The sequence below is a fragment of the Hyphomicrobium album genome, from assembly GCF_009708035.1.
GTDB lineage: Bacteria > Pseudomonadota > Alphaproteobacteria > Rhizobiales > Hyphomicrobiaceae > Hyphomicrobium_A > Hyphomicrobium_A album.
Genome location: NZ_WMBQ01000001.1, coordinates 2,497,172 through 2,551,983, shown reverse-complemented (window position 1 = coordinate 2,551,983; position 54,812 = coordinate 2,497,172). Strand labels below are relative to the sequence as shown.

Sequence of the window (54,812 nt, the reverse complement as noted above, 5' to 3'; positions counted from 1 at the left end):
CGTGACCACCGATCTCGCGCGGTCGGGCGTTTGCAGTTTCGCCTTCGCCGTCAAACTGCACGAACGAGCGTACCAGCGCCGCGTGCCGTCCTCCCGATACGGGGTAATAGCCCTTGAAGGACGTGATCTGCTCACTCGTTACGTAGGCTCCGCCGGTCGTCAGCCTGGAGCCCATCGCATTGCCGAAATTCTTCGCGCACCGTTTGCCGTTGGCGAAATTTCCGATGCCGGGGAGACGGCGGCCGCCGCCGTGACCGGACGACATCGCGCGGAACGACCGATCGGCCTCGCAGATGACGTAAAACCGGCGCCCTGCATTGCCCAAGGCGTGGGGGCGGGTTGCATCCATGGCGAAGTAGCAGGGATTCTTGGCCACGCCCTCGCGCGTCTTCCGCAGGTGGAGCGCGCGTGCCCTTTCGAGGACTACGGGGGCGATTTGACCGTCGCCATCTCCGATATGAGCCCATAACCAGGCCGGAACATCCGACGGCTGCTCCGCCGCCAAGGATCCGATCGAACTCGGCAGAGCGGCGGCGGTGAGAAGGCCGACGATGTAGACGACATCGAGAAGGCGCGATCGTTGCTGCAAGAGATTAGTTCTCCTCTCGAAGCATTGGCCTCTCCATAGGTCGTCAGACACGGGCCAAACGGCGCATCATGGTCCAAGCCTCGCGGCGCGCGGACTAACCTGCGGGATTCATTGTGGCGCCGAGATGATGCGGCCTAGAGCCGGATTGCGGACCACGGCCGCTACCCCCCTCGCGGCGGCCTACCGATTTGTGGACGGCAGGTCTAATCCGCCTTGCCGTGGCAGTGCTTGTACTTCTTGCCCGAGCCGCACGGGCAGAGCGCGTTGCGCGCCACGCGGCCCCAGGTCGCCGGGTCCGTCGGATTGACCGCGGTCGGCGCCTTGCGCGTCTGCAGCGGCGGCCGGCGGTCGGGTGCCGGACCGCTCGGCCCGCGCTGCTCGGCAGCGATCGCCGCGTCGGCCAGCGCCAGCTCGTCGAGGCCGGAGAACGGATCGATGTGGCTGGCGTACATTTCCGGCAGTTCGACCGGCTGCATGCCGCCCTGCGCCTCGGGCGAGGCAAGCTCGACGTGCATCAGCTGGCCGGTGACGGCCTCGCGCAGGTTGGCGAGCATCGCCTCGAACAGCACGAACGCCTCGCTCTTGTACTCATTGAGCGGATCGCGCTGGCCGTAGGCGCGGAAGCCGATGACCTGCCGCAGATGCTCGAGCGTGACGAGATGCTCGCGCCACAGGTGGTCGAGCGTCTGCAGGAGCACCATCTTCTCGATCTGGCGGACGTTGTTCTCTCCGAGCTCGGTCGCCTTGCGGGCCGCCTTCTCGTCGACCTCCTTCAGGATGCGCTCGGCGATTTCCTGATCGGCGATGCCTTCCTCGTCGGCCCATTCGGCGATCGGCAGGTCGATGCCGAACACGCCGTTGATCGCCTCGCGCAGCGCCGCCGTGTTCCACTGCTCGGCGTAGGCCGACTCGGGGATGTGCGTGCGCACCAGCTCCTGCACCAGCTGGTGGCGCATATCCTTGACGGTATCGGAGACATCCTCCTCGTGCATGATGTCGATGCGCTGCTCGAATATGACCTTGCGCTGATCGTTCATCACGTCGTCGTACTTGAGGATCTGCTTGCGGATGTCGAAGTTGCGCGCCTCGACCTTCTTCTGCGCCATCTCGAGCGACTTGTTCATCCACGGGTGGGTGATCGCCTCGCCATCCTGCAGTCCGAGCGTCTTCAGGACGCTGTCCATGCGGTTGGAGCCGAAGATGCGCATCAGATCGTCGTCGAGCGCCAGATAGAACTTGGAACGGCCGGGGTCGCCCTGACGGCCGGAACGGCCGCGCAGCTGGTTGTCGATGCGCCGGCTTTCGTGGCGCTCGGTGGCGAGCACGTAGAGGCCGCCGGCTTCCAGTGCCTGCTTCTTCTTCTCGGCGACGTCGGCCTGCAGCGCCTCCCGCTTTTTGGCGATCTCGGCCTCTTCGGGCTCGCGGCCGGCCTCGCGCTCGGCGGCGACCCACTCCTTGAGCCGGGCCTCGGCGTTGCCGCCGAGCTGAATGTCGGTGCCGCGGCCGGCCATGTTGGTGGCGATGGTGACGCCACCCGGCACGCCCGCCTGGGCGACGATGAACGCTTCCTGCTCGTGGTAACGGGCGTTGAGCACCTGGTGCGGGATCGGGTCGGCGTTGCCTTTGGTGCGCGTGCCCATCTCGACCAGATAGGAGCCGATGTCGGACAGGTAGTCCTTGATGTCCTGCTCTTTCGGGCCCTTCATCTTGTCGGCGAGCGCCAGCGCGTTGCGGCCGAGCTCGGCGATGTACTTCTTGTCCTTGAGGAGCGCGGAGAGCTGCTCCGACTTCTCGATCGACACGGTGCCGACCAGGATCGGCTGGTTGCGGCGGCGGCAGTCGGCGATGGTCTGGACGATGGCGGCGTACTTCTCCTTCGCCGTCCGGTAGATCTCGTCGTCCTCGTCGGCGCGGCCGACGGGCATGTTGGTCGGGATCTCGACCACGTCGAGGCCGTAGATGTCGAGGAACTCGCTCGCCTCAGTGGAGGCCGTGCCGGTCATGCCGGCGAGCTTCTTGTAGAGGCGGAAATAGTTCTGGAAGGTGATCGAGGCCAGCGTCTGGTTCTCGGGCTGGATCTCGACGTGCTCCTTGGCCTCTAGAGCCTGGTGCAGGCCCTCCGAATAGCGCCGGCCCGGCATCATGCGGCCGGTGAACTCGTCGATGATGACGACCTGGCCGCCCTTCACGATGTAGTCGCGGTCGCGCAGGAACAACTTGTGCGCCTTGAGCGCCGAGTTGACGTGATGCACGAGCGAGACGTTCTCTATGTCGTACAGCGAGCCCTTCATCAGGCCGCGCTCGGCGAGGATGCCCTCGAAGCGCTCGTTGCCCGCCTCGGTGAGCGACACCTGCCGCTGCTTCTCGTCGAGCTCGAAGTCCTCGGCGCCGAGCACCGGAATGATCTCGTCGACCGCCTGATAGAGGTCGGCCTTGTCCTCGAGCGGACCGGAGATGATGAGCGGCGTGCGCGCCTCGTCGATCAGGATCGAGTCCACCTCGTCGACGATGGCGAACGAGTGGCCGCGCTGGACCATCTCCTCCTTGTCCATCTTCATGTTGTCGCGCAGGTAGTCGAAGCCGAGCTCGTTGTTGGTGCCGTAGGTCACGTCGCAGGCATAGGCCGCCTTGCGCTCCTCGTCGTCGATGCCGTGCACGATGACACCGACGGTGAGGCCGAGGAACTTGTAGACCTGACCCATCCACTCGGAGTCGCGTTGCGCCAGGTAGTCGTTGACGGTGACGACGTGCACGCCCTTGCCGGCGAGCGCATTGAGATACACGGGCAGCGTGGCGACGAGCGTCTTGCCTTCGCCCGTCTTCATCTCGGCGATCTTGCCCTCGTGCAGCACCATGCCGCCGATAAGCTGCACGTCGAAGTGGCGCTGGCCGAGCGTGCGCTTGGCGCCCTCGCGCACCGTCGCGAAGGCGGGGACGAGGATGTCGTCGAGCGAGGCGCCCTCGGCGAGCTGGTGGCGGAATTTGTCGGTGCGCATCCGCAGCTCGTCGTCGGTGAGCCGGGCTACGTCATCCTCGAGGGCATTGATCGCTTCGACGCGCGGTTGGTAACCCCTCACTCGGCGCTCGTTCGATGAGCCGAAAATCTTCGCCGCGAATCCGCCGATCGTCGAAAGCATTCAAATGTTCCCTAAATTCCGGGCTGGTGCCGGGAGGTAGTGGCATGGCGTTGCGGGTAGACCTGCTCGCGCCGGGTGGCCGTCAAGATCATCGCGTGTGACAGGATCCGCATACAGCAGACGGCCGCGATGGGCGTTATAAACGCCCATCACGCATGGAGTTCGGCCGCGGGGGAGAGATAAGGACCGCACCCTAGGCTTGTCAACGCATTGGAAACCGTCCTAGAGCCCGATGAATCGGCGAAAAATGCCTCGCCAACTGTCGAATTCTTAACTTGGCAGCCGCAGCTTGGCCCACTATCCATGGGCCCGCAGCCGGCCGGCTACGCCCGTTTCCAGTTGCACCAACGTGCAGCGCGCGGGCGCCGTCGCCTCCTTTCGGCCCGCCAACCAATCAGAGATCAGGCATGTATCGAGTTGTTCCGAATATGCGCGCCCTTGCGGGCTTCGCTCTCATCGCCGCAGCCGCACTCGCGGCGCATGGCACCGCCGCTTTTGCGCAGACTGCATCCAACGATACGGTCGTCGCCACGGTCGACGGCAAGAACATCACCGAAGGCGACCTAAAGCTCGCCGAGAGCGAGATCGGCCAGGAGCTCGCCCAGCTGCAGCCGGAAGTGAAGCGGCGCGCGCTCGTCGAATACCTCATCGACAATCAGCTGTTCGCCAACGCTGCCGAGGCCGCCAAGCTTCAGGACTCTCCCGAGTTCGCGAAGTACATGGCGTACTTGCGCATTCGCGCCCTGCGCGAGCAGTTCTTCGAGAAGACGTTGAAGGGCACCGTCAGCGAGGACGAGGCGAAGAAGATCTACAACGCGCGCGTCGCTGAGTTGAAGCCCGAGTGGGAGTTCGCCGCGCGCCATATCCTCGTCGACAGCGAGGAGAAGGCGAAGGAGCTGCGCGCCAAGATCGCCGGCGGCGCCGATTTCGCCGTGATCGCCAAGGAGAGCTCGACCGACAAGGGCTCGGCTGCACAAGGCGGTCTGCTCGGCTACTTCGGCTTGGGCCAGATGGTGCCCGAGTTTGAGACGCAAGTCGCCAAGATGCAGAAGGGCGAGCTGTCCGAGCCGGTGAAGACCCAGTTCGGCTGGCACATCATCAAGCTCGAGGATCGCCGCCAGAAGCCGCCGCCGGCCTTCGAGCAGGTGAAGGACACGATCATGAACTCGCTCGCCGTCCGCAAGGCGCAGGAGAAATCCGCCGAGCTGCGCGGCAAGGCGAAGGTCGACTACGTCGACGCCGGCATCAAGAAGATGGTCGAGGACCAGAAGAAGCAGCAGGCCGAAGCCATGGAAGCCGCCAAGAAGGCTGCCGAGCAGGGTGCCGCTCCTGGTGCGGCCCCCGCTGTCCCTCCGGCCCCTGGCGCCGCCCCGGCCACGCCGGCACCGGGCGCAACCCCGCCGGCCGCCAAGCCCTAAGCAAAGAACTCCGCACTGAATCCTGGTCGGGCCGCTCGCAGAAGCGGCCCGATTTGTTTCGGGGACAATCTTCTGCTGGAGGCAACGGAGACCTCGGGCGAACCGCAGGGCGGACGCGGTGCGCGCCGCGCCCACTCTTCACGTCATTCCCGCGGCATGGCGAAGCCATGCTTCGCATAAATATCGGGGGGAGGGTTCGCCAAGGTTGCCACACACAAACGTCATTCCCGCGCAGGCGGGAATGACGATTTTTGGGTGCGGGAACGTCGGCGGAATCTCCCGAATGAAAGGCGCTCGCGGACATGCAGGTTTGGCACCCTCGGGTTGCCCCGAGGACTTAGGGATCGGGCCGCTTGTAGAAGCGGCCCGATTTGTTTCGGGGACAATCTTATACTGGCGAAGATGCGGCTTGACCCGGCCCCTGGGGGCGCCTCGATAAGAACGGCGCCAGCAACCGGGGAGCCGAATCGTGCGGTCATCCGATCACTACCTGCGCCCTTCCGAAGCCGCTGATCGGCTCGGCGTATCGACCAAGGCCCTGCGCGTCTACGAAGAGCGTGGTCTCGTTGCGCCCATCCGCACCGCGGCTGGCTGGCGGGCCTATGGTCCAGAAGAGATGGGGCGGCTGGCGGAAGTCGCGGCCCTTAGGGCGCTCGGCCTCAGCCTCGCCCAGATTGCGCGCGTCCTCGCTGGCGAGGCGCAAGACCTGGAACCTGCACTCGCTGCCCACCAAGCGACGCTCGAAGAGCGGGCCCGCTTGCTCGCCGGTACCGTGGCAAAGGTGCGCGCCCTGCGCGCCGACATCGCGCACGGCAAGATGCCGGCAATTGCCGAGCTCGCCCGGCTGACGCGCGCCGGCACCGAGGTCCAGGTTGCCTTCGACCTTCCCTGGCCCTGGGGTGGGGAGCGTTTCGAGCTGCGCGACATTCGCGCGCTGAACTACATCATCGGCCCGCTGGGCAGCGGCAAAACGCGTTTTGCGCAGCGCCTTGCGGAGGCGTTGCCCGACGCCATCTTCCTCGGGCTCGAACGGGCGACCGATGGTGCCGCGGAGGCGCGGTCGCGGCTCGCCGCCGATCCGATGCTCAAGGCGCGCATCGAGCGGACCCTGGCCTGGCTCATCGAGGACGGCGCGACGGTGTCGGACGCCCTCATGGCGTTGCTCGTCGGCTTGGAATCGGAAGGCCCGGCATACATCGTCGTCGACATGGTGGAGCAGGGCTTGGATCGCGCCACGCAGGAGGCTCTGATCGCGCACTTGCGGCGGCACCAACCCGGCAGCCGCCCGCTGTTCCTGCTCACGCGGTCGTCGGCGATACTCGATCTCGCCGCGATCGGCCCCGACGAGACGATCATCCTCTGTCCCGCCAATCACAGCCCACCGACCCACGTCGCGCCGTACCCTGGCGCCCCCGGCTACGAGGCGGTAGCCACCTGCCTGGCGCCGCCCGAGGTTCGGGCGCGGACCGAAGGTGTCATCGCCTGGCGACCCGAGGTGGCGTAAAGATTGGCCGCGCGCGATAAGGTCGCGCGCGAATCTCCTGCAACGCTCCGGAGCCGACCATGGGCAAGCCCGCCCCACCCTCACCGTTCGCCCCCGCCTCGCTGCCCGACGTGCCGCTGGTGCCGGGCGTGCGCTTCGCCACGGCCGAGGCCGGCATCCGCTACCAGGGCCGCACCGACCTGTTGCTCGGCGTGTTCGCGCCCGGCACCGAGGTGGCCGGCGTGCTGACGCGCTCCAAGACGCGCTCGGCGCCGGTCGATTGGTGCGCCATCGGCCTGCGCGACGGCAAGGCGCGGGCGCTGGTCGTCAATTCCGGCAACGCCAACGCCTTTACCGGCAAGAAGGGTATGGAGACGGTGGTGATCACCGCCGACGCGGCTGCGGCTGCCGTCGGCTGCCCACCCGGCGAAGTGTTCATCGCCTCGACCGGCGTCATCGGCGAGCCGCTCGACGCCGGCAAGTTCGCGCATCTCCTCGGCAAGCTCGCGGGCGAAGCGAAGGCCGACGCCTGGCACGCCGCAGCGCGCGCCGTCATGACCACCGACACCTTCCCCAAGCTCGCGACGCGAACGGCGAAGATCGGCGGCGTCGAGGTCGTGATCAACGGCTTCTGCAAAGGGGCGGGCATGATCCAGCCGGACATGGCGACGATGCTCTGCTTCGTCTTCACCGATGCGCCCATCGCCGCGCCGGCCCTGCAAACGCTCGTCGCCGACAGCGCCGACCGCACCTTCAACTGCGTGACGATCGACGGCGACACCTCGACGAGCGACACGTTGCTCGTGTTCGCGACCGGCGAAGCCGAGAAGCGCGACTGCCCGCGCATCGCCGAGCCGACCGATCCGCGCATTGCCGATTTCGCCGCCGCCCTGCACAGCCTGCTGCGCGAGCTTGCCATCCTCGTCGCCAAGGACGGCGAGGGCATCACCAAGTTCGTGACCATCGAAGTGGAAGGCGCGGAGGACGACCGCGCCGCGCGCCGCATCGGGCTCGCCATCGGCAACTCGCCGCTGGTCAAGACCGCCATCGCCGGCGGCGACGCCAACTGGGGCCGCGTCGTCATGGCGGTCGGCAAGGCGGGCGAGGCGGCCGACCGCGACAAGCTGTCGATCCGCTTCGGCGACATTCTCGTGGCGCACGAAGGCGAGCGCGCCCCCACATACCGCGAGGAAGAGGTCGCGCTCTACATGCAGCGGCCGGAGATCGTCCTGCGCGTCGACCTCGGCATCGGCGATGGGCGCGCGACGGTGTGGACCTGCGATCTGACGCACGGCTACATCGACATCAACGCCGACTATCGCAGCTAAGCGAAGGACAAGGCGCATGGATCACGAGTTCTGGCTCGAGCGCTGGAAGACGCAGGACATCGGCTTTCATCAGCCGCAGTTCGACCCGGCGCTGGACAAGTTCTGGTCGCGACTCGCGGTGCCGGCCGGCGCGCGCGTGTTCGTACCTTTGTGCGGCAAAAGCCTCGACATGCAGTGGCTGGCCGAGCATGGACATGCCGTCGTCGGCGCCGAGCTGAGCGAGCAGGCGGTCGGTGAATTTTTCGCCGAGCGCGAGCTGGTCCCGACTGTCCGCCACGAGGCGAACTTCACCGTCAAGTCATCGGGTCCATACGAGATCTGGATCGGCGATTTCTTCGGGTTGCCGGAGTCGGCCGTCGCCGGCGTCGCCGGGGTCTACGACCGCGCCGCGCTCGTCGCCCTGCCCGCCAGCATGCAAGACCAATATGCCGACAAGCTCAAGGCGCTCCTGCCTAAGGCTCCCATCCTGCTCATCACCGTCGACTACGATCAGCGCCAAATGAACGGACCGCCGTTCGCGACCTCGCCGAGGATGGTCGACGACCTGTTCTCCGATCGCTACGGGCGCATCGACCTCGTATCGAAGGATGTGCTCGCCGACCATCCGCACTTCCAGCAACGCGGCCTGACGGCGCTCACCGGCGCCGTCTCTCTGCTGCGCCCGCGCTAAACCTTCACTGTAAAAGAATCCGCCCGCCGTGCGGTGAAGCGCATGCGGGCGGAACGTCACTGGTTAGGCTTAGTTAGTGGCGATGGCCGCGGTGGCCGTGGCTGTAGCGCGGCCTGCACACCTGCACCCACTTCGAGCGCTTCTTGCCCCACGTCCACACGGTCTTCTTCACCATGTGGCAGCGGTAGCCGTCGCGCGGGCCGGCTTCCGCCGGGGTGGGAGCCGCAGCCATAGCGAGGGGCGCGGCAAGCACGGCCATCGCGAGAAAGTACTTCATGATCATCTCCTCATCTCTCTCTTGCTGCGTCAGGCGCCGTTGCGTTCGGCACTCTGCGTCAGCATGAGAGGAACGCCGCGCGTTGCTTCGCTCCGTCGCGGTGGCGCGCGATTATTTCGCGTTTATCTGCGGTTCATCTTCAGCGCGGCAGCAGCGCGATGACGCGCGCCGGTGCACCCGTGCCCTGCGCGATCTTCATCGGCAGCGCGACGACCCAGGCGCCCTTCGGCGGCAGCTGGTCGAGGTTCGTCAGGTTCTCGACGCCGATGACGTTGGCGGCACCCGCCGCCCGATGCACGAGGAAGTCTTTCGACGGTCCGTTATCGATGCTCGCCGTATCGACACCGATCACCGACACGCCGCGCGCGATCAGCAGGCGCACTGCGTCCGCCCCGTAAGAAGGAAAGTGCAGGTGGCTCGCATCGCCCGGCGTATCGTCGCCGAGGTAGGCGCGCTTGTCCGGCCAGCGGCTGCTCCATCCCGTGCGCAGGAGCACGATGGTGCCGGGCGCGATCTTGCCGTTGAGCGCCTCCCACGCCGTTACATCGGCGGGCTGCAACGTATAGTCGACATCGACCGCCGCCTTGGCGCTCACGTCGATGAACGCCGCCGGTCCCACCATGCGTTCGATCGGCAACGCGCCGACCGTCTTGCCCTCTTTGGCGAAATGGAACGGCGCGTCGACGTGCGTGCCGCCGTGCTCGGGCAGGCAGAACCGGTTCGCCGCATAGAAGAAGCCGCGCTCGGTCAGGCCGCGGTGTTCTTCGACCAGCTCGAATGTCTTCTTTTCCGTCGGCCAAAAGATTGTGTCGCGATCGATGGCGTGCGTGAGGTCGACGATCCGTGCCCCGGCAATGTTGAGGCCCTCAGCGTGAAGCGGCGGCGAGGCGGGGAGCACCGCCAAGGTCGCCGCGCAGGCGGCGGCAAATGCCAGGGTGAGGCGCATGTGTCACTCCATGAAATTGAACGCCGAGAATGCTTACAGTTGGCAAAAGGATGCCTTAAGCGCCACAAGCGGGCCAGACTGTCCGGCTACGGGCAATTTTGCCGGATGCCCGTTAGCGGGCTGACAATTGCCCCGGAGGTGCGCATACTCGCGCCGAAGGGGAATCAACGCCTTAGCGGAGAATGGGCGCCTTGGCGAAGGACGTGGGCATCGCGTTGACGGCAGCGCTGGCGGCCTGGGCTTTCTGCGGCCAGCCGGCAGTAGCAGGCTCGGCCTTGGTGTTCGACTACCAAGACGGGCATGTCCTCTACGCCGAGGACATCGACGCGCCGTGGTATCCGGCATCGCTGACCAAGATGATGACCGCCTATCTCGTGCTCACCGCCATCCGTGACAAGCGGGCGACGAAGGAATCGAAAGTCTTCATCTCGCCCGCCGCTTTCAAGCAGCCTCCGACACGGCTCGGCTTCAAGGTCGGCAAGGACATCACGATGGATCAGGCCTTGCGCGCGCTGATCATGCGCTCGGCCAACGACGTCGCCGTAGCGATCGCTGAGACACTCGGCGGCGACGAAGCGTCCTTCGTCAAGCAGATGAACCAGACCGCGTCGCAACTCGGCATGTCTCACACGCATTTCATCAACCCGCACGGGCTGCCGGCCGAGCAGCAGGTCACCACGGCGCGCGACATGGGGCTATTGTCACAGGCTCTGCTGCGCGACTTCCCGGAGGAGACGGCGCTCTACGCACTGACCCAGACGACGATCGGCAAGGCCGTCATCGGCACGCACAACGCCTTGCTCACCTCGTTCCCCGGCGGCGATGGCATCAAGACCGGGTACACCTGCGCTTCGGGTTACAATCTCGCGGCCAGCGCCACGCGCGACGGGCGCAAACTGATCGCTATCATATTGGGCGAGTCGAGCAGCAACGCCCGCACCGCGCGCGCCGCGGCAATGCTCGAGAACGGCTTCCGCACGCGAGCGTGGAAGACGTCATTCCCCATCGCCCGCATTGATAACTATCCGAGCGAGGTCGTAGGCGGGTTCGACCCCAGCCCGCAAATGTTGGCGAAGTTCAACGACTGCAAGGCGCCGCCGCCACCACCGCCGCAGGTCACAGCCAGCGCCGCGACTTCGGGCGCCGCTGCCACGCCCGGCGCCCCGTCGGCCGTGAAGAAAGTGTCGGCGACGAAGTCGTCGGGCAAAAAGAGCGTCAAGAAGCGGAAAAAGCGCGCCCCGATCGACTGATCGGAACGCCTAGACCTTCGCCTCGATCGCATCCCAGATCAGCGCCGCGATGTCGGCGCCGCCGAACTGCTTCACCTGGCGGATGCCGGTGGGCGAGGTGACGTTGATCTCGGTGAGATACGGCCCGATCACGTCGATGCCGGTGAACAGCAGCCCGCGCCTTTTCAGCTCCGGCCCCAGCCGCGCGCAGATCTCCTCCTCGCGCTTCGTCAGCTTGGTCGGCTTTGCCGTGCCGCCGACGTGCAGGTTGGAGCGCGTCTCGCCCGCGGGAGGCACGCGATTGATGGCGCCGGCGAACTCGCCGTCGACGAGGATGATGCGCTTGTCGCCGTCCTTCACCTCCGGCCGGTACTGCTGCACCATGAACGGCTCGCGGAACACGGTCTGGAACAGCTCGACCAGCGAGCCTGTGTTGGTGTCGTCCTTGGCGATGCGGAAGATGGCGGCGCCGCCGTTGCCGTAAAGCGGCTTCAGGATGACGTCGCCCATCTCCTTGCGGAACGCCTGCACGTCTTCCAGCGAGCGCGTGACGATGGTCGGCGGCATCAGGTCGAGGAAATCGAGGACGAAGATCTTCTCCGGCGCGTTGCGCACCTGCGCCGGGTCGTTGACCACCAGCGTCTTCGGATGGATGCGCTCGAGCAGATGCGTGGTGGTGATGTAGGCCATGTCGAACGGCGGGTCCTGACGCAGCAGCACCACGTCGCGCTTCGCCAGGTCCTCGACGCGCGGGCGCGTCAGCTTGTAGTGGCTGCCCTGCTTGTCCTGAACTTCGAGGGTATGTCCGCGCGCCAGCAGCTTGTCGCCGTGCAACGAGAGGTTCGGCGGCGTGTAGTAGAACAGGTTGTGGCCGCGCTTCTGTGCCTCGAGCAGGATGGCGAAGGTGGAATCGCCGCGGATGTCGATCCGCTCGATCGGGTCCATCTGGCAGGCAACGCGCAGGGGCATGAAGGCTCACTGAAAGGTTTGCGTCCCGGAGCACCCTATATGGTGCATCCCCACGAATTAACGGACTTAGGTAGCAATCCAAGCGGGGGGCAGATGTCGCGCCTGATCCGAAACATCTTGCGTCGGGCCGCAGAGCCTTCAACGAGCCGCGACATTGCCTTGCAGCTCATGTCCGAACGAGCATTGGACCAAGGCGACGACAAGCTCCTTCGTCTTATAACTAAGCGGGTGGGCGTGGCTCTCAGGGGGCCGCGGCACAGCGGAGGGGTGAAGGTGGAGCAACAAGTCGGTCAGTACCAGCCGCGGCGCTTGGCTGAAACCTTGTCCGGAACGGGGCGGTAGGCCCACTTATCCCAGGGTTGTCCTCTGAGCGCGGCCGCTTAAGTGGCCGTTATACATCATGTTTTACGATCGTTCGACCGAAGCTCGACTACCGGTGGTACCGGTCTCACGAGTCAACTATAGTCGCGCGGACGCGATTCCCGGCGGGTGTCAAGTGACTTTTGAGGCCAAATCTTGACAGGGGCGGGCTCGGATTATAAGCCCGCCAAATCGGAGGTTCTTAAAAATGTTCTTGGGCAGGCTAGCTCGCTGGCTGTCACTGCGTGACTACGACGACGCGGTGAAGCAGGCGCAGGCATCTATTATCCGGCGCTTTTCTCGCGGAAATGTTTGCATCCAAAATGGCGATGATGTCATAGACGAGACTGAGCTTAACGAGCTCAGGTCTGAGGGCGACCGCGCCGCCGCTAATTTGCGCGCACACAAACTGACGGTTTCGAACCATGGTTCATATTACGGACTTCGCCGACAAGCTTAAGGAAATTCGGCTCGAATGGGACAAGGCCGAAAGCAGCATAAAAATCGCGGAACAGATAAATAACCAAGTAGTCTTCCCCGCAGTCAAAGAGTTGAGGTACGCAGGGCGTCGGATTGTCGACGCTCTTGCTAATTGTGCCACGGCGGGAGACGAGAGTGCAATACGCGCCCTGTTGGACGATGCTCTGTTCGACTGTTATAGGGCGCGCCACGACGCAATCGATGCGGCCATATCGAAAATCTCCACTCACTTGGACGCAGTCACGAGCAAGCTCGGTTACAGCGCGCTCACGGTCGGTTTTCCGGAGTTCAGCGCGCTCTATGACGAGCTAGGTAAAGCGCAGGAGGTAGTCGCCTCTTCGCGCGGGATGCGAAGCGACCGTGATAAACTCTATGTGGCCATAGAGTCTGTGAATATGCCGCCGCTCGTGGCGCTCTACCGAAAGTTCAAGAGTTCCGAACCTGTTATGCGCGGCCTTGCTCGCGAAGAGCGGATCACTAAGCTGATCACGATCGGTTCCGCGACCCTGATAGGGCTGGCGGCATTGATAGTTGCGATATGGCAGCTATCTATCACTTCCCCCGCTGCCAATACCCCTTCTACGCCCTCGAAACCGGATACGTCATCGCAAGCGAAATGACGCGCTTGGTCAGCGTACCGTTTTCTAGCCGCCGGTGATCTTCCGTCAAGCCGTGTGCAGCGTACTGATGCAGTTGGCGCGGCGAGACGTGATGGTGCTGCCCGTCCACCATCCGGCGCAGGCGAGCTAAAAAACTTTCAGCTTGGTCCGTGCAGGCTTCATTGAGCGAATACGCTTCGCTGTGGTTGATGCGCTGCGTTTGGAACTTGGCGTGAAGTGCGTCCCAATGGCTGGCCCCAACAACACTTCTCCAAAGCGTGCGGTCGGATCGAGAGCCCACATTGGCTGCACGGAACTCTAAAGCCCGTTCGGGATGTGGCGGGGCCAGCGGCGCGGGATAAGCAGCACGAGATCGTAGCCCTGCTCGTGGCCGTGATAGCGCGGCCGGTACGCCAGCCAATAGTCGGCGGCATTGCGGATGCGCGCCGCCTGCTGCCCGGAGACGGCCGCCTCGGCATCCGTGCGCGTCAGCCGCCGCTTCACCTCAACGAACGCCAGACGCTTGCCGCGCACGGCGATGATGTCGATCTCGCCGGCGCGCGTCTTCACGTTGCGCCCGAGGATGCGATAACCCTTGGCCATCAGCGCCGCGGCGGCGATGAGCTCGGCGAACCGCCCGCGCCGCAACCGCGCCCGCCGCTCGTCGGTTCCCGGAAGCCGGCGGGGCGGCGCTGATGGCATCACAGCTCCTTGCGCAGCTTGATGCCCAGGTCGTAGACGCGGCCCTTGGGGACGCCAAGGATATCCGCAATAAGCTTCGCCGCATCACGCAAGCTCATGTCGCCAAGCGCAGGAATGAGGCGACCCACAATGTCCTCGTCGCTGACGTCTGCGGCGAGCGGCGGGCCGACCAGGATCACCGCCTCGCCCTTCATCGTCTTCCCATCGAGCTCGGCGGCGAGCTGATCGAGCGGCGCACGCCGCACCTCCTCGTGCAATTTGGTGAGCTCGCGCGCCAGCGCCGCCGGGCGCGGCCCGAGCACGGCGGCGAGGTCGGCGACCGCCTCCGCCACGCGCGACGGCGCCTCGAAGAACACGAGCGTCGCCGGCGCCGCCGCAAGCTCGGCGATGCGCGTCCGCCGCGCCGCGCTCTTTGGCGGCAGGAAGCCGGCGAACAGGAACGCATCCGTCGGCAAACCGCCGACGGCGAGCGCCGTTAGCGCCGCCGAGGCGCCCGGCAGCGCCTCGACCCGGTGTCCGGCGTCGATCGCGTCGCGCACCAGCTTCCAGCCCGGATCGGAAATGAGCGGGGTTCCCGCGTCGGAGATGAGCGCAATGCGCTTGCCCTCGCTGAGGTTGGCGAGAACACGCGGCCGCTCCTTCGCCGCGTTGTGCTCATGGTAAGGCCTTGTCGGCGTGCCGATGGCGAAATGGGCGAGCAGCGTGCGGCTGTGGCGCGTGTCCTCGCACAGCACGACGTCGGCGCGCGCCAGCACGGCGATGGCGCGCAGCGTGATGTCGCCGAGGTTGCCGATGGGCGTGGCGACGACGTAGAGGCCCGGGGCCAGATCGGCCTTCAGGTGCCGCCCGATCTCGTCGGCGGCGGAGGCCATGATCGCGCTCGGATTTGCCTCGGCTCCGCTCATGCTGGCCAAACTCTTTTTTGCCTGCGGCGTCGATTGTTTAGGATAGTTGCGGGTAGGCACTTTTCGACAGGTTATCGACGGTCTACCAGTCAGGAGTGAGTCGTTACACTGTTCCTGCCGCCGGAGCCACTTTGCGCCAGGAGCAGGGCAGGCGCACGGGGGGCCAAACTTGACGCGGATCGGGCTGCAGCAAGCCACGGCGAGCGGGCGCAAGCGCGCCGGCGCCATGGCTATGCTCGCCATCCTGCTCGCCGGCTGCTCGACCGGTGGCGGTTCCGCCGAGCCGCCTACGGCTGCGCTCGCACCGGCACCGGGACAAAGCCAAGGTCAAATCCGCGCGCCGGTCAAGATCGCGCTGCTCTTGCCGATGGGTGGCATGGGCGAGACCGCGGCCATCGCCAAGAACCTGAAGCAAGGCGCCGAGATGGCGCTGTTCGAGCTCAACGACCCGAATGTCGAGCTGATTACCAAGGACGATGGCGGCACCGCCGCCGGCGCCCGCGCCGCGGCCGATGCGGCCATCAAGGAAGGCGCCGAGATCATCGTCGGGCCGCTGCTGTCGCAGGCCGTGACCGGCGTCGCCCCCGTCGCGCGGCAGGCCAACGTGCCGGTGCTCACCTTCTCCAACAACAGCGCGGTCGCCGGCCAGGGCGTCTACCTCGTCAACTTCCTCGCCGAGCAGGAGGCCGAGCGGATTATCTCGTTCGCCGCCGCGAACGGGAAGCGCCGCTTCGCCGCGCTCATCCCGGACGACGCCTATGGCGCCGTGATCGAGGCCGCTTTCCGCCGCTCGGTGCAGAACAACGGCGGCACGGTGTCGGTGGTCGAGCGCTACCCTCTAGCCGCCAACGGCATGCTGGCGCCGGCCAAGCGCGTTGTCGAGGCCATCAAGGCCGCCGAGGCGCAAGCCGCGCCGGTCGACGCACTGTTCCTCCCCGGCGGGCAGGACTCGTTGCCGAAGATCGGGCCGGTGATCGCCTACTCGGGGCTCGACACCACCAAGGTGAAGCTGCTCGGCACCAGCGCCTGGGACTACCCCGCGATCAGCCGCGAAACCGCATTTATCGGCGGCTGGTATCCGGGCTCCGACCCGCTCGCCTGGCGCTCGTTCGCCGAGCGCTTCGCCAAGACCTTCGGCACGGCCCCGCCGCGTATCGCCTCCGTCGCCTACGACGCGGTGGGCTTCGCCATCGGCCTGTCGACCAACCCGCCCGGCAGCCGCTTCACCCAGGCGAACCTGACGCGCACCAACGGCTTCTCGGGCGTCGACGGCATCGTGCGCTTCCAGCCCAACGGGTTGAGCGAGCGCGGACTTGCGGTGCTCGAGGTGCAGAAGTTCGGCGCGACAGTAGTCGATGCCGCACCGGCGAGCTTCGAGGCGACGAAGATCTCCGCCGCCGATCAGACCGGCTCGATCGGCAAGCCGAATTAGGCGGCGAGCGCCTTGCGGTAGCGCTCGGGCGAGGGGCGATCGGCCTCGGCGAGGATCGCCCGCAGGCCGGAGACGTCCGCCGGGAGCGCCATGGCCGGACGCAGATCGTTCAGCAGCTGGGTCAGGGCATAGTCGGCAGAGTCGAGCTGCCGGGCCGCGGCCGCGTGCAGGCTCTTGACCCGCTCGAAGCTCGCCAGCGCCGCGGTGATCACACCGGTCGCCCGGCGCCAGCAGTCCTCGACCGTCAGCCCCAGCGGCTCGACAGACCGCGACGCAGCGCTCGGCGCGCGCGCCGGAACGTCGCCCAGCGCCAGGCTGGTCCATAGGCTGCCGGCCAGTGTGCCGTAGGCGAAAAAGTTGCGGAGCATTGTGATGCGGGCCGTCATCGCGTTCTGCATTCGGGTTGCATGAGCATTTGCCGCCGGCACGAGCTCATGAAGCGCACGCGATACGGCATTCACGGCCGGCATGGCGAGAAGGCTGAACTTATTCGTCAGATTTGCCAATAGGTTCTCTGTGTATGCTCGCATGGTGTGTTCTTTGCGCGACTGATGCCTCTGCACCTATTGCGTAATGTTTTCAGACAAACGTTAGCAAAGAGCTAACCAAACCAAGTTTGTGTTGTCTGGGCATGCGCTTGTCGCTCTCAGCGGCGATTGCGGGCGAGGATGCGCCAGCCAAGGTGCTGTGAAAGAAGCCCGACTCAGGATAGCCCGAGCATGCGGCGCACGTCCGTGGCGGACGAGCCGGAAGCGCGCAACTCGCCGAGGCCAGTATCGCGGGCGCTCTTCGCCAGTTTGCGGCCATCTGCGTCGGTCAGCAGCCGGTGGTGGTGATAGCGCGGCTCGGGCAGGCCGAGCAGCACCTGCAGCAGACGGTGCAGGTCGGTCGCCGCGTAGAGATCGCGCCCCCGCGTCACGTGCGTGATGGCCTGCCGCGCGTCGTCGACGACCACGGCAAGGTGGTAGCTCGCCGGGACATCCTTGCGCAGGATCACGGCGTCGCCCCAGCGCTCCGGTCTTGCCTCGGTGACCTCCCTCACACCCTCGGCGTCGAGCTCAGTGAAGGTCAGCGGCGCGCCGGCCAGCCGCTCCGTTGCCTTGGCCAGCGCCCGGGCCATGTCGATGCGCAGCGCGAACCGCTCGCCGTTGCGCATCCGGTCTTCGATCTCGTCAGGCCGCAGGCCCTTGTGCAGGCCCGGATAGAGCGCGGCTCCGTCCGGATCGACCGCGCCCGGCACTGCCGCCGCCTCGATCTCGCTGCGCGAGGCAAAGCACGGATAGAGCAGCCCCTGCGCCTCGAGCCGTTGTGCCGCCTTCGCGTAAACGGCGAAGTGCTGCGACTGGCGCAGCACCGGCTCCTCCCAGGCGATGCCCAGCCAGGCGAGATCGTCGAAGATACCGGTAACGTGCTCCTCGCGGCAGCGGGTGACGTCGATGTCCTCGACGCGCACCAGGAAGCGGCCACCCGCGCGCCGCGCCATGTCGAAGCCCGTCAGCGCCGACAGCGCATGGCCGAGGTGCAGCGGCCCGTTGGGGCTCGGGGCAAAACGAAAGACGGGTACTGCCATGCAGTGCGTGCGCCGTGCTCAGTCGCAGTTGCCGGACCGCCCGGCGCCCGGAGAGTACGTGCGCGACACCGCTTCGACCACCCGATTGTAGAGGCGGCGCTCCGCCTTCGGGTAGACCATCGCCCAGCTGTTGATGAGCCTGCCGTCGCAGGTGAAGCTCACCCGCTCGTAGAACTCACGGTCACCCATCGTCCCCGACAGAACGAACCACTTGCCGCGCACCGGCGCGTAGTCGATCTCGGCGCCGGCGTAGTTCTCCTGCATGAGGAAGTCGCGGTACTCGGCGAGCGTCGTCGAGTCGTCGTTGGCGAAGGCGCCAACCAGGAGTTGCGCCTTGCCGTCGCGCGATTGCAGCACCCGGCCCTCGTCGGTGCGCGATTCGCTCTCTTGCTGAAAGATCTCGCTCGGGTAGGCGATCAGGAAGCCGTGGCGCTCGTTGCGCAGGGTGGCCCAGCCTTGCCGCCATTCCGCGGCCGTCGCCATTCCGCCGGCGAGCAACCCCGCTAGAACCGCTACCGAGAGTGAAATTGCCGCCCGTGACCGCTGCAGCATCGCACAGCACTCCGACCGACGTGCAAAGCCCGCTGCTTTGCTTACGCGCGCTGATGATCCTACATTTGACGCCGAAGTCAGAGAAGAGTTCCGCGTAAACCATGCACAAGCGCGCGCAAGCGGCGCACATCATTCTGTCCGACGACGCGATGCGCAAAGGCATCCGTGCTTTGCGGCGCGCGTGTCCGCACCTGCGGCTCGTGCACGATCACGCGGGCGATCCGCCGCTGCGGCAGCACACGCCGGGCTTTGAAGGTCTCGCGCGCATTGTCGTCGGCCAGCAGCTGTCGCTCGCCAGCGCGCAGGCCATCTGGGGGCGCATGCAGCGCACGGTGCAGCCGATGACGCCGCGCGCCTTCCTCCTCGTGAGCGATGACGAGCTGCGCGCCGCCGGTCTGTCGAAAGGCAAGGTAAAGACGCTGCGCGCACTCAGCGAGGCGATCGCCGCCGGCCTCGATCTCGATGCGCTCGCCTCCGCCTCCGACGCGAAGGTGCACGACGCGCTCACCGCGCTCCCGGGCATCGGGCCGTGGACGGCCGACATCTACCTGCTGTTCTGCCTCGGGCGTGCCGATGCATTCGCGGCGGGCGACCTCGCCCTGCAGATCGCCGCGCGCGCCGCCATGTCGCTCGATGACCGCCCCTCGCGGGATGAGCTTTTCGCCATCGCCGAACGCTGGCGTCCGTGGCGCGGGGTCGCGGCCCATCTGCTGTGGGCGTACTACAAGGTCGTCGACCGCAGCTTGCTGGTCCAAAAAAATGCAGACGCAGCACGGCCTTAGGTGCTCCGGCCACAGCGTACCCACGGCCCGCTTCGGGTGCTTCACAGAGTTGATATGCGCCGCTAGTATCCCGGCCGAACTTGCGGGAGAGGACGATTCGCTAACGAGAAGCCGATAGGACGCCAATAACGTGGATGCGCACGCTGCCATTCCGGCCAGCTTTCCAGCATTGGTCCTAAACGCCGACTTCCGGCCACTGAGCTACTACCCTTTGTCGCTCTGGAGCTGGCAGGAGTCGGTGAAGGCTGTATTTCTCGATCGCGTCAACATCGTCTCCGAATACGACCGCTTCGTCCGCAGCCCGTCCTTCGAGATGAAGCTGCCGAGCGTTGTCTCGCTCAAGACCTACGTCAAACCGGCGCTTTATCCGGCGTTCACGCGCTTCAACGTGTTCCTGCGCGACCGCTTCACCTGCCAGTACTGCGGCTCCAAGGACGATCTGACGTTCGACCACCTGATCCCGCGCTCGCGCGGCGGCCAGACGCGGTGGGACAATGTCGTCGCCGCCTGCGCGCCGTGCAATCTGGAGAAGGGCGGGTTCATGCCGGACGAGGTCCGCATGCATCCGACGCAGTCGCCGTATCGGCCGACGGTGTTCGAGTTGCACCGCAACGGGCGGCTCTTCCCGCCCAACTATCTGCACGAGAGCTGGCTCGACTATCTCTACTGGGATACCGAGCTCGAGCCGTAAGCGAATAGAACTGTCATCCCGGGCGAAGCGAGCGCAGCAAGCGAGACCCGGGACCCAGGAGAGAAGCGCGAAGCTCTGCATTGTGAGGCTTCGCCGCACTTTGTGCTGGATCCCGGATAGCCGCTCACTGCATTCGCAGCTTCCGGGAAGACAGAAATCGCTCAGGCGTGAACTAACAGAAAGGTTGCCGGGGCCTTCTTCTTCGTCGCCAGGGGAAGGACGCGACGTGTGAAGCTATTCTAGGCGGCGCGTTTCAGCGGCGCCGCGCACAGAGATTCCGCGATCGCCTCGACCGTGCGGCTCCAATCGTGTCCGACCCGATCGTCGGCGCTCAGCCCGAAGGCGAGCAGCGCGTCGGCCGGCATGCCGCCGTCACGGAAGAAGCGCGCGCACGAGGCGCGGGCGACGCCCATTGCCTGATGCCACTGCAGCGGATTGATGTGGTTGAAACTCATTTGACACCTCCTCGTTGTGCGCCGCTTGGATGCCCCGGCGCGGGGCTTTTTATTGGTTGGCAAGCACACAGAGCGCAGTGGCACCACAACGCGAGACCATGTCACGTGGTGCCTCGTGGAGGCCTGCGTCTCCGACGCTCCATATGCTTGCCATTTCGTTGGAAGGTCCCTCTTCCCCTCCCGAAACGATTACGCGGCGCACTTACCTTGTCGACGCCGACGCTATGGGGATGTCCGTCGATGGCGACGGACTGCCGATAGCGACGAGTACTTCACCGACAACTTCCGAAAGCGAACGCCACGAATGCAACTGAGATTCCACGGCACACCTCACTGACAGAACGGACGCTACTGACGCTACGCAACGCTACTCACTCGCTTCACTTGGGGTGCAACCGCTCGGAAGTACGCAGGACCGGTCTCCGAGCGGTTTGCCTCTATCGTGCAATGCACGCTCGAAAGGGAGCGCGCCTATTGGGGGAGTTGGCTGACGCAATTCTCTACGCAACTGGACGCAACGATACGCAACCGGACGCCACACGACGCAACGGACGCAACGCTTACGAACGCACTACTGAAGGGGGACTAACGCGACGAGACGCAACTTACGCAACTGTGTCGGGATGCGGGGTTCCCGAAGTTACATGACGCGGAACGCAACGCTGGACGGGAGACGCGTACTTGAGAAACGCTACGTTTTGGCTCTTCACTCAGAACGCGAACCCTGACTGCGTGTTCCGCGAACGAGTGGAATAGACCGTTACTTTTTGACCACGGCATGGCGGCGCCGTGTCCGACCAACGGTATTTCGCTTGACAGTTGCTGAACAAAATCGGCTGCGGAAAAATCGATAATACTGTGGATAACTTGCGGCGCTCGCTTCGCGCGAATCGATCAGCGCGGGTGCACGGTTTCGCTGGCGGCGCGTGCGCCGAGAAATGCGATGAACAGCGATGCGAGGACATTCCACCCCGCGAACGAAAGTCCGATGAAGCGCCACGCCGCGTCGTCGCAGCGCACGACGTTCGTCTGCTTCAGCGCATCGAGCATGTTGCCGGCATTGGCGGTGATCTGCTGCGCACCCGAACAGGCGGTGGGACCTTCCCAGAACTTCCATTCGACGCCAGCGTGGTAGACGCCGAGCCCGGCGTTGCCGAGGAAGCCGAGCGCGACGAGCCCGAACAGCAGCGCCGCGACGCGCGTCTGCCCGGCGCTGAGCGACACCAGCGCCAGGAACAGCAGCGGCACGCCGGCATAGTAGGCGTAGCGCTGCTTCAGGCACAGCTCGCACGGCTCCAGCCCGCCGAGGTGCTGATACCCCAGCGCGATGGCGATCGCCCCAGCCGCCAGCAGCAGCGCCAGCGCGCCGTAGCGATAGGCGGAGTGGACGGTCGGGTCGGAGCTCGTGAGGGTCATCGGGGCACCGGCTACGCGGACTAGAATAGGTATTTAACAGCGACGAACCCGCTCACCAAGACGACCACGGATACCGTGGTGACCAGCGTCAGGCGCTTTTCGATGAACTCGCGGATCGGCTGGCCGAAGAAATAGAGCAGCGCCGCCACCAGGTAGAAGCGCATGGCCCGGGCGACGATGGAAGCGCCGATGAAGGCGAGCAGGTCCATATGCGCCACGCCGGCGGCGATGGTCACCACCTTGAAGGGGATCGGCGTCGCGCCTTTGATGATGATCGCCGGCACGCCGTACTCGTGCACGAACTGGATGAATGAATCGAGCGCGTGCTCCTTGCCGTAGAAGGCGAGGATGGGCTTGCCGACGGCCTCGAACGCGAAATAGCCGATGGCATAGCCGAACAGCCCGCCGATCACCGACGTCACCGTGGCGATGCCCGCATACCACCACGCCTTCTCACGGTTGCTGAGGATCATCGGGATCAGCATCACGTCCGGCGGGATGGGGAAGAACGAGCTCTCCACGAAGGAGACCGTCCCGAGGGCGTACGGTGCGCGCTTGTCGGAAGCGGCGCGCATCATCCAGTCGTACAGCTTTCGCATTGGCTCTCGTTATTCGGCAGCGGGAGGAAGACGCAGCGGTAGACGGGACCTGGTGAAGCTCATGGCGAGACGTAGCACGATCTCGTTGAGAATGAAGCGGCCGCTGCCCGTCGCCCGGATGCGGCTGGTGGCCGGTATCGCCTCAATGAGCCCCCGCTGTGTCAGCTCTGCGACCGCCGCCACCGAGGGGCGTGCGCCGCACACCCGCTCCAGCCGGTCGAGATCGACGCCCTCGCCGAGCCGCAGCCCCATGAGCAGCATCTCGTCGGCCTCCTCGGCGGCCGCCAGCGGCGTCTCCTCGATAATACCGTGCCCGTGGGTCTCGACGCGTCCCGCCCAGGCTTCCGGGTTCCGCTCGGTGCTGGTCGCGTGCCGCGCGCGGCCGAGCAGCAGGCGGCCATGCGCGCCGGGACCGATGCCCGCGTACTCCCCATAGCGCCAATAGAGCAGGTTATGGCCGCTCTCCTCGTCGGACGCCGCATGGTTCGAGATTTCATACGCCGGCAGCCCCGCCGCGGCGGTCATCTCCTGCGTCGCGTCGTAGAGCGCGAGCGCCAGATCCTCCTCCGGCACGACGAGCTTGCCCGCGGCATGCAGCGCCGCGAACGGCGTATCCGGCTCGATGGTCAACTGGTAGAGCGACAGGTGCTGCCCGGCGATGGCGAGCGCCTCGCGCAGCTCCTCGCGCCACGCCGCTACCGTCTGCCCGGGACGCGCGTAGATGAGGTCGAACGAGAAGCGGTCGAAGGTGGAGCGCGCAATCTCGATCGCCGCCTTCGCCTCGGCCACCGAATGGATGCGGCCAAGCGATTTGAGGATGTCGTCGCGCAGCGACTGCACGCCGAGCGACACGCGGTTGACGCCCGCCGCGCGATAGCCGCGGAAGCGGCCGGCCTCGACGCTACCGGGATTGGCCTCGAGCGTGATCTCCGCGCCAGGATCGACGCTCCACAGCGCCGCGATCTTGTCGAGGATCGCCGCAACCGTCTCAGGCTGCATCAGCGAGGGCGTGCCGCCGCCGAAGAAGATGCTGGCTACGCGCCGTTTGCCCAATCGCTCAGCCGTGTGCTCCAGCTCGCGCAGGAACGCGGCGCGGAAGCGGTCTTCGTCGATGCCGCCGAAGCGGACATGGCTGTTGAAGTCGCAGTATGGACACTTCTGGGCGCAGAACGGCCAGTGCACATAGACGCCGAAGCCGGCGTCACTCGCTGGCATCGAGGACGGCCCGCTTGAAATGGTCGAAAGCGCGGGTTCGGTGCGAGATGGCATATTTGCTGGCCGGCTCCATTTCGCCGAACGTTTGCTCCTTCCCGTCGGCGACGAAGATCGGATCATAGCCGAAACCGTTGCCGCCGCGCGGCGGCCAAACGACATGACCGTAAACTTTGCCCTCGAAAAGCTGGGTTTCCCCGTCCGGCCACGCAAGGCAAAGGACAGAGATGAAGTTGGCGCGGAGCGGCTCCCCGTTCCAGTCCTGCTTGGCCTTCAGCTCGTCGTGCACCTTCTGCATCGCGATCGAAAAATCGCGCTTTGGGCCCGCCCAGTCGGCGGTATAGACGCCCGGCGCCCCGTCGAGCGCGTCGATCTCGATGCCGCTGTCATCCGCCAGTGACGGCAGGCCTGAACCCTTTGCCGCGAACAGTGCCTTGAGCTTGGCGTTGCCGACGAACGTCGTCTCGGTCTCGACCGGTTCATCCAGCCCGAGCTCGCCGGCAGAGACCGCCGCCAGGCCATACGGCTCGATCAGCTTGTTGATCTCCCAGACCTTGCCGGGATTGTGCGTGGCGACGACGAGGCGATCGCCGCGCTGCAAACGCCGCGTCATTTGAGGCCCCAGATGCGCGGCTCGGCGAACTCCAGGCAATTGCCGGCCGGATCGCGGAAGTAGATGGAGCGGCCACCGTCGGGCCACTCGAAGTCGGCTTCGATCGCCACGCCCTGCTGCTCGACGTGCGCCCGCCACTTGTCGATCTCGTCGGCGGAGGCGCGAAAGCACACGTGTCCTTCCCCGTCGGCGCCATGCGGGGGCACGGGGAGCTTCGCGTCGTCGGCCGGCGGCTTGGTCGTCAGCAGCGGATTGAAGATCAGCAGCGTCTGCTCACCGACTTTGTAGAACACCTGCCGGCCCTCGGCCTTGGCGAAGGGTTCGAGCCCCAGCACCCGGCGGTAGAACTCCTCGATGGCGCTCAGGTCGCGCGCATAGAGCACCGTTTCAAGGATGCCGGCCGGTGTCATGCTGCTGCCCACAAGAACACAGCGGTCGCCGCCGCGCCGAGGGCCGTGCGCACCGCGTGCAGGCGCGCCCACTTGACGAGCAGCGCCCGCGATGCCGGCCCCGCGGCATCCAGAGGCGTGCCCATCAGCACGTTATTGGTGGGCAGAATGGCGATGAGCGTGAACGGCCAGTTGGCAATGAGGATCAGCGCGCCGATGAGCCAGAGCAGCTCGCCCGACCACCACCATTGCACCACGCCGAGCAGGAAGCCGACGACGGCGAGGGACGCCTGCATCACAAAGCCGGCCTTGTAGCTCGGCTTCCATTCCTGCAGCAGCGACCTGTCGTCGAGCTGCATCCGCGCCGGCTGCTCTACGGCCCCGACATAGAACGCCGCGCCGGTGAACAGCGCCGCAACCGTCAACGCGAGGAGTCCGGCCAGCATCGCTTTCCTACGACACCGTGAGCTTCTGCAGCGCGACGAGCTCGCCGATGCCTTTCTTGGCAAGCGACATGAGCTGGTCGAAGCTCTCCTGGCTGAAGGCGACGGTCTCGGCCGTACCCTGCACCTCGACGATGCCGCCCGACCCGGTCATGACGAAATTAGAGTCGGCCTCGGCGCCAGAGTCCTCCACGTAGTCGAGATCGAGGACGGCTGCGCCCTTGTAGAGCCCGCAGCTCACAGCGGCGACCTGATCGCGCAGCACGTCGTCCTTCACCATGTCGCGCAGCTTCATCCACTGGATGCAGTCGTGCAGGGCCACCCAGGCGCCGGTGATCGCGGCCGTGCGCGTGCCGCCGTCCGCCTGGATCACGTCGCAGTCGATGCTGATCTGCCGCTCGCCGAGCTTCGGCAGGTCGACGACCGCGCGCAGGGCGCGGCCGATCAAGCGTTGTATCTCCTGCGTACGCCCCGAAGCGTGCCCGACCGTCACCTCGCGGCGCATGCGCTCGTTGGTGGCGCGTGGCAGCATCCCATATTCCGCCGTGACCCAGCCGCGTGCCTGGCCCTTGAGCCAGGGGGGCACCCGCTCCTCCAAGCTCGCCGTGCACAAGACGTGGGTGTCGCCGAACTTAATAAGACAGGAACCCTCGGCGTGCTTGGAAACGGCGCGCTCGATGGAGACGCGGCGTAGCTCGTCGGGATTGCGTTTCGAAGGGCGCATGCAGCGTGCCGAACCGGGTTGTTGCTGGGCAAATTCGGGCCGAACCTACGCGGCGGGCTGGCAGGCTTCAACCAAAACCGCCAGCCGGTTTGACGAAGCCCGTCCCACATCCGTACTCTTGAGCACTTCAGGCGAGGTCGAAAATACCCCAAGCGATGACCGAAGGCGCAAGCGAACTCACCAAGCTCAGCGACCGCTCCCGCACCATTCTTAGGCAGATCGTCGAGTCTTATCTCGAGACAGGCGAGCCGGTGGGGTCGCGCAATCTGTCGCGGGTGCTGCCGATGACGCTGTCGCCGGCGTCGATCCGCAACGTCATGTCGGATCTGGAGCAGCTCGGCCTGATCGTCGCGCCCCACACCTCGGCTGGACGGCTGCCGACGCAGCTCGGCTTGCGCATGTTCGTCGACGGCCTGCTCGAGGTCGGCGATCTCACGAGCAAGGAGCGCCGGCAGATCGAGGCGCACATCACCGGCAAGCATTCGACCTCGGTCGACGACGTGCTGCGCGAGGTGGGCGAGATGATCTCCGGCCTGTCGCATTGCGCCGGTGTCGTGCTCACCGACAAGCAGGTGACGCGGCTGAAGCACATGGAGTTCGTGCTGCTCGAGCCGGGCAAGGCGCTAGTCGTGCTCGTCGGCGAGGACCAGACGGTCGAGAACCGCATCATTTCCATTCCGCAGGGTTTGCCGCCGTCGGCGCTGGCGGAGGCGGCCAACTACCTCAACGCCCACATCCGCGGCCTGACGATGGGCGAGGCGCGTGCCCGCATCGAGCTGCAGCTGCAGTCGTCGCGCGCCGAGCTCGACGAGCTGACCAAGCGCGTTATCCAGACGGGGCTCGCCGAATGGTCCGGGTCGCTGGACGACCGCAAGAGCCTCATCGTGCGCGGCCAGGCTAACCTCCTGAAGGACCTCAACGCGCAGGAGGACTTGGAGCGCATCCGCCACCTGTTCGACGACCTGGAGCGCAAGCGCGACCTCGTGCAGCTCCTCGGTCTGTCGGAAAGCGCCGATGGCGTGCGCATTTTCATCGGCTCGGAGAACAAGCTGTTCTCCCTGTCGGGCTCCTCGCTGATCGTCGCGCCCTTCCACGACGAGCGCCGCAAGGTGGTCGGCGTGCTGGGCGTCATCGGCCCGACGCGCATCAATTATGCCCGCATCATTCCCATGGTCGACTACACGGCGAAGCTCGTTAGCCGACTGTTGACTTGATTTTAGCCGGCTAAGCCTGATATCCGGCTCGCAATCCCTTTGATCCGCCACCCCCGCGGAGAGACCATGGCCGACGAAAACACCAAGCCTGAACAGGATGCAGTCCCTGCCGGCGACGCCGGTGCGAAGGCCGGTGACGGCGAAAGCGCCGGCACGGTTGCCGTTCTGGAGGGCCGCATCGCCGATCTGACCGACCGGCTGCTGCGTGCGCATGCCGAGATGGACAACCTGCGCAAGCGCACCGAGCGCGACAAGGAAGACACGGCGAAGTACGCCATCTCCAAGTTCGCCCGCGAGGTTCTCGCCGTGGGCGACAACTTGCAGCGCGCCACGGCCGCCGTGCCGCCCGGCGCCGCCGATGCCGATCCGGCCCTCAAAGCCCTCGTCGACGGCGTGTCGATGACCGAACGCGAGTTCGTGAACGTGCTGGAACGCAACGGCGTCAAGCGCATCGACCCCGAGGGACAGCCGTTCAATCCGCACCAGCACCAGGCGATGATCGAGGTCGAGCAGCCCGAGGTCGCAGCTGGAACCGTCGTTCAGGTGTATGCCCCAGGCTACATCCTGGAGGACCGCGTCCTGCGTCCGGCAATGGTCGTCGTCGCCAAAGGCGGCGAGCGGCGCGGCGCCGAGAATAAGGGTGCAACCGACCCCAAAGCCTCCGACGACGCGGCGTGATACGGTACGCTCCCGTGTCGCATTGGCAGCGAATGCCGTGAATAAGTCCGTCGAACGATGGGGAAAATTGAATGCGCGGGCCTGCCGCTGGCCCGTTGCGCCTCGGAAAAGCCACCTTATATAAGCGGCGTTTACCGTTTGAATGCTCCATAGGGGATCGCTTCGGCGCGCTCACCCGCGCCACTGGATTTATCGGACGCCGAGACCTCGGGTCCGGGCGGTCTGCCGCAAAAGGATGAGGATAGGCAACATGGCTAAAGTGATCGGCATCGACCTCGGCACCACGAACTCATGCGTGGCAGTCATGGAGGGCGGCAAGCCGAGGGTTCTGGAAAACGCCGAGGGTATGAACACGACCCCGTCGATCGTAGCGTTCACCGCCGACGACGAGAAGCTGGTCGGCCTGCCCGCCAAGCGCCAGGCGGTCACCAATCCCCTCAACACTTTCTTCGCCATCAAGCGACTAATCGGCCGCCGCTACGACGACCCAATGGTCGAGAAGGACAAGAACCTCGTCCCCTACAAGATCGTCAAAGGCCCCAGCGGCGACGCCTGGGTCGAAGCCCACGGCAAGCAATATTCCCCGCAGCAGATCTCCGCCTTCATCCTGCAGAAGATGAAGGAGACGGCCGAAGCCAAGCTCGGTGAGAAGATCACGCAAGCGGTCATCACCGTTCCCGCCTACTTCAACGACGCCCAGCGTCAGGCGACCAAGGACGCCGGCAAGATCGCCGGCCTCGAGGTGCTGCGCATCATCAACGAGCCGACGGCAGCGGCGCTCGCCTACGGCCTCGACAAGAAGAAAGAGTCGCAGACCATCGCCGTGTACGACCTCGGCGGCGGCACCTTCGACATCTCGATCCTCGAGATCGGCGACGGCGTCTTCGAGGTGAAGTCGACGAACGGCGACACGTTCCTCGGCGGCGAAGACTTCGACATGAAGCTCGTCGGCTACCTGGCCGAGGAGTTCAAGAAGGAGCAGGGCATCGACCTGCGCAGCGACAAGCTCGCCCTGCAGCGCCTCAAGGAAGCCGCCGAGAAGGCGAAGATCGAGCTGTCGTCGGCCACGCAGACCGAGATCAACCTGCCGTTCATCACCGCCGATGCCTCGGGTCCGAAGCATCTGACGATGAAGCTCACCCGCGCCAAGCTGGAGAGCCTCGTCGACGATCTCATCGCCCGCACCAAAGGCCCCTGCGAGAAGGCCATCAAGGACGCCGGCCTCAAGGCCGCGGACATCGACGAGGTCGTGCTCGTCGGCGGCATGACCCGCATGCCGAAGGTGCAGGAGGTCGTGAAGCAGGTGTTCGGCAAGGAGCCGCACAAGGGCGTCAACCCGGATGAGGTCGTCGCCGTCGGCGCCGCCATTCAGGCCGGCGTGCTGCAGGGCGAGGTCAAGGACGTCCTGTTGCTCGACGTGACGCCGCTGTCGCTCGGCATCGAGACGCTGGGCGGCGTGTTCACGCGCCTCATCGAGCGCAACACGACGATCCCGACCAAGAAGAGCCAGACCTTCTCCACCGCCGAGGACAGCCAGAACGCGGTCACCATCCGCGTCAGCCAGGGCGAGCGCGAATTGGCGGCCGACAACAAGCTCCTGGGTCAGTTCGACCTCGTCGGCATTCCCCCGGCGCCGCGCGGCGTGCCGCAGATCGAAGTCACGTTCGACATCGACGCCAACGGCATCGTGCACGTGTCCGCCAAGGACAAAGCGACCGGCAAGGAGCAGTCGGTGCGCATTCAGGCTTCCGGCGGTTTGTCGGACGCCGAGGTCGAGCGCATGGTCAAGGACGCGGAATCGCACGCGGCCGAGGACAAGCAGAAGCGCGAGCTGATCGAGGCGCGGAACCACGCCGAGGCGCTCGTCCACTCGACCGAGAAGCAGCTCAAGGAAAACGAGAGCAACGCGGCGGTCGCGGCGGCCAAGGCCGACGTGGAGAAGGCCATCGCCGACGCCAAGGATGCCATCGGCTCCGATGACGTCGAGCGTATCAAGACGGCCACGACCACCCTCGCCCAGGCGGCGATGAAGATCGGCGAAGCCATCTATGCCGGCCAGCAGGGCGCCGGCGCTACGGGTGGCGACACCGGCACCGGCGAGGGCGGCGAGAAGACGGCCGGCGACGACAACGTCGTCGACGCCGACTTCGAGGAAGTGAAGGACGACAAGAAGAAGTCGGCCTGACGCCTCTCGACCAACTTGGAAACCGTTTGGAGCCCGGCCGAAAGGCTGGGCTCTGTTTTAGGCGCGGCCGCCGGCCACCCCCGGTTGCGGCCACACGCAGCAGGCTCCACATATCCCCAACAGCGGCTCGCCCTTCCCCCGCGCCGAAAACATCGCTATCTCCCAACGACAGGGTAGTTGCATCGTGCACGAGACCGAAGGACCCGCGCTGAACATGGCCAAGCGCGACTACTATGAGACGCTCGGGCTTGCCCGGGGGGCGAGCGAGCAAGAGCTCAAGACCGCCTATCGGCGGCTCGCCAAGGAACTCCACCCCGACCGCAATCCCGGCGATACGCACGCCGAGGTCCGATTCAAGGAGCTGAACGAGGCCTACGAGGTCCTGAAGGACCCGCAGAAGCGCGCGGCCTACGACCACTTCGGACATGCTGCCTTCGAGCACGGCGGCGGCGGACGCGGCTTCGGCCCGGACTTCGCCTCGTCCATGTCGGACATCTTCGACGACCTGTTCGGCGAGTTCATGGGTGGGCGCCGAGGCGGCGGAGCTCGATCGCGCACGGCGCGCGAGCGCGGCGCCGACCTGCGCTACAATCTCGAGATCAGCCTGTCGGACGCCTACGTCGGCAAGACCGCCCAGATCCGCGTGCCGACCTCGGTTTCCTGTGAAACATGCTCCGGCTCCGGCGCCCGCACCGGCACCAAGCCGGTCACCTGCCCGACCTGCGCCGGTCATGGCAAAGTGCGCGCCAGCCAGGGCTTCTTCACTATCGAGCGCACCTGTCCGAGTTGTCAGGGCCGCGGCGAAACTATCGAAGACCCTTGCCAGACGTGCCACGGCGCCGGCCGCGTCACCAAGGAGCGCACGCTTTCCGTCAACATTCCGCCTGGGGTGGAAGACGGCACGCGCATCAGGCTGGCGGGTGAGGGCGAGGCCGGCCTGCGCGGCGGTCCCGCCGGCGACCTCTACATCTTCCTGTCGATCAAGCCGCACGAGTTCTTCCAGCGCGACGGCGCCGACATCTTCTGCAAGGTGCCGATCGCCATGACCACCGCGGCGCTCGGCGGCCAGATCGAGGTGCCGACCGTCGAAGGCGGCGCAACGCGCATCAAGATCCCGGAGGGCTCGGAAAGCGGCAAACAGTTCCGCCTGAAGGGCAAGGGCATGCCGGTGCTGCGCTCCAAGGTGAACGGCGACATGTACATCCAGGTCGAGGTCGAGACGCCGAAGAGCCTGACCAAGCGCCAGCGCGAGCTGCTGGAGGAATTCGAGAGCGAGAGCCACAAGGAGACGAGCCCGGAGAGCGCCGGATTCTTCGCGCGCGTCAAAGACTTCTTCGAGGGCAAGGGCAGCTAGGGCGGGAACGATGACGAGCTCGGTAAGGCTTCTCTTCTTTGCCGGCTCGGCGCGCGCCGGCTCGTTCAACAAGCAACTGGCGCGGCTCGGCAGCATGATCGCCGACGCCAACGGCATTCCCTCTACCTTCGCCGACCTCGGCGACTACCCGATGCCGATCTATAACGCCGACCTCGAAGCCGCCGAGGGCCAGCCCGAAAACGCCCACAAGTTCAAAGAGCTCATGGCCGCACACAGCGGCATCTTCATCGCCAGCCCCGAGTACAACGCCTCCATCACGCCGCTGCTGAAAAACACGCTCGACTGGGTGAGCCACGTGCGCGAGCCGGGCCCCAGTGGCTTCGAGGTCTACAAGACGCGCGTCTTCGCGCTCGGCTCTTCGTCGAACGGCGGCATGGGCGGACTGCGCAGCCTGACCACCGTGCGCCAGGTACTGGAGCTTGGTCTTGGCGCCCTTGTCCTCCCCGACCAGTTCGCCGTACCGCGTGCCAAGGAGGCGTACGGCGAGGATGGGCATCTCAAGAACAAGGACAGCCAGGAAGCCTTCAAGGCCCTGATCCAGAAGCTTGCGCGCGCCGCGCATGTGCTGCATGGCTAGCGGCCGGATAGCTCCAGCACGCTTGCCATCATGACCTCCCGGACCGCCAAAGATCGCCTGATCGTCGCCCTCGACATGCCGACCGTCGAGGAAGCGCAGCGGCTCGTCGTGCGCCTCGGCGACACGGTCAGCTTCTACAAGGTCGGGCTGGAGCTTCTGTTCGCCGGCGGCCTCGACCTCGCCCGCTCGCTGAAAAGCGACGGCAAGAAGGTCTTCCTCGACATGAAGCTTCTCGACATCGGCACCACCGTCGAGCGCGCCGTCGCCAACGTCACCGAGATCGGCGTCGACGTCCTCACCGTGCACGGCCACGACCTCAAGACCATGCGCGCCGCGGTCGCCGGCCGCGGCTCGAGCAAGCTGAAGCTGCTCGCCGTCACCGTGCTGACCAACCTCACGGGCGATGACCTGAAGCAGCAGGGATCCACGCTCGCGCCCGCCGACCTGGTTTTGCATCGCGCCAAGCTCGCGCGCGAATCCGGCGTCGATGGCGTGATCGCCTCGGGGCAGGAGGCCCGGCGCATCCGCGACACCATCGGCCCGGGCTTCCTCATCGTCACTCCCGGTATCCGCCTGACCGGCAGCTCCACCGACGACCAGGAGCGGATCACCACGCCGGACAACGCCATTGCGTCAGGCGCCGATTGCATCGTCGTTGGCCGCCCGATCACCCAGGCGGACGACCCGAAGCTCGCCGCCGAAACCTTTGTCAACCACATCCGCGAAGCGGAGCTGCCCGGCTGACGCCGAGTGCTAGAAACGACGGGAGGAGTGCCGACATGCCCAAAGGATACGTGATCGTTCGCGCCGAGGTGACCAACCCGGAGAAGTGGGCGGAGTACGTGGCGAAGTCGAAAATCGCGCTCGAGAAATTCGGTGGCCGCCGCATCGTCGGCGGTGGTCAGGCGAAGATCGTCGAGGGCGATGGCCTGCCCCGCAACGTCGTCATCGAGTTCGACAGCTTCGACAACGCGCTCGGCTACGCCAGTTCCTCCGAATACGCCGAGGCCAAGAAGCTGCGCCAGGGCGCCGGTACGCTGCACATGGTCGTCGTCGAAGGCGTCTGACGGCAAGCGGCGCGGCCGCACCCGGTGTAAGGTCTGCCCATGCCGCACTTCCCAAGCAAAGGTGAGCGCCCGCCGTGGCGGGCAACGGTGCTGACGCTGTTTCCGGAGATGTTTCCGGGGCCGCTCGGCATCTCGCTGTCGGGCCAGGCGCTGGAAGCCGGTGTGTGGTCGCTCACGACCGTGCCGATCCGCGAGTTCGGCCTCGGCCGCCATCGCGCCGTCGACGACACCCCGGCCGGCGGTGGCGCCGGCATGGTGATGCGCGCCGACGTGCTTGCCGCCGCCATCGATCATGCGCGCGGCGCCGAACCCGACGCGCCGCTGATCTACCTTTCGCCGCGCGGCGAGCCGCTCACTCAGGCGCTGGCGCGCGAACTCATCGCCGGTCCGGGCGTGCTGTTGCTCGCCGGGCGCTTCGAGGGCGTCGACGAGCGCGTGCTCGCCGCCCGGCAGATCCGCGAAGTCTCGATCGGCGACTACGTGCTGTCGGGCGGCGAGCTTGCCGCCATGGTGCTCATCGACGCGTGCGTGCGCCTTTTGCCCGGCGTGATCGGCGCTGAAGGCTCGCTGAGCGAGGAAAGCTTCGAGGGCGGGCTCCTCGAGTATCCGCAGTATACGAAGCCGCGCGAGTGGGAGGGCCGCACAATTCCCGACGTGCTTCTCTCCGGCGACCACAAGAAGATCGCCGAGTGGCGGCACGCGGAAGCGGAGCGCGTCACCGCCGAACGCCGCCCGGATCTCGCGGCGCGGCTGCCTAGACGGCGGCCGACTTGAAGCGCCGCTCGACGATCCAGGCAATGAGTAGCCCGGCCAGAAACAGCGCATTCTGATAGACCGGCACGCCGAGCAAGATCAGGCCGCTGAGGCTCTCGTTTCTCCCCGGCCCTAACGTGACGTCCCATGCGCCGTAGGCGCCGATCGCCAGGGCCAGCCCCAGAGCCGTGCAAACGATCCGCGCGGCAGCGACCGAGCGCACGAAGCGGCTGGCCAGCCAATAGAAGAGCAGCGCCGGCACGGCCGCCCAGAGGATGATCGGCAGCCACTGGCGGGGCAGGTATCCGGCGCTGAAGTAGACGAGTTCGCCAAGACCGATGGCCGCAGTTAAGATGGCCAGAAACAGGGCCGGGCGCGCGTACGGCATGTGTCCTCCGCAATCGGTGGGTGCTGAAATTTCTGTCGCCGCAAGGACCATATCGACAAGCCAGTATGTTTGGGCTATGACCCGGGCAAATTCCCCAAGGCTTGCCGTTTAGGGGTGCCGGCCTGTCGCCGTGCCTCGATGGCCTATTTCTACGGTTTAGGTGCTCCATGAACGTTATCCAAGAGATCGAGCGCGAGCAGATGAGCGCCGTCACGGCGAAGCGCGGCGTGCCCGAGTTCGGCCCCGGCGACACCGTCAAGGTCATGGTGAAGGTGATCGAGGGCGACAACGTCCGCACCCAGGCCTACGAGGGCGTCGTGATCGGCCGCTCCGGCGCCGGCATCAACGAGAACTTCACGGTCCGCAAGATCTCCTACGGCGAGGGCGTCGAGCGCGTCTTCCCGGTCTACTCTCCCTACATCGCCGAGATCGAGGTCATCCGTCGCGGCAAGGTTCGCCGCGCCAAGCTCTACTATCTGCGTGGCCGCCGCGGTAAGTCGGCGCGCATCGCCGAGCGTTCGGATGCTCGCGCCCGCCGCCTTAACGCCGCCTGGAAGGGCTTCAAGAAGCAGAAGGGCGAGCCGGATGATCTGACGCAGATCAAGGGCATCGACGCCGATCTCGCCGCCCGCCTGCGCCAGCTCAATGCCATCAAGCTCGAGCAGATCGCCAACCTGTCGGACGACGACATCGCCAACCTCGACGAGACGCTGCAGCTCGGCGGTCGCATCGAGAAGGACGACTGGGTCGGTCAGGCACAGACGCTCATCACTGAGGCCTCCGCTGCCGAGGTTCCGGCCGAGGAAGAGGCGAAGGCCTAAGGCTTACTTTCAAGTTGGTTTACCGACACGGCGCGCCATCGGCGCGCCGTTCGTTTATTGCGCCCCCCGCAATTTGCACTACATTTGAGGGCCGGCCCGCTGGGGGCCGTCAGGATCTGCCGAATGTCGAACGTGGAAGTCGGTCGCGCACCCGACCGCGATGGGAAGGTCAGGCGTCACGGCCCGGAGGCCTTTGCCGGCATGCGCAAGGCAGGCCAGCTCGCCGCCGCTGCGCTCGATATGCTGACCGAGCACGTGAAGCCGGGCGTCACCACCGAGGAGCTCGACGAGCGCGTCCTCGCCTTCGCCCTCGACCACAAAGCCTATCCGGCGCCGCTCAACTACCGCGGGTTCCCCAAGGCCATCTGCACCTCGATCAACCACGTCGTCTGCCACGGCATTCCGGGGCCAAAACCCCTGCGCGAGGGCGACATCGTCAACATCGATGTGACGCTGATCGTCGACGGGTGGCACGGCGACACGAGCCGCATGTATCCGGTCGGGCCGATCGGGCGCCGCGCCGAACGCCTGATCACCGTCACCTACGAGGCCCTGCAGCGCGGCATTGCCCAGGTCCGCCCCGGCAACACCACCGGGCACATCGGTGCCGCCATCCAGGCGTACGCCGAGGCCGAGCGCTGCTCGATCGTGCGCGACTTCTGCGGCCACGGCCTGGGGCGCGTGTTCCACGATCGCCCCAACATCCTGCACTACGGCGAGGTCGGCGAAGGCGTCGTGCTCGAGCCGGGCATGCTCTTCACCATCGAGCCGATGATCAACCTCGGGCGCCCCCACGTGAAGGTGCTGCCCGACGGCTGGACCGCCGTCACCCGCGACCGCGAGCTGTCGGCGCAGTTCGAGCACAGCGTGGGCGTCACCGAGACCGGGGTCGAGGTCTTCACCCACTCGCCCGCCGGCATCGATTTCCCGCACTTCCAGAACTAGGGATGCTGGGCGTGCGCCATGCCGGATCGCGACGAGATCGACGGCAAGGCTGGCGCTGACAGGCAAGGCTCCTTTTTAGAAGCGCCGCTACCGGACCACAGCGGGCATCGCCAGCGGCTGCGCGAGCGCTTCCGCAAGGGCGGCGCCGATGCGTTGCCCGACTACGAGCTGTTGGAGCTGGTGTTGTTCCGGGCGCTGCCGCGGCGCGACACCAAGGGCATCGCCAAGCGCCTGCTCGCCCGCTTCGGCAGCTTCGCCGAGGTGGTCAACGCACCCGACCCGCGCCTCAAGGAAGTGGACGGCGTGGGCGACAGCGTCGTCACCGAGCTGAAGCTCGTCCGCGCCGCAGCGCTGCGCATGATGCGCTCCGAGCTGGTGCAGCGCCCGGCACTCGCATCCTCGAAGCAAGTGCTCGACTACCTATTCGCGGCGCAAAGCTACGAGCACCGCGAGCAGTTCCGCATCCTGTTCCTCGACAAGCGCAATCGGCTCATCGCCGACGAGGTCCAGCAGCAGGGCACCGTCGACCACACGCCCGTCTACGTGCGCGAGGTGGTGAAGCGCGCGCTGGAGTTATCTGCAACCGCGATAATTCTCGTCCACAATCACCCCTCGGGCGACCCGACGCCGTCCCGCGCGGACGTCGACATGACGAAGCAAATCGTCGCAACCGCGGCCCCGCTGGGGATCGCCGTTCACGACCACATTATTGTTGGGCGTGAAGGACATGCGAGCCTCAAGGCCCTGCGCCTCATTTGATGCGACTTTTCCCTGCAGACCGCCGGCCCATGATAAAGTTGGTCGGACAACGAATCGCCGGATCGGCGCCATTTGCGACGTTGCGTAACTAGCCATTTACCCGGCCAAGGTGGACTACGGCCTAGAGCCGAATCGCCACGCGCCTTTCGACACGAGGAACTATGTGCGGCATCGCAGGACTGATCGACCTCACCGGTAAGCGGCAGCCCGACGCGGGGATGCTGCAGAAGATGGCGGATGCGATCTGGCACCGCGGCCCCGACGCGGACGGCTACCTCGTCCGTCCCGGCTTCGGCTTCGCCAACCGCCGCCTGTCGATCATCGGCCTTGGCGACGGCTCGCAGCCGATCTTCAACGAGGATGGCACCATCGCCGTCGTCTACAACGGCGAGCTGTTCGACTATCCCGAGCGCAAGGCGGAGCTCGAGGCCAAGGGCCACGTCTTCCGCACGCACACCGACACCGAGATCATCGTCCACCTCTACGAGGAATACGGCGAAGGTGTCTTCGAGCACTTGAAGGGCCAGTTCGCCATCGCGCTAGTTGACTTCACCAAGCGCACCATCTTTCTCGCCCGCGACCGCGTCGGCATCTGCCCGCTGCATTGGAGCCGGCAGGGCGACTGGATGTTCTTCGGCTCCGAGATCAAGGCGATCCTCGCGTCCGGTGCCGTTGCCGCCACCGCCGATCCGCGCGGGCTCGACCAGCTCTTCACGTTCTTCGCCATGGGCACGCGCCGCACGATGTTCGAAGGCGTGCAGTCGCTGCTGCCCGGGCACTATCTCAAGATCGCCTTCCGCCGCGACGGCAAGGCCACCGAGATCGTCGAGCGCCGCTACTGGGACTTCGATTTCCCCGATGCCGGCAGCGAAGAGAACCCGCGCAATATCGAAACCGCGATCGACGAGTTCGAGGCGCGCTTCCGCCGCGCCGTCGAAATCCGCCTGCGCGCCGACGTTCCGGTCGTCGGCTATCTCTCAGGCGGCGTCGATTCCGCTTACGTCCTCGCCACCGCCTCGAAGCTGCGCGGCTCGCCGGTGCCGAGCTTCACCATCCAGGTGCCCGGCAAGGGCCTCGACGAGACTACCGACGCGCTGTTCACCGCGCGTGCTATCGGCAGCCTGCCGACCATCCTGCGCTCCGACAGCACCGTCATCGCCAACACCTATCCGCAGCTCATCGCTTCCGCCGACTGCCCGGTGATCGACACGTCGTGCGCGGCGCTGTGGCGCCTGTCGCAGGAGGTGCACGACCAGGGCTACAAGGTGGCGCTCACCGGCGAAGGCTCGGACGAGGCGTTCGCCGGCTACATCTGGTTCAAGCTGCGCAAGCTCAGCTACTTCATGGACGTCGGCGGCACGAATGCGTCCGACACGTTGAACCGCATGTTCCGCCGGCGCATGTCGCCGCACATGAGCCACGCGCAGCTGAAGCGCATCGACGGGATGATGGGCCGCGCCCACGCCCAGACGCTCATCTATCACCTCGTTTCGCAGTCGCGCGACCGCTACTTCTCCGCCGCCATGAAGGATCGCCTCGGCGACTACGTCGCCTACGAGGACGTGCCGATCGAGACCGAGCGCGTGCGCCGCTGGAGCCCGCTGAACCAGTCGCTCTACTACGGCTACAAGATCCATCTCGCCGGCCTGCTGCTGAACCACAAGGGCGACCGCGTCGCCATGGCCAACAGCGTCGAGACCCGCTACCCGTTCCTCGACGAGGACGTCATCGACTACGTGTCGAAGCTGCATCCCTCGTTGAAGCTGCGCGGCCTCACCCGCGACAAGTATCTGTTGCGCCAGGCCGCCGCCCGGCTGTTGCCGAAGGAGGCCGCCTTCCGCAAGAAGGGCATGTTCCGCGCGCCGCTGGCGGAATCCTTCTTCGTCGATCCGCCGGAGTACGTGCGCGGGCTCATGAGCCGCGAGTCGCTCAATCGCACCGGCTACTTCGACACGGATACCGTTCTGCGCGATTACGAAGCCATCAGCCGCGGCGAGGGCTCGAAGATCAACGTGTTTCTCAAGATGGGCCTCACCGGCGTGCTGTCGACGCAGCTTTGGCACCACCTCTACCTCGGTGGCGGCCTGTGCGAGCTGCCGGAGAGCTCGCCACGGCCGGCGGTCGAGCGCCCCGCCGCCGTGCCGTCCGCGGCGGCCTGATCGGCTTAGACGGGAACGCGGCGATAGCCGCGCATCTGGCTGGCGAACACGAACAGGAAGCCCATCGCGGCGATGGCGGCGAGGCTGAGGAAGGTCGTGGCGTGGCCGAAGTTGTCGCTCATGTAGCCGGCAAACGTCGTGCTGAGCGCCGCGCCGATACCGATGGCGCTGCCGACGAACCCCTGCGCCAGGCTGAAGTGACCGGTGCCGCGTGACGCGTCGGCGATGACCAGCGGGACCATCACGCCGAGCACCGCCGCCGAGATGCCATCTAACAGCTGCACCGCGACGAGCGTGTAGGGATCGCTCACCATGGCAAACAGGAACCCGCGCAGCGGCAGCGCCGCGAAGCCGATGAGCAGCATGGCACGGTTGCCGCGGACGCGCGCCTGACGGCCGACCCAGGGCGAGAACAGCGCCACGATGAGCTGCGGCACCACCATGCAGGCGCCGATCAGAATGGTCGCGTGATCGCTCGAGCGCATGGTCATCACGCTGGCGAGCGTCGGCATCATCGCCGCGTTGGCGAGATGGAACAGCACCATGCAGAAGGCGAAGAAGACGAGCGCCTGGTTGCGTAAGACGTCGCGCAACGTGGCCGCCGGATCGCCCGGATGCGGTGCCGCCCTGCCGCCGTGCACGCGCTCCACGTCGAGGTCCTCGGGCCGGATGCGGGACAGCGCGAACAGCATCGGGATGCACAGCGCCGCGGTGACGAAGAACACCGCCTGGTTGGAGATGAGATACCCGCACAGCCCCATGCCCGCCGCCGCGAGGCCGGCGCCGATCGACGCGAGGCTGGCGTTGCGACCCAGTCGCTCGCTCACCCGGTCATAGCCGACGAGGCCGAGCGATATCGCCGCGATGGCGGGACCGAGGATGCAGCTCGCACCCGCGTGCAGGATCGCCGCCCCCAGCACCACTGGAAGAATCGGGAATGTGCCGATGGCGAGCGCGCTCACCGCTATGGCGCACACCGCGCCGGCGATCAGCACGCGAATGCGCGAGGCAGCGTCGACGATCGCGCCGCCGGGAAGCTGTCCGGCAAGCGCCGTGAGACCGGCCACCGACAACACCATGCCGATGTCGATCTGCGTCCACTTCTGGGTAGTGAGGTAGAGGGCGACGAAGGCGCCGAAGCCGACCTGCACGTCGGCCAGGCAAAAGATGAACCAGTCGAGGCCGCGCAGGCTCCGGCGGCTCGGATGCGCGCGCGAGCGCCGGGGCGCATCGTCCGATGCGCTGCTCGAATCAACAGTCGCTGCGGCCATTGTTCGGCCTTGTCATACCGGCGGCTACGGACCCCCGCGCGCAGCCGCTACGTTGGGTGGAGTGGGCGAGCCGAGCACGACGATCGGCTCCCCTTCGAGAAACTCTGGTGCGAGCCGAACCTGGTCACGCGTCAGCTCGACGTTGACCGGGTCGAGCTGGCCGGCGGACGGAAAGCGCAGCGCGCTCCACGCCACGGCGATCTTGCGGCTGCCGACGCCGAGGAATCCGCCGAAGTCGATGATGGCGGCGCGCACCTGGCCGTTGCGGCTCACGATGATGTCGACGATGCGGCCCATGTCCTCGCCGGTGGGGCTGCGCACGTTGCGGCCGAGAATGCCGCCGGCATCGCGATCGTCGACGACGGTCGCCGGCGTGCCCTGCTTGGCGGCCGACGGAGCGTCGGGTTTCTTGGGATCGGTGGCAGCGGGCAGAGTCGATATGGCCAATGGGAGGGCAACAAGCGTTGCCGCTGCCAGGCTGAAAACCCTGAAGGATGCTGGCATGTGAATACGCCTGCTATTGAGGATAAAGCCCAACGGCCGGCGCAAGCCCTGGGTTCCCGCGGCCCTAAAGGGCTACAATTCGCTTTGAGGTTCGGCGACGAGTTTATTCGAACTTTGAGTCGCTGATGTCGATCGACACCATCAGCATCTCCAATATTGGGCGTCGGTCGGGGCCGCGCGTATAGGCGCGGCGCTTGGTCGGTAGGCGGATGCCGTTTGCCACGACGTAGTCCGAGGTGAGCTGTGCTGCCGGAAAGCCCCCAGCGATGTTCACCGCGTAGTCGTGCCGGCGCAGGAGGAAATCCGGGCCGAAGAAAAAATCCTGGATGAGGCTGTGGGTTTCGATCGCGCCGGGAAAATACGCGCGCAGCACGCGCCAAGTCTCGGACCCCTCGCGCCACGGCTCGGTCTCCTCGACCTCGACGCCGTCCATAGCCAACAGGAACGGCGTTGTGAGGTAGGTCCACAGCGCTTCGCCATTGAAATAGGCGCGCTGCAACGGGTCCCAATGCGTGTGCATCTGGTGACCGGCAAAAGAGTCCTTGGGCGACCGGCGCTCCGCAACAACCTTGCCGTCCAGCTTCTCGATCGCGATTCTGTCCGGAGTGAAGACGGTGCGCTGATCGGGCGCTCCGTACGGAAAGACCGACGAGCGCTCCTCGTGTAGCCAGACCGTCATACTGCGCGGAGCAGGATCTTGCGGAACGCCTTTGAGTGGGAAGAAACCTCCGCCGCTGACGATCGTGGCTTCGACCTTCGAAAATCCGCTCCACCGGTCCGCGCCACCGTGTGCGTCCAAGACCTTTGCCAGCAATTCATTCACACGCAATCTCCACCCACAAAATCATCCGATGGCGCAATTCCTGTGAGCTTGGCTCCGGCCTGCAGCACTGACAGTGTGCGCCCGCGCGGGGCGCACACCGCTATCGCATCGTCAGGCGGCTTTACTCGCGGCTTTGACGGCCTTGCCTTGAATGAATGCGAGCAAGTCGGCGTTCACGTCATCCTTGAGTGTCGTGCACAGACCGTGCGGCGCGCCCTTGTAGACTTTGAGCTCGGAGCCCTTGATCAGCTTCGCCTGCAGGGCTCCGGCATCCGGATAGGGGACGATCTGATCGTCGTCGCCCTGGATGATCAGCGTCGGCACGTCGAACTTCTTCAGGTCCTCCGTCTGATCGGTTTCGGAGAAGGCCTTGATGCAGAAGTACGCCGCCGGGAAGCCGGCCAGCATGCCCTGCAGCCAGAAGGATTCGCGGACGCCTTCGGAAACCTTCGCGCCCTTACGGTTGTAGCCGTAGAACGGCAAGCTCAGATCCTTGAAGAACTGCGAGCGGTCGCCTTGCACGCCGGAGCGCAACTGGTCCAGCGCCTCGATGGGCGTGCCACCGGGATTGTTCGGCGTCTTGAGCATGAGCGGCGGCACCGACGAAATGAGCACCGCCTTGGCGACGCGCTTCGTGCCGTGACGGGCGATATAGCGCGCCACTTCGCCGCCGCCGGTCGAATGTCCGACGTGAATGGCATCCTTGAGATCGAGATGGGCGACGAGCTCGGCCAGGTCGTCGGCATATGTATTCATATCGTTGCCGTTCCACGGCTGGTCGGAGCGACCATGCCCGCGGCGATCGTGAGCTACGCAGCGGTAGCCGCGCTCGCTGAGGAAGAACATTTGGTCTTCGAAAGCGTCCGCGGAAAGCGGCCACCCGTGGCTGAATACGACTGGCTGACCTTTGCCCCAGTCGTTGTAGTAGAGCTTCGTGCCGTCCTTGGTGGTGAACGTCGGCATGGTCCAACACTCCCAATATGCACTCTGATTGACTGAACCCGTTGAGCCCTCAGCTCGGCGAGGACGATAGCTGCAACGGCGTCGACAAGAACGGCGGGATTGCCACCAGGGTTATTAGCTCGCTTAGAACAATTGCTGCCCGCGCCGTGCCCACTGAGCGCGGGCCGGCCGGGTGCCTTACGTGCACAAATTTTGCGCAACGCATTCGCGATTTCCGGGACATTTGTCTCGAACGCGAAGAGTTCGCTCGTCGTGAGCGAAAGCGTCCACCACCGCGAAGAAGCCTGAGGACGGCACAAGCGCCGCCCCTTGCATGCCTCTCAACTTTTGCGGTCGCGCAGGCCTAGAGTGCGCAAGCGCAGCGCGTTGAGCTTGATGAAGCCTGCCGCGTCCTTCTGGTCGTAGGCGCCCTTGTCGTCCTCGAAGGTGACGAGCGTCGAGGAGTAGAGCGACTTGGGGCTCTCGCGGCCGATCACCGTGGCGTTGCCCTTGTAGAGCTTCAGCCGCACCTCGCCCTCGACGTGCTCCTGGCTCTTGTCGATCGCCGCCTGCAGCATCTCGCGCTCCGGCGAGAACCAGAACCCGTAGTAGATGAGCTCCGCGTAGCGCGGCATCAGCTCGTCCTTCAGGTGCATGGCACCGCGGTCGAGGGTGATCGATTCCATGGCGCGATGCGCGGCGAGCAAGATCGTGCCGCCGGGCGTCTCGTAGACACCGCGCGACTTCATGCCGACGTAGCGGTTCTCGACAAGATCGAGCCGGCCGATGCCGTTGTCGCGGCCGTAGTCGTTGAGCGTCGCCAGCAGATTGGCCGGGCTCAACGGATTGCCGTTGACCGAGACCGCGTCGCCCTTCTTGAAGCCGACGGTGATGACGGTCGGCTTGTCGGGCGCTTCCTCCGGCGAGATGGTGCGTTGGTAGACGTAGGGCGGCGGCTCGACCGCCGGGTCCTCCAGCACCTTGCCCTCGGAGGACGAGTGCAGCAGGTTCGCGTCGACCGAGAACGGCGCCTCGCCGCGCTTGTCCTTGGCGATCGGAATCTGGTTCTTCTCGGCGAAGGCGATAAGGTCTTCGCGGCTCTTGAACTCCCAGTCGCGCCACGGGGCGATGATCTTGATGCCCGGCTCGAGCGCGTAATACGACAGCTCGTAACGGACCTGGTCGTTGCCCTTGCCGGTGGAGCCGTGGGAGACGGCGTCGGCGCCGACGGCCCGCGCGATGTCGATCTGCTTCTTGGCGATCAGCGGCCGTGCGATCGAGGTGCCGAGCAGGTAGACGCCCTCATAGAGCGCGTTGGCGCGGAACATCGGAAACACGTAGTCGCGCACGAACTCCTCGCGCAGGTCCTCGATGTAGATGTTCTCCGGCTTGATGCCGAGCATCAGCGCCTTCTCACGCGCCGGCTCGATCTCGCCGCCCTGGCCGAGGTCGGCGGTGAACGTCACCACCTCGGCGCCGTAGGTCTGGTGCAGCCACTTGAGGATGATCGAGGTATCGAGGCCGCCTGAGTAGGCGAGCACGACCTTTTTGATCGGCTTGGCTTTCGAGGTCATGGGGGCTCTTTGGGGTTCGAAGACGCACCTGCCTGTACGAAATTATGTACGGCTTTGCCATAGGCATCGGCGCCGCTTGCTTGGCGCCCAACGGGGCTCGCCGTGTGCGTCGCGAGGCGCTTCGCTTTCTAGCCGGGCGACGATCTTGGAGATCGCTCCGCGGGTCATGTCGACCTCGTCGGCGACCGTGCTCGGCGATGGCGCCGCTGCCACAACCCGATCTGGCAACTGCAAGCGCCGGCGCTTTTCCATTTGCGGTCTATGCAACCTATGGTACTCGTTGGCCGCGGGGACACCCATCGGGGGAGTATTTTTATGCGTACCCACGTCGCGCGCGGCATTGCATTGGCCGCCGCCGTCACCCTTGCGTTCGCCGCCAGCGCCATCGCTGCCGAGGAAACGAAACCTGCCAAAACCGAGAAGAAGCCGCCGTCGGTCTGCGTCGGTCTCGACCTCACCGCTTGCGGCGCCAAGGCCGAATGTTTTTGGAAGCAGCAGATTACGACCAAACAGGGCAAGACCAGGAAGGCCCACTGCCGCCTGAAGCCGCGTCAGCAGATGGCCAAGAAGGCGGTCTAACCGCCACTCCGGACGAGCCTTTTCCCGCTGCGCGTTATGGCATGCGCAGGGTCGCGAACATCGTGCCGATGTTCAGCGGGATGACCGTCATCAGCGTCAGCATGTCGACGGGCGGCCAGACGTTGCCGCCCGCGGCGTGGCCGCCTTCCGCCTGATAGCTGGCGAACACCTTCTTGATCGAGCGCGTCGCCATATTGGCCGCGTCGAGCACGGCCGCGTTGGCCTCGGCGGTCGGCCAGGCAACGGCGTGCGGCACGCCCGACGACATCATCACGTAGGCCATCGGCCACGCCGCTGTTGGCGCCGCGAACGGCATCATCGTCAGCCACGCGGCCATCGGATTTGCCGCATTGGCGACCGGTTGCACGGGCATTGCGCTCATCGCGCTCAGCGCCCCGCTCATGGCGGTGGCGAACGCCGCCATGGCCTCGAAGGGATTGGACGGCAAAGGCGCCGGGGCCGGTGCCAGCGGCTTCGCCCATGCAAACGGGTCGAAGGCGGCCAAGGCAGACGACGGCGGCGCCAACGGCACCGGCCATTGCCAGGGGTTCGGCTCGGGTTTCGGCGGCGTCGGCTGCAGCACGCCCGACCAGAAGCTCAGCACCTGATCGGCCATCGCCGCATAGGCGGCGGTGCTCGCCGCCGAATAGCCGAACGCGGCATCGGTGCAGCTGCGGGCGAAGCGCTTCTGAAGCTCGGGGTCTAGCATGCGGCGCGCCTTCTCCTTGCCCCCGCAAGCACTGCGGAAACCGTAATCCGATTGCTGCAATGCAACAAGACAATTGCGCGTGAGATCACTTGGACTTTCGGCGTCACGCGGTCTGCGCAGCCGGTTCAGCGGCGCTCGGCGGCGCTGCTGCGGGCGGCGGCGCATCGGCGCGCTTGCCGCCGGCACGGCGTCCGGCGACAAGCCAGTAGGCAAGACCGGCAAGCGTGCCGGTCGTCAGAAAGGACGTGAGGGCATAGCTGTTGAAGATGGACGGCTGGCCAACCACCTCGTTGGCGTAATAGGCGACGAAGCCGCCGGCGCCGATCAAAAGCCCAACGACCGCGTAGTAGAGCCACGAGCGCACGTGCCACATCTCGCCGATGCCGTTGGCCAGCATGGCGAATGGGAAAGCGAAAATCGCCGAATGGGTCGCGGCAAGCAGTGCCAGCACGCCGGCGTTGGCTAGCCGCTCCGGTTGGGCTTCCGCCGGCAGATTGGCGATGTCGGCCGGGGGCACGACGAAGGCGACGGTCACCGCGCCGGCCACGAGGCAGGCGATGATGAAGCCGAATAGGACGCGCAGCAGCGTGATCGTGATCATGGCCGGGCTCGCTCGGTTTATGCCGCGTGCGAAGTCTATAGGCCCAAAGTCGCCCGGCTCAACCCTAAACGGCGCTTCTGCCTAATAGGCGCAACCCCCTCCCGCTGTCGCGCTTCGCGCGTCCAGCCGACCTCTCCCCCTGGGAGAGGTTAAGTACAGTGGCGCCCCTAACCTCTCCCATTGGGAGAGGTCGGAAGCGAATGCAAATGAGCTTCCGGGTGAGGGGTTGCCCGGCACCCTAAGCGTTGCGGCCGGCGATCAGCCAGTAGACGAAGCCGGCGGCGAAACCGGCTGTGGCGAACACCTGCCACACCAGCGCTTCCGAGGATGCAACCGTTCCCGCCTGCCCATAACGCGCGAGCAGCGGAATGGCGGCGAGGGCGATGCCCCCGCCCAGGACGTAGTAGGCAATCGAGCGGATGCGCGCGACCTCGCCGATGACCACCATGAGCAGCGCCGGGGTGAGCGTGATGCTCGCCATCAGCATCATCCCCTGGTTCATCACCGCGAAGATCGTCTCCACGTCCTCATTGCCGATCGGATTGACGTGCAGGAACTGAGTGATGCGCTCCAGCCCCAGGGTCACCAGCACGAACAGCGCGGCGATAGCCGACATGATCAGCGCGAAGGGGATGACGATGAGGATGCGGCCGGCGGTCTTCCAGAACACGTCTAGTGCCCCGATTCCGAAGTTCGCCAAAGCTTGCAGCCGGGGTTCGGAGCGAACTTCGGAATCATAAGGGGCACTAGAACCATTGATTTGCTAGCGTGATTCAGATCGAGAAATTCGCTCGATACCTCGCAGCTGATGTTAGCGAATTTCACGATCATCACGCTAGGTCAGGCCCCACTACCGCTCGTCGCCACGTCCGCCAGCGCCCGCTCGCTCGCCCGCTGCTTCACGCTCGCCGACTTGAGCTGGCCGCAGGCCGCGTGGATGTCGCGTCCGCGCGGCGTGCGCACCGGGCTCGCGTAGCCTGCCTTGTTCACCACCTCGGCGAACCGCTCGATCTGCTCCCAGTCGGAGCACTCGTATGGCGCGCCCGGCCACGGGTTGAAGGGAATGAGATTGATCTTGGCGGGAATGCCGGCCAGCAGGCGTACCAACTCCTTCGCCTCGGCAAGGCTGTCGTTGACGCCCTTCAGCATGACGTATTCGAAGGTGATGCGGCGCGCGTTCGACAGCACCGGATAGTTGCGGCACGCCTCGAGCAGCTCGGCGATCGGATACTTGCGGTTGATCGGCACCAGCTCGTCGCGCAACTCATCGCGCACCGCGTGCAACGAGATGGCGAGCGACGTTCCCGTCTCAGCACCCCAGCGGGCGATCTCCGGCACGATGCCCGACGTCGACAGCGTGATGCGCCGCTTCGACACCGACAGCGCCTCGCCGTCGGCGGCCAGCTCCATCGCCGCCTTGACGTTGTCGAAGTTGTAGAGCGGCTCGCCCATGCCCATGAGCACGATGTTGGTGATCTTGCGATCGGAGGATGGGAGGAGGCGCCCATCGCCGGGGACCTCTGCGCCCTGCCAGTCGCCGATGCGGTCGCGCGCCAGCAGGATCTGCCCGACGATTTCCTGGGCCGTGAGATTGCGCACGAGACGCTGCGTGCCCGTATGGCAGAACGTGCAGTTGAGCGTGCAGCCGACCTGGCTCGAGATGCACAGCGTGCCGCGCTCGCTCTCGGGGATGTAGACGGTCTCGACCTCGGGCGCCTTGCCGTCGCGGCCCAGCGCCGGCAAGCGCAGCAGCCATTTGCGCGTGCCGTCGACCGATACCTGCTCGGTGACGATCTCCGGCCGCGCCAGCGTGTAGCGCTGGCTGAGCTCGGTGCGCAGCTCCTTGGCCACGTCGGTCATCGCGTCAAAAGTCGACACACCGCGCACGTACAGCCACGAATAGAGCTGGTTGACGCGCATGCGTTGCTGCTTTTCCGGCACGCCGGCGGCAGCGAGCGCCGCGCGCAGCCCCTCGCGGCCAAGACCGGCAAGCGAAGGCTTGTCGGCCGCAGCGATGGCGGATGGCGTGTCGAGCGTCAGAACCATGTCGATCCGGTGATGCGGCTGGCCCCTATCTAACGATGCGCCCCATGAACAGCAAATCCCCAGGCCCGGGAGGGTCTGGGGATTGCAATCTCGAACATCCAGGCGGGGGACGAACGTCCCGGGTTCTCTGCTAGGCGGCGGGCACCCAGCGGCCGGCTATGTAGCCGAAAGCGACCGCATCGGGGTTTAGTCTAGCCGACCGGCGAAGCCCTTCGGCTTCCTTCACGTCGGCCTCACCGAGAACGACCTGGGGGCGGGCTGCTTTGACCGTGTCGTGAAATCCACTGAGAAGAATCACTCTCTTCCCGCGGACCTCGATCTTCGGACATGCCATGCGTCACCTCCTCTGCAGGAAGATCAGCGCTGCGGCGGATTGGCGGTTCGGGGGAAACCAGTATTCTGTCGATAAAGCAGCGACCCGCAGCCGTTTCTGATCACCTACAACGTGGACTATACGTGACTTGTGTGACACGTGAAATAACTTTCCATTGCGGAACCGTAAGGAAAATGTTGACAAAACTGGAATGATCCACTTGCTGCGCCGCGTCATTTTCCGAGCGGCACATTGAACTGCAGCCGGCCACTCCAGTTCTGCGTCGCTGCCGACGTCGTGCCGCTCTCGACGCCGCCCGTCGCCTGAACGCTCGATCCGTCCTTCACGCCATAGGCGACGCCAGCCTCCGCTTTCAGGTTCACGTCGGTCGGCTGAACTGCCGTCACAGCCGGATTGAGCGCCTGCCAATTGTCGAAGCCGGCGAAGGCGCCGACCGCGGCCCGCGGCTCGATGAACGTCGCATCGTCGACCGCGAAGCGCTTGGAAATCTCCGGCAGCACCTCGACTTTGCCCGTGCCGGCAGCCTTAGTGGCGCCTGTGCCTGAATCGCGCACCGCGTCCTCGATGAAGACCACGCCGACGCTGGGGGCGACTTTCCACCCGCTCACGTCGCGCGTTCCGGTGAGCTTGCCGCGCACGAGACGGCGGGCCGTGAGGCTGTCGTCGATCTCCGAGCTGGCGACGGCATTTTCCGTCTCGCCCCATGCGGCGCGCCCGTCGAAGGTGACGCCGGAAGCCACCTTCATGCTCATGTAGGGGCCGAACATCCAGCCCTTCGCCGCCATCGTCGGCGTGTCGTACTCGTAGCTTTCGACGCCGCGATCGACCTGCGCCAGGGCGCCGAGCATGATGTCGGGGCCGACCATCGAGCGCGTGCCGAAATAGAGAACTCCGAGATTGCCGCCGGTCGAGCCTGCGCCGAGGCTGGTCTCCTCGTAGTTCTGCATGCGTCCCTCGAGCCAGAAGTCGACCAATCCGGGCTGGGGTGCCTTGCTGCCGTTGGTCGCCGCGGCGATCTCCGACAGGCTGACCGAGAACTCGACGTCCTTGGCGCGGCCGTCGTCATCCATGATCACGGTGCTCGACAAGGGCTTGTCGGGATTGGCGATGGGAGTCGGTGCGCGGTCGATGCGCAAACGGTCCGGCTCACGCGCATTCAACAGGCCCTTGCGCCGCTCCAGGAACGCCGCGTTGGCCGCTTCGGTGCGTGTCGACGTGCAGCTGACGGCGACGGACGCGGCGGAAGCATCAGTGGCAGCGAAGCGGAAGCTGTAGGTGCCGTTGACGGGGGCGGTGAAGGTCGCGGATATCGCCGAGGTGCCCCCGATCAGCGACGCCGGCGCGCCGGGGCCACTGACGAGCGCCACGGACGCGCCGTAGGCCGCAAAGCTCAGCTGGTCGCCCTGGCCGAGGGCCACGTGCCGAGCAACCGGCGTGTTGGCGCTCACATCGGCGTTGAGCGCCCCGGCGTTCACCGCCGGGCAGCCTTCCGTCGCGAGCGCCGCTCCCGCGACGGCCTGGGCGACCGCGCCGATGATCGCTGCCAATGTGGCGCGTGCCGCATTCCGGTTTCCCGGGATGCGTTTCCGGCTCTGCATGATCGATGCTCCGCCTACGCGAACTAGCTGGTGGATTCGTCGTCGTTGCTGCGGGGCAAAATCGACGGAAGTATGAAATCTGGCCAGAGGCTTAGCAGCTCTGACCTGACTGCATGGCTGACGGATTTGTGGGCAGGCGCGCCACCATCGCGTCGGCGATCTCGCGGGCGCCCTGCACGATGGCGGAAGCGCCGTAGTTCGCGAGGTAGGCCGCCTCCTCGTCGGAGTGCGCGTGCGCGACGATGTAGAGATCGCGGTTGACGGCACGCGCCTGCGCGACGATCTGGCCCGCCTCGAACGCCTCCGGCACCGCAACGAACAAGGCGGCCGCTTGCGGCAGGTTGGCGGCCACGAGCGACGCCGGCGCGCTCGCCGCCACCGCCTCGATACCCCGCGCCTTCAGCTTGGCGACGATCTCGTCCTTCTCGTCGATGACGAACAGCGGCACGTTCGCTGCTTCCAACGCCTCGCACACCCACTTGCCGATGCTGCCGCAGCCGACGAGCACCGTGTGGCCCCGCTGGGTCGTCGCCTCGATCTCGGCGGCCACTGCCGGCTTGGCGACCTGCGACGGGGCGGGCGCGGCCGGCGTCGGTGCCACCGGAGCCAAAACGCCGTCGCGCGCCTCGATCCACGGTTTCATGCGGTCGAGCAGCATGAACAGCAGCGGGTTGAGCAGGATCGAGATGATCGCACCGGCGAGGATCAGCTCGCGGCCCTGCTGCGGCATCAGGTTCAGCGAGACGCCGAGCGTCGCCAGGATGAACGAGAACTCGCCAATCTGCGCCAGGCTGGCGGCGATGGTCGCCGCCGTTCCCCACGGGCGGCCGAAGGCGCGCACGATCGCCAGCGCCGCCACCGACTTGGCGACGATGATGATGGCGACGGTCGCCAGCACCGGCAGCGCATCGTTGATGAGGATCTTCGGGTCGAACAGCATGCCGACCGAGATGAAGAACAGCACCGCGAAGGCGTCGCGCAACGGCAGCGTCTCCGATGCCGCCTGCTGGCTGAGGGCCGATTCGCTCAGGATCATGCCGGCGAAGAAGGCCCCCAGTGCAAACGACACGTCGAAAAGCTGTGCCGCGCCGTAGGCGCAGCCGAGCGCGATGGAGAGCACCGCCAGGCGGAACAGCTCGCGCGAGCCGCCGTGGGCGACATAGTGCAGAATCCACGGGATGATCCGGCGGCCGAACACCAGCATGACGGCGACGAACGCCGCGACCTTGGCGATGGTCACCAGCAGCGTGGTGACGATCTCCGTCATCTCGAAGCTGGAGGCGGCCGCGCTCTGCAGGCTGCCGTTCAAGATAGGCACGAGCGCCGGCAGCATCACCAGCGTCAGCACCATCACCAGGTCCTCGACGATGAGCCAGCCCACCGCGATGCGGCCGCGCTCGGTGTTGAGGATGCGCCGCTCCTGCAGCGCGCGCAGCAGCACCACGGTGCTCGCCACGGACAGCGCCAAGCCGAAGGTGATGCCGGCCCCGATCGACCAGCCCAAGATATGGCCGAGCCCGATGCCGAACATCGTCGCCACGGCGATCTGCACCACGGCGCCGGGAACGGCGATGGTTCGTACCGACCACAGGTCTTTCAGCGAGAAATGCAGGCCGACGCCGAACATCAGCAGGATCACGCCGATCTCGGCCAGCTCGCTCGCCAGCGACTGGTCGGCGACGAAACCCGGCGTGTGCGGACCGAGCAGCACGCCCGCCAGCAAATAGCCGACGAGCGGAGATACGCGAATGCGTTGAGCGATGGCGCCGAACAGGAAAGCGAGGCAGAGCCCCACGACGATGGTGGCGATTAGCGGCGTGTCGTGGTGCATACGTCCTGGCGGCCTCATTCGAAGGTTGAGAGCGCATTGTAAGGACGAATGCGGAAAAAGCACCCCTCATGCGATGACGCATGCGTGATGGACAGCGGTGCGCGCCTACGCCTGCCGTGCGCCCATCGCCTGCTTCAGCACGCGGGCAAAATTGCCGATGGCGATCTTCTCGATGCTCTCGGCGGGGAAGCCCGCTTTCTGCCAGAAACGGACGACCTTCTGCAGATCGGCGTAGCTGGCGATCGCCGGCCGCGAGACCGCATTCATGTCGGTGCCGAACGCGACGTGATCATCGCCCAGCCACTCGCCCAGTTCCCACACGCGCGCGGCGTAGGTCTCCGGCGTGCCGCCGACATCGGCGCGCATCGGCCAGACGCCGACCACGCCGCCCTTGTCGGCAATCAGCTTTGCCGTGTCGTATGAGAGCTGCCGCGCCTGCCACACCGGCATCTTCCAATTGGGCGTGCGCGTGCGCGTCACCGACGAGTGCGACCAGATCACCGGCTGCGCCGCCACGTCCAGCGCGTGGCGCGCGGCCTTGTCGGTGCAGTGGGCGAGGTCGACGAGGATGCCGAGACGATTGCATTCGGCGATCACCTCACGCCCGAGCTCGGTGAGACCGTCGTGCTGCGGTGGCTCGGTCTGGAAGTCGCCCAACGGGTTGTCGATGTAGTGGACGAGCTGCACACTCCGCACGCCCTGCTCGTAGGCGTGCGCCAGCGGCGCGATGCCGTCCTCGACGAAGGTCGCGCCTTCCACCGTCAGCACCACGTGCGGCTCGCCGGCGAGCGCTCTGTCGACGTCCTCCGGCGTCAGCACCAGCTTCAGCTTCTGCCCGTCAAGGTGCTGCTTGATGCGGGCGACGTCGTCCTCGAACCACTTGCCGGCCTCGCCGCGATTGGGCGAGCCCTTCTGCTTGATGCCCTTGCCGGTGATGCGCAGCCAGGGAACGTCGCCGACCAGCGACCAGGCGACGAGCGTGGCGTTGCCGGCCGCCATCGTCGGACCGAGCGGCTTTTGCTCCGGCGAGGCGCCCATTCCGAAGAAGAACAGATGCGAATGCATGTCGCCGATATAGACGCCGCTCGCCTTCGGCCCCTCGGCGCGCAGCGGCGGGGCGAGCGCGCAGGAGGCGGCGAGCGCTCCCTGCACGAACCGCCGGCGATCGATGTGCATATTGCGACGCTTCCGCCTACTCGATGAAGATCGTCGCCACGTAGTCCATGCTGCGGTTGTTGTTGTCGGGCGGCAGCAGCGTGTTGATGAGGAACGACGTCGGCGAATAGTTTTCGGCGATGCCGGCCCAGTTGAAGCCGGTGCCGATGAGGCGCGCGCGCCAGTTCTGCCACATGCGGCCAGTCATGCCGACGTAGTAGCCCTTGAGCTTCGCGAACTGCGGCTGCATCTGCTCGGCGACCGTGCGATGGCCGACCGACATCTTCGACATGCCGGCGGGGTTCTCGACGAAGATGCTGTCGATCAGCGGCTTACGCACGTCGTCGGGCAGCTCCATCGGGTCAATGACCAGCAGCGGACCGTCGGCGAGGCCGGAGTAGGAGTTGCGGCCGTGCGTCGGCAGGACATTGCCCGTCGCATTCATCGGCTCCATCGGTTCCTTCACGCACGACGGTACGCGGCTGCCCTTGAAGGCTTCCGCGTCCTTCGCCGGGTCGCAGTTGCGCAGCGATAGCAGCGACCAAACGAACTCCGAGCAGTACATGTCGAGCGGCTTGCCGGAGGAATTGCCCTGGCCGAGCGCGATCTGGCCGAACGTCTTCACGAAGTCGAGCGGCCGCCCCGGCTGATACTTCGGCTTGTTGTAGTCCTGGTTGAAGCTGATCTGGCTCGGGTAGACCTTGCCGGCGCTGGCGTTGAGCTTCGTCGCCCAGGCGAGCAGGTTCGCCTTCTGCGCATCAGTGAGGTTGCGCGGGCGGATGATGTGCAGGAAGTTGAGCGTTCGGTAGTGCGAGCTCGTCAGGTTGCCGGGGCCGACGTACTCGGCGTCCATCGGGTTGTCGAGATTGCGCAGGTTGCCGCTCTTGTCGACGTAGGCGAACCCCGTGTGCGAAATGCCCATTTGGATGTTGGGATAGGCGCCGGCGCCGCCCCACTCCGAGCGGAACGTCAGCATGATGTCGCCGGTCTGCAAAAGACCGCTCTTGCCGAGGCGAGCCGAAAGGCCGGAGCGCTTGGCGACGACGAGGCGCAGGCCGACGTCGCCCTTCGCCTTGATGCCGTCGGGGTGCTTGAACTCGACGAGCTTGTCGGTCGTCTTGATGTCGGGGAGCTTCGCCCAGGTGCTCTTCGGCACGGCGAAGTAGACGGGGATCTTCAGCTTCTTGGCGAGATCGGCGTTCGACTTCTCATTGTAGGTGAAGTCGGCGGCGCTGGCCGCCTGCGAGCCGGCAGCGAAAAGCGCAGCGGCGCAGCAAAGCGCGGCGACGGTAAACTTGTTCTGCAAAGGCATTGGAAACGTCTCCCCCAGACAGTTTTGACTGCTGGCTTAGCATGGCACCGATCGGCCCCCAACAATTTGCCGTCCGATTGCGGCGCCCTCGGGATAGTGCAGGCAGAGGGTTGCCCTGCCTTGGCGCCCAGACGCCCGCAGCCGCGGCCGCGCAGCGCTAAATCCCCTTGTCTTTCCGCGGCCTGCCCGTCGCTGGTCATCCCGGAGACAAGCCCCCGGGATAACAATTCGAGACGAGCGCCGTGACCGGCCCTACAGGATGAACTTGGAGAGGTCGGCGTTCTTGGCGAGATCGCCGATGCGCGCATTTACGTAGGCGGCATCGATGATCACCGACTGCCCGCCGCGGTCGGAGGCATCGAATGAGATCTCGTCGAGCACCCGCTCCATCACCGTCTGCAGCCGGCGCGCCCCGATGTTCTCCACGGTGGAGTTGACCAGAACCGCCGCGTCGGCGATCGCATCGATGGCGCTCGGCTCGAAGTTGATCGCGAAGCCCTCCGTCGCCATCAGCGCCACGTACTGCTTGATGAGGCTCGCCTCCGGCTCGGTGAGGATGCGGCGCATGTCCTCCCGCGTCAGCGGCTTCAGCTCGACGCGAATGGGCAGGCGCCCCTGCAGCTCCGGCAGCAGGTCAGAGGG

At 65.8% G+C, this 54,812-nt stretch carries 57 protein-coding genes (2 of these 57 running past the window's edge); 22 read left to right on the top strand and 35 right to left on the bottom strand.

Translation table 11 applies throughout. The annotated features are described in order from the left end of the window. Positions 1–589 carry the 5' portion of a hypothetical protein gene (locus GIW81_RS12205; RefSeq protein WP_154739438.1) on the bottom strand. Its footprint begins 407 nt before the window's first position, so the window shows 589 of its 996 coding nt (coding positions 1–589); its start codon is at positions 587–589; its stop codon lies beyond the left edge, outside the window. Between the two features lie 203 nt (positions 590–792). Further along, positions 793–3,726, bottom strand: a complete 2,934-nt coding sequence (gene secA / locus GIW81_RS12200) for a preprotein translocase subunit SecA (RefSeq protein ID WP_154739437.1) — start codon at positions 3,724–3,726, stop codon at positions 793–795. 407 nt (positions 3,727–4,133) lie between these two features. Here secA and GIW81_RS12195 point away from each other — a divergent pair, with 407 nt between their 5' ends. From GIW81_RS12195 to GIW81_RS12180, 4 genes are all read left to right on the top strand, one after another. Next, positions 4,134–5,144 carry a peptidylprolyl isomerase gene (locus tag GIW81_RS12195; RefSeq protein ID WP_229309156.1) on the top strand — a complete coding sequence of 337 codons (1,011 nt, stop codon included), beginning with the start codon at positions 4,134–4,136 and terminating at the stop codon, positions 5,142–5,144. A 469-nt stretch (positions 5,145–5,613) separates the two neighbouring features. Continuing rightward, positions 5,614–6,648 (top strand): MerR family transcriptional regulator, encoded by a 1,035-nt coding sequence (locus GIW81_RS12190; RefSeq protein ID WP_324614994.1) that lies wholly within the window; start codon positions 5,614–5,616, stop codon positions 6,646–6,648. Positions 6,649–6,707: 59 nt separating this feature from the next. Continuing rightward, complete coding sequence (argJ, locus tag GIW81_RS12185; RefSeq protein WP_154739436.1) at positions 6,708–7,955, top strand: bifunctional glutamate N-acetyltransferase/amino-acid acetyltransferase ArgJ; 1,248 nt, start codon at positions 6,708–6,710, stop codon at positions 7,953–7,955. 16 nt (positions 7,956–7,971) lie between these two features. Next, entirely contained in the window at positions 7,972–8,625 is a 654-nt protein-coding gene (locus GIW81_RS12180; RefSeq protein WP_154739435.1) for a thiopurine S-methyltransferase, read from the top strand. Between the two features lie 73 nt (positions 8,626–8,698). Here GIW81_RS12180 and GIW81_RS12175 read toward each other — a convergent pair whose 3' ends face one another. Further along, the gene (locus GIW81_RS12175; protein WP_154739434.1) at positions 8,699–8,902 is read right to left on the bottom strand and encodes a hypothetical protein; all 204 of its coding nucleotides are present in this window, start codon (positions 8,900–8,902) and stop codon (positions 8,699–8,701) included. Positions 8,903–9,041: 139 nt separating this feature from the next. After that, positions 9,042–9,848: a cyclase family protein gene (locus GIW81_RS12170; protein ID WP_154739433.1), complete on the bottom strand. Its 807-nt coding sequence runs from the start codon at positions 9,846–9,848 to the stop codon at positions 9,042–9,044. Positions 9,849–10,039: 191 nt separating this feature from the next. On the opposite strand from GIW81_RS12170, the gene GIW81_RS12165 reads away from it, so the two are divergent. After that, complete coding sequence (locus tag GIW81_RS12165; RefSeq protein WP_195930523.1) at positions 10,040–11,098, top strand: D-alanyl-D-alanine carboxypeptidase family protein; 1,059 nt, start codon at positions 10,040–10,042, stop codon at positions 11,096–11,098. Positions 11,099–11,107: 9 nt separating this feature from the next. Here GIW81_RS12165 and gshB read toward each other — a convergent pair whose 3' ends face one another. Further along, entirely contained in the window at positions 11,108–12,046 is a 939-nt protein-coding gene (gene gshB / locus GIW81_RS12160) for a glutathione synthase (protein ID WP_154739431.1), read from the bottom strand. A 785-nt stretch (positions 12,047–12,831) separates the two neighbouring features. Between gshB and GIW81_RS12155 the strand changes: the two genes are divergently transcribed. Continuing rightward, on the top strand, positions 12,832–13,506 hold the full coding sequence (locus GIW81_RS12155) for a hypothetical protein (RefSeq protein WP_154739430.1): 675 nt from the start codon (positions 12,832–12,834) through the stop codon (positions 13,504–13,506). Here GIW81_RS12155 and GIW81_RS12150 read toward each other — a convergent pair. The 3 genes from GIW81_RS12150 to rsmI are packed head-to-tail and all read right to left on the bottom strand — an operon-like array spanning position 13,466 to position 15,092. Then, positions 13,466–13,786 (bottom strand): transposase, encoded by a 321-nt coding sequence (locus GIW81_RS12150; protein WP_195930522.1) that lies wholly within the window; start codon positions 13,784–13,786, stop codon positions 13,466–13,468. The genes GIW81_RS12155 and GIW81_RS12150 overlap by 41 nt on opposite strands. Before the next feature lie 17 nt (positions 13,787–13,803). Beyond that, positions 13,804–14,187, bottom strand: a complete 384-nt coding sequence (locus tag GIW81_RS12145; protein ID WP_154739428.1) for a YraN family protein — start codon at positions 14,185–14,187, stop codon at positions 13,804–13,806. Next, the gene (gene rsmI, locus GIW81_RS12140) at positions 14,187–15,092 is read right to left on the bottom strand and encodes a 16S rRNA (cytidine(1402)-2'-O)-methyltransferase (RefSeq protein ID WP_154739427.1); all 906 of its coding nucleotides are present in this window, start codon (positions 15,090–15,092) and stop codon (positions 14,187–14,189) included. The genes GIW81_RS12145 and rsmI overlap by 1 nt, the downstream gene beginning before the upstream one ends. A gap of 169 nt (positions 15,093–15,261) precedes the next feature. Here rsmI and GIW81_RS12135 point away from each other — a divergent pair, with 169 nt between their 5' ends. Then, positions 15,262–16,524: a penicillin-binding protein activator gene (locus GIW81_RS12135; protein ID WP_154739426.1), complete on the top strand. Its 1,263-nt coding sequence runs from the start codon at positions 15,262–15,264 to the stop codon at positions 16,522–16,524. Here the strand turns inward: GIW81_RS12135 and GIW81_RS12130 are convergent. From GIW81_RS12130 to GIW81_RS12120, 3 genes are all read right to left on the bottom strand, one after another. Next, a complete protein-coding gene (locus GIW81_RS12130) occupies positions 16,521–16,910 on the bottom strand; it encodes a hypothetical protein (RefSeq protein WP_154739425.1) in 390 nt (129 codons plus the stop codon). The genes GIW81_RS12135 and GIW81_RS12130 overlap by 4 nt on opposite strands. Positions 16,911–17,227: 317 nt before the next feature. Continuing rightward, positions 17,228–18,094: a tRNA glutamyl-Q(34) synthetase GluQRS gene (gene gluQRS / locus GIW81_RS12125; protein WP_154739424.1), complete on the bottom strand. Its 867-nt coding sequence runs from the start codon at positions 18,092–18,094 to the stop codon at positions 17,228–17,230. Positions 18,095–18,112: 18 nt separating this feature from the next. Continuing rightward, on the bottom strand, positions 18,113–18,646 hold the full coding sequence (locus GIW81_RS12120; protein WP_154739423.1) for a hypothetical protein: 534 nt from the start codon (positions 18,644–18,646) through the stop codon (positions 18,113–18,115). Positions 18,647–18,747: 101 nt separating this feature from the next. On the opposite strand from GIW81_RS12120, the gene GIW81_RS12115 reads away from it, so the two are divergent. Further along, on the top strand, positions 18,748–19,428 hold the full coding sequence (locus GIW81_RS12115) for a DNA-3-methyladenine glycosylase family protein (protein WP_154739422.1): 681 nt from the start codon (positions 18,748–18,750) through the stop codon (positions 19,426–19,428). Between the two features lie 130 nt (positions 19,429–19,558). Then, positions 19,559–20,119 (top strand): HNH endonuclease, encoded by a 561-nt coding sequence (locus GIW81_RS12110; protein ID WP_324614993.1) that lies wholly within the window; start codon positions 19,559–19,561, stop codon positions 20,117–20,119. A gap of 239 nt (positions 20,120–20,358) precedes the next feature. Here GIW81_RS12110 and GIW81_RS12105 read toward each other — a convergent pair whose 3' ends face one another. The 8 genes from GIW81_RS12105 to rph all read right to left on the bottom strand — a co-directional run bounded on the left by GIW81_RS12105 (position 20,359) and on the right by rph (position 25,970). After that, positions 20,359–20,574 carry a hypothetical protein gene (locus tag GIW81_RS12105; protein WP_154739421.1) on the bottom strand — a complete coding sequence of 72 codons (216 nt, stop codon included), beginning with the start codon at positions 20,572–20,574 and terminating at the stop codon, positions 20,359–20,361. An 894-nt stretch (positions 20,575–21,468) separates the two neighbouring features. After that, entirely contained in the window at positions 21,469–21,990 is a 522-nt protein-coding gene (locus GIW81_RS12100) for a disulfide bond formation protein B (protein ID WP_154739420.1), read from the bottom strand. 20 nt (positions 21,991–22,010) lie between these two features. After that, positions 22,011–22,589, bottom strand: a complete 579-nt coding sequence (locus tag GIW81_RS12095) for a YqaA family protein (RefSeq protein ID WP_229309155.1) — start codon at positions 22,587–22,589, stop codon at positions 22,011–22,013. 9 nt (positions 22,590–22,598) lie between these two features. Beyond that, entirely contained in the window at positions 22,599–23,804 is a 1,206-nt protein-coding gene (hemW, locus tag GIW81_RS12090; RefSeq protein WP_154739419.1) for a radical SAM family heme chaperone HemW, read from the bottom strand. After that, on the bottom strand, positions 23,791–24,414 hold the full coding sequence (gene rdgB, locus GIW81_RS12085) for an RdgB/HAM1 family non-canonical purine NTP pyrophosphatase (RefSeq protein WP_154739418.1): 624 nt from the start codon (positions 24,412–24,414) through the stop codon (positions 23,791–23,793). The genes hemW and rdgB overlap by 14 nt, the downstream gene beginning before the upstream one ends. After that, entirely contained in the window at positions 24,411–24,824 is a 414-nt protein-coding gene (locus GIW81_RS12080) for a VOC family protein (RefSeq protein ID WP_154739417.1), read from the bottom strand. Before GIW81_RS12080 ends, rdgB begins: the two co-directional genes overlap by 4 nt. Next, positions 24,821–25,249, bottom strand: a complete 429-nt coding sequence (locus tag GIW81_RS12075) for a DUF1772 domain-containing protein (protein WP_154739416.1) — start codon at positions 25,247–25,249, stop codon at positions 24,821–24,823. The genes GIW81_RS12080 and GIW81_RS12075 overlap by 4 nt, the downstream gene beginning before the upstream one ends. A 7-nt stretch (positions 25,250–25,256) precedes the next feature. Next, entirely contained in the window at positions 25,257–25,970 is a 714-nt protein-coding gene (gene rph, locus GIW81_RS12070; RefSeq protein WP_154739415.1) for a ribonuclease PH, read from the bottom strand. A gap of 155 nt (positions 25,971–26,125) precedes the next feature. Between rph and hrcA the strand changes: the two genes are divergently transcribed. The 8 genes from hrcA (at position 26,126) to trmD (ending at position 33,840) form a co-directional block, all read left to right on the top strand. Beyond that, on the top strand, positions 26,126–27,184 hold the full coding sequence (gene hrcA, locus GIW81_RS12065; protein WP_154739414.1) for a heat-inducible transcriptional repressor HrcA: 1,059 nt from the start codon (positions 26,126–26,128) through the stop codon (positions 27,182–27,184). Between the two features lie 66 nt (positions 27,185–27,250). Further along, positions 27,251–27,862, top strand: a complete 612-nt coding sequence (gene grpE / locus GIW81_RS12060; RefSeq protein WP_154739413.1) for a nucleotide exchange factor GrpE — start codon at positions 27,251–27,253, stop codon at positions 27,860–27,862. 250 nt (positions 27,863–28,112) lie between these two features. Then, on the top strand, positions 28,113–30,047 hold the full coding sequence (gene dnaK, locus GIW81_RS12055; RefSeq protein WP_154739412.1) for a molecular chaperone DnaK: 1,935 nt from the start codon (positions 28,113–28,115) through the stop codon (positions 30,045–30,047). Positions 30,048–30,261: 214 nt separating this feature from the next. Further along, a complete protein-coding gene (gene dnaJ, locus GIW81_RS12050; RefSeq protein ID WP_154739669.1) occupies positions 30,262–31,401 on the top strand; it encodes a molecular chaperone DnaJ in 1,140 nt (379 codons plus the stop codon). A gap of 10 nt (positions 31,402–31,411) precedes the next feature. Then, positions 31,412–31,999: an NADPH-dependent FMN reductase gene (locus tag GIW81_RS12045; protein ID WP_154739411.1), complete on the top strand. Its 588-nt coding sequence runs from the start codon at positions 31,412–31,414 to the stop codon at positions 31,997–31,999. A gap of 30 nt (positions 32,000–32,029) precedes the next feature. Next, positions 32,030–32,743: an orotidine-5'-phosphate decarboxylase gene (pyrF, locus tag GIW81_RS12040; protein ID WP_154739410.1), complete on the top strand. Its 714-nt coding sequence runs from the start codon at positions 32,030–32,032 to the stop codon at positions 32,741–32,743. A 35-nt stretch (positions 32,744–32,778) separates the two neighbouring features. Next, positions 32,779–33,066: a DUF1330 domain-containing protein gene (locus GIW81_RS12035; protein WP_154739409.1), complete on the top strand. Its 288-nt coding sequence runs from the start codon at positions 32,779–32,781 to the stop codon at positions 33,064–33,066. A 39-nt stretch (positions 33,067–33,105) separates the two neighbouring features. After that, the gene (trmD, locus tag GIW81_RS12030; RefSeq protein ID WP_154739408.1) at positions 33,106–33,840 is read left to right on the top strand and encodes a tRNA (guanosine(37)-N1)-methyltransferase TrmD; all 735 of its coding nucleotides are present in this window, start codon (positions 33,106–33,108) and stop codon (positions 33,838–33,840) included. Here the strand turns inward: trmD and GIW81_RS12025 are convergent. Continuing rightward, positions 33,821–34,207, bottom strand: coding sequence for a hypothetical protein (locus GIW81_RS12025; RefSeq protein ID WP_154739407.1), 387 nt, complete (start codon positions 34,205–34,207; stop codon positions 33,821–33,823). The two genes, trmD and GIW81_RS12025, sit on opposite strands and share 20 nt — an antisense overlap. A 167-nt stretch (positions 34,208–34,374) precedes the next feature. Between GIW81_RS12025 and rplS the strand changes: the two genes are divergently transcribed. The 4 genes from rplS to asnB all read left to right on the top strand — a co-directional run bounded on the left by rplS (position 34,375) and on the right by asnB (position 38,891). Further along, positions 34,375–35,028, top strand: coding sequence for a 50S ribosomal protein L19 (rplS, locus tag GIW81_RS12020; protein ID WP_154739406.1), 654 nt, complete (start codon positions 34,375–34,377; stop codon positions 35,026–35,028). Between the two features lie 123 nt (positions 35,029–35,151). Further along, the gene (gene map / locus GIW81_RS12015) at positions 35,152–35,973 is read left to right on the top strand and encodes a type I methionyl aminopeptidase (RefSeq protein WP_154739405.1); all 822 of its coding nucleotides are present in this window, start codon (positions 35,152–35,154) and stop codon (positions 35,971–35,973) included. Between the two features lie 18 nt (positions 35,974–35,991). Then, entirely contained in the window at positions 35,992–36,732 is a 741-nt protein-coding gene (radC, locus tag GIW81_RS12010; protein WP_154739404.1) for a RadC family protein, read from the top strand. 161 nt (positions 36,733–36,893) lie between these two features. After that, complete coding sequence (gene asnB / locus GIW81_RS12005) at positions 36,894–38,891, top strand: asparagine synthase (glutamine-hydrolyzing) (RefSeq protein WP_154739403.1); 1,998 nt, start codon at positions 36,894–36,896, stop codon at positions 38,889–38,891. A gap of 5 nt (positions 38,892–38,896) precedes the next feature. Here the strand turns inward: asnB and GIW81_RS12000 are convergent, their stop codons facing one another. The 5 genes from GIW81_RS12000 to GIW81_RS11980 all read right to left on the bottom strand — a co-directional run bounded on the left by GIW81_RS12000 (position 38,897) and on the right by GIW81_RS11980 (position 44,005). After that, positions 38,897–40,162, bottom strand: a complete 1,266-nt coding sequence (locus tag GIW81_RS12000) for an MFS transporter (RefSeq protein WP_154739402.1) — start codon at positions 40,160–40,162, stop codon at positions 38,897–38,899. 24 nt (positions 40,163–40,186) lie between these two features. Further along, positions 40,187–40,666, bottom strand: a complete 480-nt coding sequence (locus tag GIW81_RS11995; RefSeq protein ID WP_154739401.1) for a PRC-barrel domain-containing protein — start codon at positions 40,664–40,666, stop codon at positions 40,187–40,189. 103 nt (positions 40,667–40,769) lie between these two features. Beyond that, complete coding sequence (locus GIW81_RS11990; protein ID WP_324614992.1) at positions 40,770–41,489, bottom strand: hypothetical protein; 720 nt, start codon at positions 41,487–41,489, stop codon at positions 40,770–40,772. A gap of 111 nt (positions 41,490–41,600) precedes the next feature. Continuing rightward, the gene (locus tag GIW81_RS11985; RefSeq protein ID WP_154739399.1) at positions 41,601–42,452 is read right to left on the bottom strand and encodes an alpha/beta fold hydrolase; all 852 of its coding nucleotides are present in this window, start codon (positions 42,450–42,452) and stop codon (positions 41,601–41,603) included. A gap of 320 nt (positions 42,453–42,772) precedes the next feature. After that, positions 42,773–44,005, bottom strand: a complete 1,233-nt coding sequence (locus GIW81_RS11980; RefSeq protein WP_154739398.1) for an argininosuccinate synthase — start codon at positions 44,003–44,005, stop codon at positions 42,773–42,775. Between the two features lie 315 nt (positions 44,006–44,320). Here GIW81_RS11980 and GIW81_RS11975 point away from each other — a divergent pair, with 315 nt between their 5' ends. Further along, the gene (locus GIW81_RS11975; protein ID WP_154739397.1) at positions 44,321–44,584 is read left to right on the top strand and encodes a hypothetical protein; all 264 of its coding nucleotides are present in this window, start codon (positions 44,321–44,323) and stop codon (positions 44,582–44,584) included. Positions 44,585–44,618: 34 nt separating this feature from the next. On the opposite strand, the gene GIW81_RS11970 is transcribed toward GIW81_RS11975, so the two are convergent. The 10 genes from GIW81_RS11970 to hslU form a co-directional block, all read right to left on the bottom strand. Beyond that, positions 44,619–45,293 carry a hypothetical protein gene (locus tag GIW81_RS11970; protein ID WP_154739396.1) on the bottom strand — a complete coding sequence of 225 codons (675 nt, stop codon included), beginning with the start codon at positions 45,291–45,293 and terminating at the stop codon, positions 44,619–44,621. 103 nt (positions 45,294–45,396) lie between these two features. Next, positions 45,397–45,894, bottom strand: a complete 498-nt coding sequence (locus GIW81_RS11965; RefSeq protein ID WP_154739395.1) for a hypothetical protein — start codon at positions 45,892–45,894, stop codon at positions 45,397–45,399. Positions 45,895–46,132: 238 nt separating this feature from the next. Continuing rightward, positions 46,133–46,564: a hypothetical protein gene (locus GIW81_RS11960; protein ID WP_154739394.1), complete on the bottom strand. Its 432-nt coding sequence runs from the start codon at positions 46,562–46,564 to the stop codon at positions 46,133–46,135. A 170-nt stretch (positions 46,565–46,734) separates the two neighbouring features. Continuing rightward, positions 46,735–47,940, bottom strand: coding sequence for a 23S rRNA (adenine(2503)-C(2))-methyltransferase RlmN (gene rlmN, locus GIW81_RS11955; protein ID WP_154739393.1), 1,206 nt, complete (start codon positions 47,938–47,940; stop codon positions 46,735–46,737). A gap of 130 nt (positions 47,941–48,070) precedes the next feature. Next, positions 48,071–48,274 carry a hypothetical protein gene (locus GIW81_RS11950; protein ID WP_154739392.1) on the bottom strand — a complete coding sequence of 68 codons (204 nt, stop codon included), beginning with the start codon at positions 48,272–48,274 and terminating at the stop codon, positions 48,071–48,073. A 212-nt stretch (positions 48,275–48,486) separates the two neighbouring features. Beyond that, positions 48,487–49,872, bottom strand: coding sequence for a hypothetical protein (locus GIW81_RS11945; protein ID WP_154739391.1), 1,386 nt, complete (start codon positions 49,870–49,872; stop codon positions 48,487–48,489). 91 nt (positions 49,873–49,963) lie between these two features. Further along, entirely contained in the window at positions 49,964–51,703 is a 1,740-nt protein-coding gene (ybaL, locus tag GIW81_RS11940; protein WP_154739390.1) for a YbaL family putative K(+) efflux transporter, read from the bottom strand. A gap of 105 nt (positions 51,704–51,808) precedes the next feature. After that, a complete protein-coding gene (locus GIW81_RS11935) occupies positions 51,809–52,879 on the bottom strand; it encodes a dipeptidase (RefSeq protein ID WP_154739389.1) in 1,071 nt (356 codons plus the stop codon). A 16-nt stretch (positions 52,880–52,895) separates the two neighbouring features. After that, positions 52,896–54,170: a hypothetical protein gene (locus GIW81_RS11930; protein WP_154739388.1), complete on the bottom strand. Its 1,275-nt coding sequence runs from the start codon at positions 54,168–54,170 to the stop codon at positions 52,896–52,898. A gap of 252 nt (positions 54,171–54,422) precedes the next feature. Continuing rightward, positions 54,423–54,812: the 3' end of an ATP-dependent protease ATPase subunit HslU gene (gene hslU, locus GIW81_RS11925; RefSeq protein WP_154739387.1), read on the bottom strand. It continues 927 nt past the right edge of the window; the window shows 390 of its 1,317 coding nt (coding positions 928–1,317); its start codon lies beyond the right edge, outside the window; its stop codon occupies positions 54,423–54,425.

What these genes read in the sequence shown, in the direction of transcription:
- GIW81_RS11935 (WP_154739389.1), bottom strand. Translation starts at nt 52,879, where the DNA reads ATGCACATCGATCGCCGGCGGTTCGTGCAGGGAGCGCTCGCCGCCTCC.
- GIW81_RS11950 (WP_154739392.1), bottom strand. Translation starts at nt 48,274, where the DNA reads ATGGCATGTCCGAAGATCGAGGTCCGCGGGAAGAGAGTGATTCTTCTC.
- GIW81_RS11975 (WP_154739397.1), top strand. Translation starts at nt 44,321, where the DNA reads ATGCGTACCCACGTCGCGCGCGGCATTGCATTGGCCGCCGCCGTCACC.
- dnaJ (WP_154739669.1), top strand. Translation starts at nt 30,262, where the DNA reads ATGGCCAAGCGCGACTACTATGAGACGCTCGGGCTTGCCCGGGGGGCG.
- GIW81_RS12035 (WP_154739409.1), top strand. Translation starts at nt 32,779, where the DNA reads ATGCCCAAAGGATACGTGATCGTTCGCGCCGAGGTGACCAACCCGGAG.
- GIW81_RS12170 (WP_154739433.1), bottom strand. Translation starts at nt 9,848, where the DNA reads ATGCGCCTCACCCTGGCATTTGCCGCCGCCTGCGCGGCGACCTTGGCG.
- grpE (WP_154739413.1), top strand. Translation starts at nt 27,251, where the DNA reads ATGGCCGACGAAAACACCAAGCCTGAACAGGATGCAGTCCCTGCCGGC.
- asnB (WP_154739403.1), top strand. Translation starts at nt 36,894, where the DNA reads ATGTGCGGCATCGCAGGACTGATCGACCTCACCGGTAAGCGGCAGCCC.
- rph (WP_154739415.1), bottom strand. Translation starts at nt 25,970, where the DNA reads ATGCGCCCTTCGAAACGCAATCCCGACGAGCTACGCCGCGTCTCCATC.
- trmD (WP_154739408.1), top strand. Translation starts at nt 33,106, where the DNA reads ATGCCGCACTTCCCAAGCAAAGGTGAGCGCCCGCCGTGGCGGGCAACG.
- GIW81_RS12045 (WP_154739411.1), top strand. Translation starts at nt 31,412, where the DNA reads ATGACGAGCTCGGTAAGGCTTCTCTTCTTTGCCGGCTCGGCGCGCGCC.
- hrcA (WP_154739414.1), top strand. Translation starts at nt 26,126, where the DNA reads ATGACCGAAGGCGCAAGCGAACTCACCAAGCTCAGCGACCGCTCCCGC.
- rplS (WP_154739406.1), top strand. Translation starts at nt 34,375, where the DNA reads ATGAACGTTATCCAAGAGATCGAGCGCGAGCAGATGAGCGCCGTCACG.
- GIW81_RS11965 (WP_154739395.1), bottom strand. Translation starts at nt 45,894, where the DNA reads ATGATCACGATCACGCTGCTGCGCGTCCTATTCGGCTTCATCATCGCC.
- GIW81_RS12180 (WP_154739435.1), top strand. Translation starts at nt 7,972, where the DNA reads ATGGATCACGAGTTCTGGCTCGAGCGCTGGAAGACGCAGGACATCGGC.
- rdgB (WP_154739418.1), bottom strand. Translation starts at nt 24,414, where the DNA reads ATGACGCGGCGTTTGCAGCGCGGCGATCGCCTCGTCGTCGCCACGCAC.
- GIW81_RS11930 (WP_154739388.1), bottom strand. Translation starts at nt 54,170, where the DNA reads ATGCCTTTGCAGAACAAGTTTACCGTCGCCGCGCTTTGCTGCGCCGCT.
- dnaK (WP_154739412.1), top strand. Translation starts at nt 28,113, where the DNA reads ATGGCTAAAGTGATCGGCATCGACCTCGGCACCACGAACTCATGCGTG.
- gshB (WP_154739431.1), bottom strand. Translation starts at nt 12,046, where the DNA reads ATGCCCCTGCGCGTTGCCTGCCAGATGGACCCGATCGAGCGGATCGAC.
- radC (WP_154739404.1), top strand. Translation starts at nt 35,992, where the DNA reads ATGCCGGATCGCGACGAGATCGACGGCAAGGCTGGCGCTGACAGGCAA.
- GIW81_RS12095 (WP_229309155.1), bottom strand. Translation starts at nt 22,589, where the DNA reads ATGCGAAAGCTGTACGACTGGATGATGCGCGCCGCTTCCGACAAGCGC.
- argJ (WP_154739436.1), top strand. Translation starts at nt 6,708, where the DNA reads ATGGGCAAGCCCGCCCCACCCTCACCGTTCGCCCCCGCCTCGCTGCCC.
- GIW81_RS12000 (WP_154739402.1), bottom strand. Translation starts at nt 40,162, where the DNA reads ATGGCCGCAGCGACTGTTGATTCGAGCAGCGCATCGGACGATGCGCCC.
- pyrF (WP_154739410.1), top strand. Translation starts at nt 32,030, where the DNA reads ATGACCTCCCGGACCGCCAAAGATCGCCTGATCGTCGCCCTCGACATG.
- rsmI (WP_154739427.1), bottom strand. Translation starts at nt 15,092, where the DNA reads ATGAGCGGAGCCGAGGCAAATCCGAGCGCGATCATGGCCTCCGCCGCC.
- rlmN (WP_154739393.1), bottom strand. Translation starts at nt 47,940, where the DNA reads ATGGTTCTGACGCTCGACACGCCATCCGCCATCGCTGCGGCCGACAAG.
- GIW81_RS12175 (WP_154739434.1), bottom strand. Translation starts at nt 8,902, where the DNA reads ATGAAGTACTTTCTCGCGATGGCCGTGCTTGCCGCGCCCCTCGCTATG.
- GIW81_RS11945 (WP_154739391.1), bottom strand. Translation starts at nt 49,872, where the DNA reads ATGCAGAGCCGGAAACGCATCCCGGGAAACCGGAATGCGGCACGCGCC.
- GIW81_RS11995 (WP_154739401.1), bottom strand. Translation starts at nt 40,666, where the DNA reads ATGCCAGCATCCTTCAGGGTTTTCAGCCTGGCAGCGGCAACGCTTGTT.
- GIW81_RS11985 (WP_154739399.1), bottom strand. Translation starts at nt 42,452, where the DNA reads ATGCCGACGTTCACCACCAAGGACGGCACGAAGCTCTACTACAACGAC.
- secA (WP_154739437.1), bottom strand. Translation starts at nt 3,726, where the DNA reads ATGCTTTCGACGATCGGCGGATTCGCGGCGAAGATTTTCGGCTCATCG.
- GIW81_RS11970 (WP_154739396.1), bottom strand. Translation starts at nt 45,293, where the DNA reads ATGCTAGACCCCGAGCTTCAGAAGCGCTTCGCCCGCAGCTGCACCGAT.
- GIW81_RS12120 (WP_154739423.1), bottom strand. Translation starts at nt 18,646, where the DNA reads ATGCTGCAGCGGTCACGGGCGGCAATTTCACTCTCGGTAGCGGTTCTA.
- map (WP_154739405.1), top strand. Translation starts at nt 35,152, where the DNA reads ATGTCGAACGTGGAAGTCGGTCGCGCACCCGACCGCGATGGGAAGGTC.
- GIW81_RS11980 (WP_154739398.1), bottom strand. Translation starts at nt 44,005, where the DNA reads ATGACCTCGAAAGCCAAGCCGATCAAAAAGGTCGTGCTCGCCTACTCA.
- GIW81_RS12105 (WP_154739421.1), bottom strand. Translation starts at nt 20,574, where the DNA reads ATGAGTTTCAACCACATCAATCCGCTGCAGTGGCATCAGGCAATGGGC.
- GIW81_RS12080 (WP_154739417.1), bottom strand. Translation starts at nt 24,824, where the DNA reads ATGACACCGGCCGGCATCCTTGAAACGGTGCTCTATGCGCGCGACCTG.
- GIW81_RS12195 (WP_229309156.1), top strand. Translation starts at nt 4,134, where the DNA reads ATGTATCGAGTTGTTCCGAATATGCGCGCCCTTGCGGGCTTCGCTCTC.
- ybaL (WP_154739390.1), bottom strand. Translation starts at nt 51,703, where the DNA reads ATGCACCACGACACGCCGCTAATCGCCACCATCGTCGTGGGGCTCTGC.
- GIW81_RS12025 (WP_154739407.1), bottom strand. Translation starts at nt 34,207, where the DNA reads ATGCCGTACGCGCGCCCGGCCCTGTTTCTGGCCATCTTAACTGCGGCC.
- hemW (WP_154739419.1), bottom strand. Translation starts at nt 23,804, where the DNA reads ATGCCAGCGAGTGACGCCGGCTTCGGCGTCTATGTGCACTGGCCGTTC.
- gluQRS (WP_154739424.1), bottom strand. Translation starts at nt 18,094, where the DNA reads ATGGCAGTACCCGTCTTTCGTTTTGCCCCGAGCCCCAACGGGCCGCTG.
- GIW81_RS12130 (WP_154739425.1), bottom strand. Translation starts at nt 16,910, where the DNA reads ATGACGGCCCGCATCACAATGCTCCGCAACTTTTTCGCCTACGGCACA.
- GIW81_RS12115 (WP_154739422.1), top strand. Translation starts at nt 18,748, where the DNA reads ATGCACAAGCGCGCGCAAGCGGCGCACATCATTCTGTCCGACGACGCG.
- GIW81_RS12075 (WP_154739416.1), bottom strand. Translation starts at nt 25,249, where the DNA reads ATGCTGGCCGGACTCCTCGCGTTGACGGTTGCGGCGCTGTTCACCGGC.
- GIW81_RS12155 (WP_154739430.1), top strand. Translation starts at nt 12,832, where the DNA reads ATGGTTCATATTACGGACTTCGCCGACAAGCTTAAGGAAATTCGGCTC.
- GIW81_RS12145 (WP_154739428.1), bottom strand. Translation starts at nt 14,187, where the DNA reads ATGCCATCAGCGCCGCCCCGCCGGCTTCCGGGAACCGACGAGCGGCGG.
- GIW81_RS12100 (WP_154739420.1), bottom strand. Translation starts at nt 21,990, where the DNA reads ATGACCCTCACGAGCTCCGACCCGACCGTCCACTCCGCCTATCGCTAC.